This window comes from Chryseobacterium tructae, from assembly GCF_030409875.1.
GTDB lineage: Bacteria > Bacteroidota > Bacteroidia > Flavobacteriales > Weeksellaceae > Chryseobacterium > Chryseobacterium tructae.
Genome location: NZ_JAUFQR010000001.1, coordinates 2,998,915 through 3,056,585 on the forward strand (window position 1 = coordinate 2,998,915; position 57,671 = coordinate 3,056,585).

Consider the following 57,671-nt stretch of genomic DNA (forward strand, 5'->3'; position numbering starts at 1 on the left):
TATTATCTCTTACGACTTCTTCTCCGTTAAGATAAACAACAATACCATCATCCCTCATTACACCCAATTCTACATTGTCCGAAAGAGTGGCCAAATCTATAGTAATATCTTTAGCAAAATAAGCCGTAACCAGCCCAGTATTTCCAGAGTGAATTGTTGTAGCAACAGGATCGCCATACCCTAATGGTGCATTACCTACAGGCCAGGAAGAGATGTTATAGCTTTTAGTTTTCCATGCATCAGGTTGTGCCTGATCAAGATCTTGATAACTCCATGATGTTCCTTTATCAAAAATAAGGGTCTGTGCATGGATGCCAGAAGTGGCAAGTAGAGCCAATGCTCCAATTGTTAGTAGTTGTTTCTTCATTTCAATTTCGATTTATTAGACCTTGCAAAGCTATTTTTTAAAGGCTACATTCCTGTTAATGGGATTTTAAATATGAACTCAGGAATATTAACTAATTTAAAACCTAATGTTAAGGGGATTAAGTTTTTGTTAAATAGCAGGTATTTATGCTCAACAATTTAGAAGTAAGAACAGAAAGAATATTTATTATTGTGAAGACCTTATTTCGTATACAAAAAAACCTAACAGATTTTAGAAACCTGTTAGGTTTAATTATAATTACCTATTACCTATACTCAATGTATCCTGAAAACCCTCCTACTTCACTTTACTCACATCCGTAAGAGCATTCAGAAAGGCAATGATCTGATTCATTTCTGTCTGTGTAAGATTTAATTTATCAGGTGCGAGCGTTTGGTTTTTCATCTTTAATCCCAATCCTTCTCCACCGCCTTCATTATAAAAATCCAATACCTCTTCTAAGGTATTAAAGGCTCCATTATGGAAATAGGGTTTGGTAAGGGCAACATTCCTAACTGTAACAGTTTTAAAAGAATAATCATAAATCCAGGATTTCTCTTTTTTCACCGGACTGCTTCCTCTTCCAAGATCCTGGTCAAGCTCTACAGGAAGCTGCTTGATAGGTCTTGTTGTAACTCCCAGTACTTCAGATTCATTTTCATTAAAAAATGGTGGTACTAATCCTGAGAAATGCGGAGCAAAATGACAGGTTGCACAATTGGCTTTCCCCATAAATAAATTGAATCCTTTTTTCACCTCTTCCGAAACGTTCTTTTCATTTCTCATAAAACGGTCAAAATCACTATCGAAAGAATACAAGGATGCAACATAAGAACTTAATGCCTTTGAAAAATTTTCTTTATTGATATTTCCATCTTTAAAAGCAGTTCGGAATGCTTTTTTATATTCCGGTTTTCTTTTTAATTTTTGGATAATGCCTTCATAGCTTGTATTAAATTCATCTTCATTATAAATAACGTGTTCAGCCTGTTGTTCAAGATAAAAAGCACGCAAGTCGTAGAAAAATCTTTTTGCAAAAACAGCATTATATAGTGAGGGCGAATTTCTTAGTACCGTTTTACCTTCCACATTACTTTGTGATTTGATCTTAAGATCTGTGAATGCATTTTCCTGAAGATGACAGGTAGCACAACTCATTTTTTCGTTACCGCTTAAATTCTGATCATAGAAGATTGATTTTCCAAGATTGCGAAGATTTTGATTATCCTCTGAAGATTTCAACAAGGTATAAAAATAAGGATCAAGAAAATCACTACTGAAAAGGTTCCTATTATTGACATTCCATCCTGAAAATTCTTTCAGATCATCAGCTCTTCCATCCCACTTTCCTAATTCCTCATATAAAGGCTGAATATATTTTTTATAAAACTCAATACGATCAAAAGTTTCAAAGTCATTATTTTTTGAAAGATAACTGATCGCTTCCCCTAAGGTCTGATCGGCTTTTTGAATATTATAATTTTTAAAATAAGGATCATCATTGATATATTTTTTCATTCCTGCAAAAGCATGACCGGCTTCTTCAGAGATATTCAGAGAACCTGGGGTATCGAAACCTGTTACTCCCAAAGAATAGATTCTGATTAATTCTATACGCAAAGGCAACGTTTTGTTATTTCCTTTACTGATCCCATTTTTCATAGCACTCAGATAGAAAGTTGAATAGCTGTTGTATAAAAAATCAGTAATGGTTTTTATCTTTTCTTTTTCATCTTTAGCTTCTTCAGAAAAAATCAATTCATCCAAAACCTGCAATCCTTTAGGAGGAAGTGTATATGCTGACGTTCCTGCGGCTTCAATATGAAATAAAGGAGCAGCATTGAGATCTGTTTTGGTAAATTCCGGATAATGATAGGCAATATAGAATTCTATTTCTTTAAATGAATTTCTTGTACTTTTCAATGATGTTTGTAATTCTTCGAGCGAAATACGATCTTCAGAGAACTTTCGAACATCCGATTTCAACAGCTCAAGTTTGCTCTTAAAATCAGTTAATCCTTTATTAATAAATGTATTTTCACTTTCTTTTCCTTTATAAACAGGATTAAAGGACATTACTGCAAATCCTATCAAAAGGACAACAACAAGCAGTGGATAAGATCTCATGAATTTTTAGCGGCAAAGCTATCAATCTGATATTATCTCAATTTTAATAGGAGATTAAATAATGTTTATATTTCTGATACAATATTTTTTACTAATTTTAAACCCCGAAATCAGATTCATTATTCTTAAGAGACGGTTTATTCTAAAATACCGACAAAATAATGGTGCGAGGTTATTGGGAGAGGATTTTTTTAATTAAATTCAACACATCAAAGCTAAAATAAGAGTATGAAAACAAAATTATTGTTTGCAGTTACGGCAAGTTTCCTTTCGCTAACCGCATTTTCACAAAAGAAAAAACCAGCGGCACAGCCTGCAAAGCAACAGGAAATGGCAGTATATGCAGAAAAAAAAGGGAATGATTATTATTTGATCCGTCTTGAACAGGATAAACCAGTACCCAATGTTTATGTATATTCTAATGGGGTAACCAAGCCCTATAAAAACTACACAGAACTTAAAGATGTTGTTATAGAATTTCCCGGAATGATGTCATCCAATAACTCTACTAAAGAAGAATTGGTTTCCATTCTTAAGAAAGATAATCATTTCTATGAAATTACTTCACAAAGAAAAGACCCTAAAAATTTTGAAAAAACAGTGGTTACGGTGTATGAAGTAATAAACGGCCAGAAAAGGATTGTTGAGGAATATGATTCTATTTATCAACTTATGGCTTCACCTTACAAAGAAGCAATTTTCATTAATTAAAAAAACAAAAAATATAAATTATGCTAAACAAACTTGCTGCTTCAGAACTTATTCTGAATGAAGACGGAAGTGTATACCACTTGAATCTTTTACCTGAAGATATTGCTGATAAAATTATTCTTGTGGGTGACCCGGACAGAGTGGCAAAGGTTTCAAAATACTTTGATACCGTAGAGATCAAAAAAAACAAAAGAGAATTTTACACCCATACAGGAACTCTTCGTGGGGAGAGAATCACTGTAATGTCTACCGGTATCGGAACTGAGAACATCGATATCGTTATGAACGAACTGGACGCTCTTGTCAACATTGATCTTAAAAATAAAGAGTTCAAAACTGAGCACAAAGCACTTGAATTATTCCGTATGGGAACTTGTGGAAGTGTAAATCCTGATGTACAGGTAGACAATATGCTGGTTACTCAAAACGTAGTAGGACTAGATGGTTTAATGCATTTTTATCAGGACTATAGCTTTGAGAATGAGTTTTCAAGAAACTTCATGGAAAGATTCCCTTACGAAAAAATCAAACCTATGTTGTACTTCTCAGACTGGGCAGAAGAAATGGGCGAATATTATAAAGATGCCAAATATCACGGAAATACGGCTACTTTTCCAGGGTTCTATGCTCCACAGGGAAGACAGCTTCGTCTAAAGGCTGTGGATGATCAATTCCTTGAAACATTGAATGACCTTGGAGTTACCAATTTTGAAATGGAAACCTCTGCAATCTATGCATTTTCAAAACTATTAGGACACAAAGCCATTACAGTAAATAATGTAGTTGCGAACAGAAGACGTGGAGAATTCTCTACAGATCACCACAATTCTGAAAAGAATCTGATCACTTGGGTTCTAGATAGAATTATTAAATAAATCTTTATAGGACAGTTTATCTCCTATGTCATACCAATCAGCAGATTGAATTGAGAAAGAGAATATTTTAGATAAAATTAAATAGTAAATGTTGTTTCTATTGAATAAAAGCCTTTGGATTAACTTCCAGAGGCTTTTTTATAGGTTTTGGCTAAAGCCAATGAATTGGATATTAATTTAAAAAACGGGCTAAAGCCCGTTCCGATTGAATTTATAATCTCGCTGATTTTATCTTTAAAAGCCTCTTTGTCATTCTGAAGGAATCTCAACAACATTATTAAACTGAACTGATTCAAATTAATGATTTTCATGAAATGTCCTTGGATCAGGATACTGAAAAACATAGCCTAATTCCGAAACCAGTTTCGAAGATAAAATTTTCTTACCCTTTACTTCTTCCAGCTCTTCCTCATTCTCTATATTTTTCTGAGCATTGATCACCTGAAATTTTGCAGGATGAAATGGAGCCGTTACATTAAATACACCTTCTTCTGTTCCTTTTTCGATCATCTCCAAAAGAATACCTGCAATATCCTTATAATGAATATGGTTAACGGCAAAGTCTAAATTACTTACATTATAATTTTTAAGAAGTCTTTGATCTCCCATAAGACCGCCAAGCCTCAGAATATTTACCTGTGGATATTTGTTTTTTACCATTCTCTCTCCTGGATTTTTTTCAACAGGAACATCAATTTCAGTAAATTCTTTGTCTGTATCCGGATAAACGCCCGTGGAACTCATTAAAAACATCTGCCCTTTAAAATCTCCGATGAAAGAGAACAGATTCTGAATTCTATTATACAGAGAACTTATACAACAGCTTTTCTCTGATATCGGAATGGTAATAATTAAAACATCCAGGCTTTCCAAAGCATCCCATTGAGGATATGGCTCAGTAAGCTGATAATCTGGAAAAATGGCCACTACGGTTTGAGTTCCTTTGCTATTCAGCTCGTCTGCTTTTTCCTGTGTAGTGGTTGTAGCATATAGAGTATTTTTTGGAGATAATGAAGTCGCAATTCTTGCTCCCAGCCAGCCATATCCAATAATTCCTATGTTTTTCATATTTTGGAGCTAGATTGTGTTGATAGAATCTCGTCCAGACCAGACATAAGCTGTTCCTTTTTTTCTTCATCTAAATGAAAGCAACTCTGAACGGCTTCAGGAATATGTTTCGCTTTGTCTTTCAGGGATTTTCCATTTTCTGTAAGATTAATAAGGACTACTCTTTCATCATCCTGGCTTCGGGTTCTGTTGAGAAGTCCGTTTTTTTCCATACGTTTCAATAAGGGAGTTAATGTTCCGTTATCCAGATGAAGGTACTCTCCTATTTTCCCAATATTCACTTCACCATTTTCCCACAATACAAGCATTACCAGATATTGAGGATAGGTTAATGATATTGTATCCAAATAAGGTTTATATACACCTGTAATATATCTTGAAACCGCATAGGTTTTAAAGCATAAATGTTCTGACAGAGCAATCATAGATCATTTTTTAAAAAGCAAAAATACTTAATTTATTTTGTGCACAATATTTTTGTTTCAAATATTATCACCTATTAAAATCGGAAGTTTAAACACCTATTCACTACACTTTAGGGTATATTTTCGGGTATACTGTATTTTTTTTAACAAGTTCAAATCTATCGCTTCACTTTTTTATTAATTTAGCAAAAACTAATAGCTATAAAAACTAATATTAAGTATGAAAAATCTAAAACAGGCAGGAACCTCTAAACTGTCAGAATTATCTATTGAGGAGCTGAAAGCAGAAAAAAAGAAACGAACAGGAATCCTTGTTTCTTTCAGTATTATTTTAGGACTTATGATAGGTACGTGTGTTTATGTAACAATCAAAAAAGGAGTAAGCTCCTTAACTTTTATGCCTATAGCTTTTCTACCTATTTTCTTGATTATCTGGAAAAGTCAGATAGATGTATGTAACGAAATAAAGTCTCGATAGTCTAACTCAAAAAGTTTTACAAAATGCATAATACCTGTTTAAACTGCAACCAGGCCGTCACTACTAAATACTGTGGCTATTGTGGGCAAAAAACCAGTACTCACAGATACTCTTTACAACATTTTATAGAACATGACTTCATTCATGGAGTATGGCATGTGGATAAAGGAATTTTGTTTACAGTGAAAGAATTATTTACAAGACCGGGAAACAGTATCCGGGAATACATTCAGGGAAAGAGGGTAAATTATTTCAATTTCGTTACCCTTCTACTATTAACAGCCACCGTTTCATCCATACTTTCTCATTATTCCGATATAGATTATAGTGCTTTAGTTGCTGATGATCAGAAAGCAATGATGACTTCTTTTCAGGAATTTATGACAACTTATTTTAAAATTTTCCTGCTGCTTTCCATACCTTTCAACGCATTTTTCAGCTATCTGTGGTTTCTAAAAGCCAGATTTAACTATTCTGAGCACCTTGTTCTCAATGCTTATAAAACAAGCGGAGATATGATCGCCCTATTACTACTAACGCTTCTTACTTTCTTTTTTAAGAATTCCGCTGGTATTATCTCAGCTTATTTTATGGGCTATACAGTATTTAGTCTCGTTTATGGACTATGGTTTTATTTTCAGTTTTTCTCTCAGTCCGGATATTCTAAAATATCTTTATTTTTAAGAAGCCTGATGATTCCTGTTTCGTTTATTTTCTTTCAGATTATCGTGGGATATATTTGGGGAATTGTTTCATCTATTCTGCATACACAATAATAAAAAAAGACCTCCAAAAGTGGAGGTCTCTAACACCATATCAACTATAATAAAACTTATTATCATATTTAAAATTCATTAATCATTACATAAAAGTGGCCTGAGTTCAGACTGTTGGCACTTCCTGAGATATTCGTAAGATTAATGGTAATACTCGAAGTGGAAGTCATTCTCGGATTAGAAATCGAAAATGTTGAATTCCCTGCGAAATCTCCGGCTGGAGATACAACAACAACAGCTCTTGTAGAACCTGGTTGATACCCAGAAGGAACTGCAATTTCAAGTGTAGCAGATTTTCCCGGAGGTATATTATTGATGGAAACTCCAGGCCATACTTCAAAACTGATTTGGTTTTTCTGTACACTTCCTTTTTCACCCAGTTTATACTGTCCGTTTACATCTAACCTTGCGGAAGTATTTGGAGCCCCCGTGCCAATGCCTACATTCGCATTGTTATTCCCCAGCACTATGGCATTGGCTTGTGAGGTAGTTGCTCCATATCCTATCGCAGTAGAAAATTGTCCCAAAGCATTTGTTCCTGAACCTACCGCTGTAGAGTTTTCTTTATTGGTAACAGCGTTATAACCTAAAGCTGTTTCACTATTTGTATTCGTCTTCGCATTATATCCTATAGCAATGGATTGAAAACCTCCTGCTGAAGCATTATTCCCAATCGCTGTGGATTCATTTTTACTGGTTTGAGCATTATAACCAATGGCTGTTGATTTAAAAGCACCTGCTGTTGATTTGTTCCAATAGCCAAGGCATCATTGGCAGAAACTGCTGCCGCACTACCAATGGAAATTCCTTGAAATGCAGAACTTGAACTTCCGATAGCAATCCCGTTTTGACCAGCATTTGCTCCTAATCCAAAACTTACAGAATTATCTACTCCCAATCTTCCTGTTATAGCAGCATTTACTTTAAAAATCAGGTCGTCCATGGTTTTTGTTCCTAACGATAAAGCAGTATTAGCTCCACTATAGGTTCCGGCATTCTCTCCTATTGTATTCCATCCAGCTTCGTCATTTCCTTTATTTGTACTGGCAGACGTTGAAAATCTATTCCATTTGGAAGCAAACCAATAATAAAATCCCGCTTCTGTTAATCCCGCTTTTCCGTTATTCCATACAATGAGCCCATCTGCAGGAGAAGGTACTGTCACTACATCCGTATCTGAAGTTAGGGCAATACTTGGAAGAAGTACTCCTTTATCTTTCGCACTTACATGAAGCATTGCAGACGGATCCGGGCTTGGTAATCCAATCCCAATCTGAGCATACGAAAAGACAACAAACAGTAAAAAGAGAAGACTAAATCTTAGTTTATAATTTCTTTGCATCACCTATGTTTTTTGAGGGTGCAAATATACAAACTTTTTAATAAATCAATAATTATTTTAAAAATTCAATAATTTAAAACACTGTAATGTGACTAAACCAATCCGTACTCACTTACAAATGAAAAATACATTATATAACAACAGTTTAAATACCTTTTATTCATTAACGTTTGGTGAATTAAACAACTACTCCACTCAAAACCAACGCATATATAATTAACAAAAAACATCACTTAAATTTGAATAAATTATAATCTATCCTTTTCTAATAAAACATGTTTCAATATGATCATTTACCATTCCCGTTGCTTGCATATGAGCATAAATAACTGTTGAACCAACGAATTTAAATCCTCTTCTTTTTAAATCTTTGGATATGGTATCAGAAATTTCTGTAGTTGCTGGTATTTCAGATAGTGCTTTAGGCTTATTATCAATCGGAGTTTCTCCTATAAATCCCCAGATATATTTTGAAAAGCTACCAAATTCTTTCTGAACCTCTATAAACTTCTGAGCATTGGTTACTGCTGACAATATTTTAAGCTTATTCCTAATAATTCCGGGATTATTCATTAACTCATCAATTTTTTGATCAGAATAAACTGCTACTTTTTTATAATCGAAATAATCAAAAGCTTTTCTAAAGTTATTTCTTTTGGAAAGAATAGTATACCAGCTCAAACCTGCCTGAAAGCTTTCAAGAATAAGGAATTCAAAAATAGTTTCATCATCATAAACAGGTCTTCCCCATTCTTCGTCGTGATATTTTCTATAGAGATCATCTTTTTCGCACCATGCACAACGTATTTTTTCCATAATGATCATATTTTATAGGATAAAGGTAATATTGATTTAGAAAAGTATAACAAAAGATTATGAAAAGTTTAACAAAACCACCTGATTTTAGGAATGGTTATTGTTAATTTAATACTACCAAACCAAATTTATAGTATTATGAACAATTCAGATTACAACAAAGCGGAAAATGCAGTAAACAATGTAGAAAATTCTTTACAGAATGCAACGGATAAAACCAAATGGAAAATCAATGAATTGGCAGACAGAGCCAAGGACTATATCAATGAAAAACGGAATAATGACGAAGAAGCCAAACAAGAAGACTGGCTAGACAGGGTAAAAGCTAATGTATCCGATGCTTGGGAAGACATTAAGGATAAAGCAGATGAGGCTTGGGAAAAAACTAAAGATGCAGCAGAGGATGTAAAGGCAGAATGGAACAAGAAAACCAATTAAAATTTCAGTCATATAAATATTTTCAAGAAAATGGGGTCTTATAATTGATAAGGCTCCATTTTTATTATGTCATAACCACAATTATTGCTACATTTGTATTTCAATAAACATTAAAAAATTATGTCATACGGTTTACTTAAAGGCAAAAAGGGAATTATATTTGGAGCCCTTAATGAACAATCTATCGCATGGAAAGTTGCTGAGAGATGTCATGAGGAAGGTGCAGAATTCATCTTATCTAATGCTCCTATCGCTTTGAGAATGGGAGAACTTAATGGTTTGGCCGAAAAAACAGGTTCTGAAGTGATTGCTGCAGATGCTACTTCTATCGAAGATCTTGAAAAACTTTTTGATGCTGCGGTTGCAAAATTTGGTAAAATCGACTTTATCCTTCATTCTATCGGAATGTCTATCAATGTAAGAAAAGGAAAACACTATACGGAAATGAACTACGATTGGTTAGAAAAAGGCTGGGATATTTCAGCAGTTTCTTTCCATAAAGTAATGCGTGTGGCTTGGGAGAAAGATTGTATGAATGAATGGGGAAGCATCTTGGCGCTTACTTATATTGCAGCTCAGAGAACATTCCCGGATTACAATGATATGTCTGACAACAAAGCATACCTTGAAAGTATTGCAAGAACTTTCGGAAATTACTGGGGTGAAAGAAAAGTACGTGTAAATACAGTTTCTCAGTCTCCTACCATGACTACTGCAGGTAGTGGTGTGAAAGGTTTCGGAGGATTCCTTGGTTATGCTGAAGATATGTCACCTCTAGGAAATGCTACGGCTCTGGAATGTGCAGACTATTGTGTAACTTTATTCTCTGATCTTACTAAAAAAGTAACAATGCAGAATCTTTTCCATGATGGAGGTTTCAGCAGTTCAGGAGTTACTCAAAAAGTGATTGGTAAATATGATGCTGAATAATAGCATTTATATAATACGATAAAACAAATCGGCGGCCTCTTTGAGGCCGCCGATTCTGTTTAAAATAATAGTAATATGATGTTATAAAATTACGGTCTGTATAGAGTGTGCTGGAGCATTCAGCTTTGCAGCCATTCCTTCAATCCAAAGGTTCGTTTCAATATCGTTGTCTGAATCATTCATAATTACGGTTACCAACTGACCATTTTCATTCATGAAGGCAGAAGAAGTTAATGCTGCTCTGTTAGAAGAAGAACCTAGTCTTTGTGCATTAGGCTTGATAAACTTTGAAACATGTCCGATATAATAATACTCATATGTATAAAATACCTCTCCTGTTTTTGTATCGGCAATGATGGGTGCAAAGCAGAAATTTCCTTTATGGTTAGGCCCTCCGGTTTCGTCCAACAGAATATTCCAGTCTGTCCATAAAGCATTTCCCTTATTAAAATCATTGAGCATATTTTTGCTGTATAGTTCACCAAGGCTTACATCATAAATTCTGTCCATGGCAAATTGTTCTTTGCAACCTTCTGTGAAAGCAAGAAATTTATCTGGAAAAGCTTTGTGCGTTTCTGCCAGATTATCAAATAATTGAGTTTTATTATTCCAGGTTTCATACCAATGATAACCGATTCCGCTCGCATATTTTGAAGTTTCCGGATCGCTAAGTGTGGTTGTTGCTCTTTGATAAATTAAATCTCTGTTGTGATCCCAAATCATTACTTTCTTATCCTTGTATCCATTTTTCCAAAGCGTTGGTCCAAGGTTATTTTTCAGGAACTCTCCTTCTTCCTCTGCGGTATAGATACAGGATTCCCAGGATTGAGTAGCCATAGGTTCATTCTGAACAGTTAATCCCCAGATATTAATTCCTCTTTTTTCATACTCCTTGATGAATTTAATATAATAATCTGCCCATGTTTGATAAAATTGGTTTTCCAATCGTCCTCCTTTGTATAGACTTTGATTTGATTTCATCCAGGCTGGTGGACTCCATGGAGAGAAATAGAAAGTAAAGTTATTACCAATTGCCTTTTGAGCTTCCTTAATCATTGGAATCTTATATTTTTCGTCGTGGGCAACATTGAAGGTTTTCAAAGAAGTATCATGATCTTCTACATAGGTATAAGAATCGCTGGAGAAGTCACAAGAATTCATATTGGTCCGCACCACTGTATATCCTAATCCATTTTTTCCAAAATAAGCATCCAAGATCTCTTTCTGTTTATTCTTTGGCATTTTGTAGAAAGTTTCTGCGGATGCATCTGTAATAGCCCCTCCAATTCCGATAAGCTTTTGGTATTTAAAATGGGGAGCTACAAAAATACAAGCTTCCGTTTCCTTGGGTTGTCCGAACTGCTCAAATTGTACCGCTCCTTTATCTACCATTCTTTCATTCACTTTGGAATTGGTAAGAATCACTTTAGCTGTTTTTCCTTCATGTTTTTTCCAATAATTCTGCTGAGCACTTACATTAACAGCAATACCGATTACAAAACAACTTACAATTAGTTTTCTCATGATTTTTTTGTTTGTGGACGAAAATGTCCTCTTTTTCATTATCTATTTTGATAGACTCTTACATAGTCTATATAATACTTTTGTGGAAAGATGTGATCATCTATTCCTTCTTTTCCGCCCCATAAACCTCCAACGGCAAGATTTAAAATGATAAAATAAGGTTGATCAAAAGGCCATGCCTCTTTGGTTTTTTCTTTGTTTTCATACGTAAAGAACTTCTTATCATCAATATAAACATCAATTTTTTCAGGTGTCCAATCAGCTTTATACACATGGAATCTCTCGCTTGCATCCTTTACAATCAAGGTATCTGTTTTTTGAGTTCCCTGGATGTGATTATATTTCTTAGTGTGTACAGAAGCATGGATGTACCCCTGATTAAATCCTACATGTTCCATAATATCAAGCTCACCATCATCTGGCCATTTCTTCATATTTTCACTCATCATCCAGATGGCTGGCCAAGTTCCTCTGCCTTTCGGAAGCTTTGCTCGCACTTCCACTGTTCCATATTGAAAGGAAAATTTTCCTTTTGTTAACAACCTTGCTGATGTATATTTATTTTCTTTCCAATTTTCTTTTCTGGCTTCAATGATAAGGTTTCCATTTTGCATACGAGCATTTTCCAGTCTGTTTTGGGTATAAAACTGAGCTTCCTCATTTCCAAATCCACTTCCTCCCGTATCATAGTTCCATTTTGAAGAATCCGGAAGTCCCTTTCCATTAAACTCATCATTCCAAATCAGCTTCTTACCAGAATCAACTTTGTTTGAAGCACAATTTACCACAGATAAGGCTAATATTCCTGCTGCACAAAACTGAATGGTATTTCGAAATTTAATTTCCATATTGTTATGATGATTAAAATTAGGTTTTGGCTAAAGCCATTTTTATCTTTTTATGTTGAGCGGGCTAAAGCCCGCTCCTATTGAATTTATTTCACCCAATTTACTCTTTTGGTTTGTACATTCTGAGAGTTGGTTCCCACCATAATATCAAACTCACCTGCTTCCCAGTCAAAATTAAGTTCGTCATCAAAAAATTTCAAATCTTCCGGAGTCAGTGTAAATTCTACCTTTTTGGCTTCTCCTTTTTTGATCAATATTTTTTTAAAACCTTTCAATTCCTTTACAGGTCTTACTACTTTCCCAAAAAGATCTCTTATATAAAGCTGTACTACTTCCTCACCATCATATTTTCCAGTATTGGAAACCGTAACATTTATGGTCAATTTCTGATTTCCTTTCAGGTTTTCAGAACTCAACATCATATCGGAATAGGTAAAGTCTGTATAACTTAACCCAAATCCAAATGGGAATTTCGGATCATTGTCAAGATCAATATATGCTGAAACATAATTTCTGTCTGTATTATTTTTTGCAGGTCTGCCCGTATTGTAGTAATTATAATACACCGGGATCTGCCCTTCAGTTCTTGGAAAAGTCATTGGAAGCTTCCCACCCGGGTTTACTGTTCCAAACAGAATATCGGCAATAGAATTTCCAGCTTCCGTTCCCAGCCACCAGGTATAAATAATAGCAGGAACATGATCTGATGCCCAGTTAAAAACCAAAGGTCTTCCTGCATTAATCATGAGAACAATTGGTTTTCCTGTTTTGGCTATTTCTTTTAACAGATCTTCCTGTACCCCGGAAAAGCCAATATTACTTCGGCTTTTTGCTTCACCACTCATCGCATGTCCTTCTCCTAAAGTCATAATCACCACATCTGCTTTTTTGGCCGTCTCTATGGCTTCCGTAAACATCGTTTTATCCTGATCATCTACATTACAGCCTTTTGCATATAATAAGGTAGAATTTTTATCTAGCTGATTCTTGATTCCATCAAATTGTGAAACAATTCTTTGCGTATCATCTTTAAAAGCAACAGACCAGAATCCATGATTGGATACAGTTTCTTTTCCGAATGGGCCAATCAAAGCAACTGTTTTTATTGTTTTTGAAAGAGGAAGGATATTGTCTTTATTTTTAAGGAGAACGATACTCTTAGATCCAAACTCCCTTCCGAATTTTCTATTTTCCTGGTTATCAGTTTGTTCTTTTTGTCTTTTTTCATTACTGAATCGATAAGGATCGTCGAAAAGCCCCATCTCGAATTTTTTGGTTAAAATTCTTCCTGTGGCATCATCCACGAGTTTAGCATCTACTTTTCCTTCTTTAACAAGTTTTGGAAGTTCTGCCATATATACTCTACTTTCCATATCCATATCACTGCCTCCCTGTATTGCCTTTTCAGCAGCCTCAGCACCATCTTTTGCATATCCGTGAGGAATCATTTCCCCAATGCTTCCCCAATCCGAAACCATAAAACCTTTATAATTCCATTTTCCTTTTAATAAATTTCTTTGGATATATTGATTGGCTGTGGCCGGAATTCCGTTGATATCATTGAAAGAATTCATGAACGTAGCCACACCTGCTTCTGCTGCAGCTTTGAAGGGCGGAAGGTAGGTTTCATTCAATTGTCGGAGGCTCATATCAACAGAGTTATAATCTCTGCCTCCTATAGCTGCACCATATGCTGCAAAATGCTTTGCACAGGCCATAACAGCATCCAGGCTTCCTAATCCTTTCCCTTGAAATCCTTTAATTCTTGCTAATCCGATTTGAGTTCCCAGGTAAGTATCTTCTCCTGAACCTTCCATCACTCTTCCCCACCTCGGGTCTCTGGCGATATCTACCATTGGGGCAAAAGTCCAGTGAATACCATAAGCAGACGCTTCTGTAGCTGCAATTCTTTCAGATTTCTCTATCATTCCCAAATCCCAACTTGCTGCCTGCCCAATATTAACAGGAAAAGTAGTTCTGTATCCATGAATAACATCTTGTCCGAACAATAAAGGAATTTTCAATCGGGATTGCATTGCCAGTTTCTGAAATGCCCTTGTTTCTTCTGCTCCGGCAACATTCAGCATAGAGCCAACTTTTCCTTTTTTTATTTCTTCCAACACTGCAGCCGAATTAGAATGTTGTGGCCCTGTGGCATATTCAAATCCACTGTATTGTACCATCTGCCCTACTTTTTCTTCCAGTGTCATTTTAGATAAAAGGTCTGCGACTCTCTGATCTATTGTTTTCTGTCCATAGACACTCATTCCAAATGCTGAGAATGCCAATAAGAAATAAACTCTCTTCATACTTATTCGGTTAAAAAATATAAGTTGCGGCAGATAGCCCAGGAATGTTTACTGTAGCGATCTTTCCGGCAAATTTAATATTAAAATTTTCAATTTCTTTATTATCGTTCTGAACAATCAACACCGTTTTTCCGGTTGGAGTTCTGAATGCTGCTGTCGATAAATATTGGGTCTGAGAGGAAGCTATACGCTGAGAACCTCCCGGTATAAACTTAGAGGCATGTGCCACAATATAATACGCTACATTTCTGGTAAAGTTTTCACTGTCTGAAATGGTAATAGCACCTTTACATTCTGTACATCCTCCTTCTGTATGTGGACCATATTTTGAATCATTGGCAAGGTTCCATTCCAGCGCTATTTTACTCCAATTTCTCATCGATCCTATGATCACATTCTTTGTATGCCAGTTCAGATCTTCATTGAAAGTCCCTTTTGAACCTGTCCACTGTTCAGTAAAATATAGATTCTTATCAGGAAAAGCATCATGAACTGTGCTTAATGCAGAAATATCTCCTTCGTACAAATGAAAAGCTGAGCCATCAATATACTGATAAGCTTCAGGATCTTTCAGAATATCCAGCGCATATTCAGGTTTATTGCAATTATGATCGTATACGACAATCTTGGTTTTGATATTATTGGTTTTAAAAACAGGCCCTAAAAAGCTTTTGATAAAATTTTTCTGCTGATCAGATGGCATGTACAAACTTGGATTATTTCCAGGATGCAAAGGCTCATTTTGGGGAGTTATCGCATCAATGCGAATTCCTTCTTTCTGCATTCCCTGGATATATTTTACAAAATAACGGGCATAGGCTTCATAAAACTCAGGTTTTAGACTTCCTCCTTTTGATTTTCCGTTATCCTTCATCCAGACTGGTGCTGACCAAGGTGCTGCAATGATTTTAATCTTAGGATTGATGACTAAAATTTCTTTCAACATGGCAATCAAGCCTTTATCTTTTGACAGACTAAATTTAGAAAGGGAAATATCGGTTTGCCCCTCCGGAAGATCATCATAGGAAAAGACTTCCCCATCCAGATCTGAAGCTCCGACACTTACTCTCAGATAACTGATGGAAATGGAATTTTTATCACTTCCGAAAAGTTCATTCAACAAAGCTTTCCTTTTAGCTGGAGACAAACGATTGATTACCTCAACACTTCCTCCCGTTAATGTATATCCGAAACCGTCAATATATTGAAACTTTTGATTATCATCAATTTCAATATTCTGAAGAGTATTGGGTGTATTTACAAATCTTGTTGAAGCCTGGGGTTGCAATTTGATGCTTTCATCTCCTTTGGTAAGCCAATACTGAATTTCATTATTGCTTTCTGAGCAACGGTGGCACATGATAAAGGAAAAAGTACCACACCACAAAGCAGTGCAGTACCTTTAAAGAAACTATATAAGTTGTGAAACTTCATATTTTAGTATCCGGTATTTTGTTTTAAAGCAGTATTGGTCAATTCATTGAAAGGAATGGGCAGAATTTCATTTTTGCCTGCTTTAAATCCTCTTGCTCCCAGTTTTGCCGGGGCATCACCCCATCTGACAAGATCAAACCATCTGTGGCCCTCTCCTGCTAACTCTCTTCTTCTTTCATCTTTGATCGCTTGAATAGACACTGGAACAGAGCTAAGTCCTACTCTTGCTCTTACCGCATCCAATAACGCCTGAGCTCTCCCTCCGGCACCTCCTAAAGCTTCGGCTTCCATTAAATAGGTATCTGCCAATCTTATAACAATATAATTTTGGCGGAAATTAAGCTCAGTAGGTCCTGGCAGATTAGATTTGTCTGCATTTCTTGGTAAATATTTATTTAAGAAATATCCTGTGTCTCTAAACCCTGGAGAATACGTAATTTTTCCTTCATCTTTAAATTTTTTACCATTAAATATCGTCGCATTCAAGCGGGGATCTCCTTGCATAAAGTTAAAAAGATCATCTGTAACAGGATTAAATCCCCAGCTTGGGTAAAGATCCGGGGCATCATTATTAGGAACATTCGCAACTCGTCCATACGATTTTATTCCTAGCATTACATTGATAGAATTCCCTTCATCTTTACCGGAACCCCAAAATGGCCAATCGGCATTACTTACATTGGTATGCATTACTTCAAGCACAGATTCTGTAGTAAACTTATTATCTACTTTCCATAACTCGGCAAAATCACTTACAAGTTTATACCCATATTGGCTTTCATTACCAGGAGTTCCATTTACCATTTGAAATTGGGCCGCCGCTTCAGTATTCTTTTTATCATATAAATAAATTTTACCTAGAATAGCATGAGCCGTACCTTGTGTAATTCTCCCCTTCTCACTAGGTCCGGAAGCTTTCATCATAAGATCAGGTAAAGCAGAAACAATATCCCCTTCTATCTGTGTATATATTTTTTGAGGATCCTCTTGAGGAATATTATAATAGTCGTCTGTAAACAAAACCGGCTTCAGAATAAGAGGGATATTCTTGAACATTCTTAACAGTTCAAAATAATACAATGACCTTAGAACTTTAGCTTCTGCAATATATCTTTTTCTTATTTGCTCATCCATAGCTGCATTCGGAATTCTTTCCAGCAAGAGATTAGCCTTTGCAATGCCCTGATAGTAGTCTTTCCAATAACTTGGAGGCATTATAATAGAATTAATAGAATAGTTAGAAAACCCCTGAATACCGGCACCATCTGACGAATTCCCTCCACCTGAATAGAAATCATCAGAAGCACCATTAAAGAAAGTCACCATATTTTCAAATCCTCCGGAATACTTTCTCAACATATCGTAAGTAGCTATTAATCCTCCAAAGGCCTGTTCTTCATTTTTAAAATAGTTGCTTGTATCAAAAGTTCCCGTATTTTTTACATCTTCCAGGTTTCCCTTATCGCAAGATACAGCCCCCAAACTCATACCTGTTAATAATAAAACAGATAAACTCTTATATATAAATCTTTTATTTTTCATTTTTTTGATGATTAAAATTGAACACTAGCTCCGAAAATGAAAGTTCTTGCCTGTGGATAGAAAGCTCTATCAATACCAAATGTGTCTGTTCCTGCAATTTCAGGATCATATCCTGTGTACTTTGTAAAAGTGACAAGGTTCTCTCCTGTCACATAGAATCTGATTTTTGAAGCACCAATGGTTTTTGCGGCATCATTAGGTAAAGTATATCCTATCTGAACTAATTTAAGACGTAGGTAATCTCCATTTGAAGATAATAATCCGACATTCTTGTATAGTTTTGATTATCGTCATTTACGGTAAGTCTGGCAATCGTATTTGAAGTACCTTCTCCTGTCCAACGTCCTAAAATGGCACTTTGATAATTAGCTTCCTGGATATCCAGCCTTCTCAACCCTTGAAAAATTTTATTTCCTGCCTGTCCTTGTGCAAATACCATTAAATCAAAATTTTTATAATTCAGATTAACAGTAAGTCCAAATGTGTATTTCGGTACAGAGCTTCCCAGGTTTACATAATCTTTATCATCAATTACCCCATCACCATTAGTATCCAATCTTTTGAAATCTCCAGGTTTTGCTTTAGGCTGAATTAATTCTCCATTAGCATTTCTATAGGCATCAATTTCGGCCTGATTCTGAAAAATTCCTAAGTTTTTATAGCCGAAGAAAGAACCATATGATTCACCCACCTGTAATCTCGATACTGCTCCCAGCGTTTGAAAAGAAGCAAAATTAACGTATTCTCTATCATCTTCAAGTCTGGTAATTTCATTTTTCAGATAGGCAAAATTTCCATTCACAGAAAAACCAAAGTCACTCCATTTCTTTTTGTATCCAAGGTTTACCTCCACTCCATCATTGTTCATATCCCCAATATTTCTGAACGGATTATTGATTAATCCCAAGTAACCGGGAAGCTCAACTTTTCTTAAAATATCAGTACTCTTTTTTCTAAAAAGGTCAACGCTCAGGTCAAAGTTTCTGAACAGCTTCATATCGGTTGCAATATTGAACTGTGAAGTTCTCTCCCACTTCAAATCAGGATTTTCAAGAGTACTTGGTGCGTATCCTACTCTAATGATATTATCTCCAAAAGTATAATTACTTCCGGCAATAAGGAAATTAGCAAACTGGAAATCATCAATAGCATCATTACCCAGCACTCCATATCCTCCTCTCAACTTAAACTGGTCACCACCTTATTTTCTGGCCAGAAACTCTCGTTAGAAACATTCCATCCTAAAGACATTGCCGGGAAATTCCCCCAATGGTTATTGCTTCCGAATTTTGAAGAACCATCTCTACGAATCGTTCCGGTAAAAAGATATCTGTTATCATAATCATACACTACTCTGGCAAAATAAGAAGCTTTGTGGGTCTGTTTTCCATCCCAGGCATTTCCTTTTCTGTTTTCAGGAGAAATATCAAAACCGAAGGAAGCATCTTCCCAATTATTAGTAGGAAGATTGGTAAATGTTGTACTTTGACCTGATGAAATATTATACTCATAATATCCCTGTCCTAGTAACACATTCAGATTATGTAATCCAAATCTATTCTGATAGGATAATGTATTTTCAGTACTCCATTCAAACTTTTTGTCAATTTGCCTGAATAAACTGTTAAAATCATTTTTATTAGCTGTACTTAGATAATTAACGGGAACAAATGCCTGATTCCCCCAATAAGAAAGTTTCCCATTCATGCTGGATTTAAAGCTGAGATGTTTATTAAACTTTAATTCTGCAAATACGTTTGCAATAATATCATCAGTCCATTTAAATCTCCCTAACTGAGTTTGTCTGAAGGCCAATGGGTTGGTCATCTCCTTACTTACATAAGGTGATATTCCGTATGGATTTCCATTAGGATCTCTTACATAATTAGGGTTATTAATATAGTCACTGAAATTAGGTTGGTTATTAATCCCATTGGTTACCACTACAGGAGTTAGCGGATCTAGATTAATCGCTGAACTTAGAGGCCCTCCAAATTCGCCATTATCTGTAACTCCTCTGGATTTTGTATGGGTATAGGCAAATGTTTGTCCAACGGTTAAAAAGTCAAATACTTTGTGGGTAGAATTTAACCTGGCATTTATTCGTTTATAATTTGAAATATCTCTTAATACAATCCCCTCCTGATCGTAATAACCAAAAGATGAGTAGAAAGTTGATTTATCATTTCCGCCATTAATACTGAACTCATGAGATTGGCGCTGTGCAGTGTTGAAGATTTGCTTTTGCCAGTCTGTACCGACTCCATAAGATGAAGGATTACCCAGAAAAGGTTTCAGTCCATCATTATTATAAGCTTCATTCATAATGGTTGCATATTGTGTTCCATTTAATAAATCAAGCTTTTTAGAAGCACTTCCCACCCCAAAGAACCCATTGTAAGAAAGGTTTAGCTTTCCTTTAGTTCCTTTCTTGGTCGTAATCAAAATTACCCCTTTCGCAGCAGATACTCCATAAATTGCAGCCGATGCTCCATCCTTAAGAATTTCCATGCTTTCAATATCAGACTGATTCAGCCAGCCAATATTGTCTACTACAATTCCATCTACTACCCATAAAGGATCATTACTTCCGGCTCCAAAACTGGTAACACCACGCACACGTACTGTAGGAGCTGTTCCCGGTTGTCCGGAATTGGAAACTACAGAAACACCGGCAGCCCTTCCCTGAAGTACCTGCTCTGGTCTCCCTGCTGCAGGTGCATCTTCAATATCGGAAGCTTTGATGCTAGATATTGCTCCTGTTACGTTACTTTTTTTCTGAGTTCCATACCCGATCATAACGATCTCTTCGATTTTATTCTCTTTAGAGGCGGAATCTTTCTTGGTTTGGGCGCTGAAACTAGCTGTGAAATAAAGGACGGCAACCACTCCTAAACTTCTTGATATTCTTATGTTCATATACAGTCATTGTTTTAATTCTCAAATTGAGACAATAAAAATATATTTTTTTTCAATTAATTAACATTAGATTAACAAATATTTTAATATTTCGTTTATTATTGAGGGTTAAAAGCCATATCTTCGCATCAATTATTCACAAAAAGCTATAAAAATTCAATAAAGTTAATACCCAAAATGACCGCTAAGCTTTCTAAAATTTCTTTTCCCTTAAAATTGACCTTTCTTATTTTTTCCATGGTATTAAACTGTATGGGACTTATTATTCTCCAGCTTGCAGATACCAATATTACCTATGGAGAGCTTGGATTTTTGGAATCTTTCAAAGACCTGCCTATTGCATTTATCTCTTTATTTGCAGTAAGCTTCATCAATAAACAGGAACTAAAAGAGCATTGATAGCAGCTTTGGCTATTGTAGGGTTTTGTTCTTGTCTGCTTCCCTTTATAGAAGAATTCTGGTTTTACAAAGTATGGTTTGCCATTATTGGAGCCTGCTTCGCCATTGGTAAAATATGTGTTTTCGGAATTATCAGGAACAATATTTCAGATGAAAAATCATTGGCGAAAACAATGAATAGTGTAGAGGCATCCTTTATGATAGGAATATTTGTTGTTAATACAGGATTTGGATGGCTGATCTCCAGTCAGTATTCGGAATTTTGGAGGTTTGGGTTTTTATTGATTGCCGTGTTATCTGCCATTACAATTTTTTTACTTTCAAAAACAGAAATAACAGAGTCTGCACCGAAGAGCAACCAAAGTATTTTTTCAGAGTTATCCGGCTTTACAACACCTGTAGTTGCTCTATTTCTTGCCGTGATTTTCTTTATTGTTTTTGTAGAACAAGGATTTAATTCATGGCTACCCTCTTTTTATAAGAATCATCTGAAAGTCAATTCATTTTTTGCTCTTCAGGCAACTTCCTTTCTCGCCCTTTTTTCATATGCAGGAAGAACTGTTACTGCTAATATTATTCGTAGATTTTCATTATCGAAATATTATATTTCATGTATTTCTTTAATTGTAGTATTACTTTTGGTTATTTTAGGAATTCAATATACCGATTCTGAAGACTCAAAAATGATTCTCTTTTTATTTCCGGTAGTAGGATTATTTCTTTCACCCCTCTACCCAGTTATCAATTCAAAAATGATTGCTGTAGTAGATAAAGAAAAAATAAATCTGTTTACCTCACTTATTGTTATTTTCTCTTCTCTAGGGAGCTCAGTGAGTTCCATTATCATGGCTGTACTTTTTGGAAAGCAACTGTTGAATTTTTATCCTTTATATATTTTATGTTCTGTAATTCTTCTTTTTGTGGTTAGTTTGATATATTTTACTGTCTCAAAAAGAAAATATAGAAAATAGTTTTATTTTTACAACCATGAAAATAAAAGACACAAAAAGCAAAGAAACACTTCAGGAACTGATCGACACAAAAGATTTTGTTGCTCATATTTCTGTAGACTGTACGATATTCGGCTTTCACAATAATATTCTGAAAGTCTTGCTATTAAAGTATCACGATCTGGATCTATGGTCACTTCCGGGTGGTTTTGTTTTCAATGATGAAGACCTTCGGGAAGCTGCAGAACGGGTTTTGTATGAACGAACTCACCTTAAAGGGTTATTTTTAAAACAATTCCATACGTTTGGAAGAATAGACCGTACAGAAAATAACGTTCACCAGATCCTGCTTAGAAATAAAGGAATAGAAGTTCCCGGGGATCACTGGATCTTTCAAAGGTTTGTTACTGTAGGATACTGCAGCCTAATTGATTTCTCAATGACCAATACTTTTCCGGATGCTTTTAATGAAAGCTGTGAATGGTTTGAAGTGAACAATCTTCCCAAGATGGCATTCGACCATGACAGAATTATAGAAACCGGACTGGAATACCTGAGAATGAATATCAATACAGAAGTAGCAGCCAGTAATTTATTGCCTGAAAAATTTACGATGAAGGATCTCCAGGCTCTTTATGAAACAATTTTAGGACAAAAATTCAGAAGAAATAATTTCCAGCGAAAAATATTAAGCCTTAATATCCTGGACAGGTTAGAAAAATTATACGATGGGTCTGCGAACAAAGCTCCCTATCTGTATAAATTCAAAACCAAGGTACACAATTCCACCAATCAGTATCCTATCTCCAATGATGAGGAGGCGTAAAATATAGATTTTATCCCGAAAACAGGAAAAATCAGGATTATCTGTTTGAAAACCAGCCTTTAGATAAGTTTTCAAAAAAATTTCTCAAACACCACGAAAAATGTTATTTTTAACAAAATCAAAAAATCATGTCATATTATCCTCTTACAAGCATCCCTGATTATTATGGAATTGATGCTTTACTTACTGAAGAACACAAACTGATTCGTCAATCTATCAGAGATTGGGTTGAAAGTTTTGTAATGCCGCAGATTGACCAGGCAGCACAAAATCATACTGACCTTCCTGGCCTTATGAGAGAATTAGGAAAAATCGGAGCATTAGGTCCGTATATTCCTGTTGAGTATGGTGGTTCCGGATTAGATCAGATCTCTTATGGTCTTATTATGCAGGAGTTGGAAAGAGGAGATTCAGCAGTACGTTCAGCAGCTTCAGTACAAAGCTCTTTGGTAATGTTTCCCATTAATGAGTTCGGTTCTGAAGAACAAAAAATGAAATATCTTCCGAAACTGGCTGCTGGAGAAATGATCGGTTCTTTTGGATTGACAGAGCCTAACCATGGTTCTGACCCAAGTTCTATGGAAACCTACTTCAAAGATATGGGCGACCATTATCTTTTGAATGGTGCTAAAATGTGGATCACCAACTCTCCTCTTTGCGATATTGCTGTAGTATGGGCAAAAAATGAAGAAGGAAAAATACAGGGATTAATTGTTGAAAGAGGAATGGAAGGATTCACAACTCCGGAAACACATAATAAATGGAGCTTAAGAGCTTCCAAAACAGGAGAATTGGTATTCAACGATGTAAAAGTTCCTAAAGAAAATTTACTTCCGGGTGTTACAGGATTGAAGGGGCCTTTATCTTGTCTGAATTCTGCCCGATATGGAATTTCATGGGGAGTAATCGGAGCGGCTATTGATTGCCACTGTACTGCTGTTCAGTATTCGAAAGAAAGAAAGCAGTTTGGTAAGCCAATCGGTTCTTACCAGCTTCAACAGAAAAAATTAGCTGAATTCTTAACAGAGATTACCAAAGCTCAGTTATTATGTCTTCAACTAGGAACTCTTAAAAACGAACATAAGGCAACCCCGGCACAAATATCAATGGCTAAACGTAATAATGTAAAAATGGCGATTGACATAGCAAGAGAATCAAGACAGATCCTTGGAGGGATGGGTATCATGGGTGAATTCCCAATGATGAGACATGCTGCCAATCTGGAATCTGTGATTACTTATGAAGGAACTCACGACGTTCATTTGTTAATCACCGGTTTAGATATTACAGGTATTAACGCTTTCTAAACAAAAAAAATATAGAAATAAGAGTCTGGTCTTTGGATCAGACTCTTTTATTTTACTCACATTACAGAGAATTTAATATTCAATGAATAATTATTAATGCTTGAATATTTTTGTGAATTTATTAAAGTTACTACCTTAACACTAGTAAAAATTCACGATATGAAGAAAATAACGACTTTTTTAATAGGACTTACAGCGCCATTCTACTTTGCCCAACAGGCTGGTGACGTTGTAAGTGCCGAAAAGAAACTGGATTTAACGCCGCAGGGGGTCGTTAATTTCATTGCCAATAATCTTGGCGAACAAAATGCCCCTGACTTTGTAAGCTATCTCAATGGTTTTAATGTAGGTTTAAAAGGATATAAAATAACCTATTACACCAAAAATGAAAACAACGTTCTTGTAAAAGCGACAGGGCTTCTGATGTATCCTAATGTTAATATGAAGCTTTCCACAGTAGTCTCTGATCACGGAACTACCGACAACAGGAATAATGTTCCGTCCAATTTCAAAGGAACTTTAACAGCCGGATTCGTAGTGGAACTTTCTTATGTACTTAATGGCTATATTTTAATGGCTCCCGACTATGTAGGGATGGGAACTGGAGATGGTGTACATCCTTATGTAGATTATGCTACTGAGTCTGGTGCAACCATTGATTTTGTTACTGCAGCCAATAAGGTATTGGCACAATTAGGCATAAAACGTTATGATGAATATTTTCTGGCAGGCTACTCACAAGGAGCACATGCTGCAATGTCTACTTTAAAAAGGTTAAGTATTTCAAATCCAGGTAATCTGAAATTTAAATATGCTTATATGGGTGACGGGCCTTATGACATGTCTGAAACGACTTTAAAGAAAGGAGTTTTAGAAAAAGATATTTATCCCTTTAGTTCATTTTTAGCGAACGTACTTCACAGCTGTAATAATACAGGATTTAAAACGTACACTAATGATATTTCAGAAGTCATTTCTGCGGAATATCTTGATCGATATAATTATCATGTTGTGCAGGATAACGGAGGTTTATTATGGGGACCATTTCTTTGGAGAAAACTGTTTACAACCAATTTTGTAAACGAAGTAACCAATAATCCGAATCATAAATTCAGACAATGTCTGAAACCTAAAGATGTATACGACTGGTATAATAAAACTCCTATGACCTTGGGACATTCTACCGTTGATCTAGCCATTCCGCCAGAGAATACTTCCAAAACGATTGACGTACAACGTGGCTATTATTCGTGGTGGGATCTGAGCAAATACAAATTGGATTCTTTCTATTGGGGACCCATCGGCCATGTAGGCGGTATTGTTCCGTTTGTTCTGGCTTCTAATGCAAAATTTAATACCTTAAGAAGCGGCGGGCTTTTTAATGAACGGGCGGCTATAGGCTCTATTTTTGGAAAACAAGCGGCAAAAGCGTCTGAGGAAGTGCCTCCTCTGTTCTCCTCTCAGTTAAAACCTGACCTTGGAAATATGCAGTTAATGGAAGTCACTGATTTTAATAAAGAAAAAGCAGTAAGCAGAGCAGCCACAGACCGCAGTTTATCTTCTTTAAAAGATGGTGTGTATTTGTTGAAAGTGTCGGAAAACAATCAGAATAAGATGCTTCCATACATTAAGAACACCCCTAAAGAAGTAGCCGAAAATGAAATCGTTCAATCTGAAAACAATGCCGTTCTAAAATTAAAGATTGATCAAAATGAACTTTCTGCAGTACATATTTTTGATGAAAATAAAAATCTGGTGACAACCATTTCCAGAGATCAGTATCAGGAAAAAGGCGGAATCAGCCTACAGGATATGGATGCTCAGAAATATACATTCGAAGTAGTTACATCATATTATAATCTGCAATTCAGTAAAAATATCGGACACCGTACATTGGAAACCAGTACAGATATCTTTACCCAAAACAAACAGATTAAAGCCAGAGCCAATAATGACATTAAAAATATAAGTATATACCATATTTCCGGAGCGCTGATTCTTCAGCAGGAAGTCAATGCCCAACAATACGAATCAAGAAGTATGGAACCTGGAATTTATGTGGTACAAATGACTCTTTCTAATGGAAAAACAATCAATAAAAAAGTTAAACTATAGCATCTAATCCTTTTTATATATCATTTTCAAGTTAATTTTGGCACTCCAGCAATGGAGTGCTTTTTATTTTTTTTATAGACAATTATATTGATTTCATCTTTCTTTATTTCCTCAAATATTCAATATAAAAATGAAATCTTTGTGTAAAATTCTACATTAAGTTTTCAATTCATCTCTTTCAACAGAAATAACTCTAACAATACAAATTAGAAATAAAATTAAATATCTCATTTAAAAAACATCACAAAACACTAATAATCAATAATATAAATTAAAAACATCTAAATTTAAAAGATTTAATAACTATACATCTGGTGTGATCTTATAAATGACATTTGTCAATTATTTTAAATTATTCTAAATAAAATTAGATATCTTATTTAATGCCTCCTACCTTTGCAAAAGAATAATGCCAGATGATCCATAACGATCCCAAATTCCCTTTTAAAACACAAGTTTTTACATTTTTATTTCTTTTCACAACCTATTCAACAGTTCAAGCACAAGACAGATCTGCGGTCATTTTATTTGAAATAAAGAATAAACAATCTGAACCCATCAGAGATTCAGAAATCAAAATTATATCCAGTGAAAATAACTACACTGTGCCTACCAATGAAAAAGGGATTGCTACTCTATCAGTAATTCCTGGTCAGTATGTGATTGAGATTCGTAAAAATGGGATGATAGAATATTCAGGTAAGTTGTCAATTACCCAATCTGAAACCTTCACATTTTCACTTACAGACAAAATCACATCTATAGAGGAAGTGATCATTACTGCTAAGGAAAGTAAGGGTCTGACTTCGTCATCTGTGATCAGCCATCGTGCGATGCAGCATTTGCAACCCTCTAGTTTTACCGATCTTCTGGAGCTCCTTCCCGGAGGCCGATCTGGAGACCCAGTTTTAAATCAAGTTAATAAAATCAATCTTCGTGAAACTGGAAATCCTGGAAATGACTACAACACTTCCGCCATGGGAACTACATTTTTAGTAGATGGTGCTCCATTAAACTCGGGTGCTAATCTTCAATATACCTATGATTTTTTAGATAAAAACAATAATGGATTAAAAAGGCGGCTCAATCTCACTAGTGGTGTCGATATGCGAGCTATTTCTACTGATCAGATTGAAAAAGTAGAAATTATGCGTGGTATTCCTTCTGTCATTTATGGAAATCTTACCTCCGGAATCGTTAAAATCACCAACAAATCAGGATACACTCATTGGAAATCAAGGTTTAAAGCTGATGGTTACAGTAAACTATTTGCCATCAGCAAGGGGTTTGAAGATAAAAAGCATGGCCTGAAAATCAATACGGGAATCGACTATTTGAATGCTAAATCTGACCCAAGAGACCCACTTGAAAATTATAAAAGAATTACAGCCAATTTTGCTCTAATAAAGGAAAAACAACGTAGCCACGGTAACTTCAGATGGCAAACCCATCTTAGCTATACAGGTTCTCTTGATGGATCAAAGACTGATCCGGATGTAGATTTATCACAATTAAACTCTTATGAGGTCAATAATCACCTTTTGAGTCTTTCCAATGTGTTTAATTACACCAAAAATGAGCCTTCATTTTACAAATCAACAGAGGTTCAGGCTACCATCAATCAAAGATTTGACAAAATAAAGCAAACCAAGTTTATTCAGCTGGAAAATGCAACCGCTTTTCCTCTATCCAGAAATGAAGGTGAATATGATGGCTACTACCCTACAGCTCAATATATTTCAGACTATAGTGTAGATGGTAAGCCACTTGATATTTTTGTGAAGATGGTGAATGCTTTTCAATGGGATTTTAAAACCATTAAAAATGAGATCAATACAGGATTTGATTGGCAACTCAGTAAAAACTGGGGTCAGGGGCAACTATTTGATATTTATAGACCAATAGACCCTAAAGCTACGTTCAGACCACGTGCTTATCGTGATGTACCAGCCTATTCTACTGCTGCTTTATTTCTGGAAACCATCAGTACAGCAGATCTTGGCAAACACAAACTTACACTAGCATTAGGAGTAAGAGGAAATTCGATGTTGAACCTGCCGGCTCATTTTAATATGAACAGGAAGATGTATCTGGATCCAAGAACTAATCTTCAATGGGATCTGCCAACATTTAATTTAATGAATAAAAAGGCTCAGATAGCTTTAACATTGGGTTATGGTAAGCAGACCTTATTCCCGGATCTTAATCTTCTATACCCTGAATTGATCTATAAAGATGTACAGCAATTGAACTATTTCCATTCTAATCCGAATTATAGAAAAGTGAACTATAAAACCATGATCTATAATCCTCAAAATCCGGAAATAGAACCTGCTACCAATGAAAAATTTGAGGCAAGAATAGACTTTAGTTTAGGGTTCCATCAGCTATCGGTGACTGTTTTTAAAGAAAAAATGCACAATGCCTTTCGTTCTATGAATGAATATGCGGTTTATCAATATAAAAAATACGATACATCAGCACTCAATCACGATGCGATTACTTCTCCTCCTGATGTCAATACGCTTCTTTATCAAAACTTTACGGAAAATTTCATGTATTCAGCACAACGAAATGGGAGTAAAATAGATAAGGAAGGGGTGGAATTTCAGTATTCCTCCAATAGAATTCCTGTTATTAATACAAGGTTTACAGTAAGCGGAGCATGGTTCCGCACTCAATATGGCAACAGTCTTCCGGTATACAGGAGACCCGATGTATTGATCAACGGCAGACCTTATCCTTATCTCGGACTCTATAATGGAATGGAACCTAATTCTGTCAATGAAATCCTGAATACAAACTTGATGATGGATACTTATATTCCAAAATTAGATTTGATATTTTCAAGTTCTTTTCAATTTTCATGGTATTCCAGCAGAAAGATGGAATCTATGAGCGGGCTACCCAGTCATTATGTAGATCAAAATGGTAATATTTTCCCATTCAATCCTGATACAGCCCATGGAACGATCCTCGAAAGACTGATTATGGTTCAGAATGAAGACCGGTATAATGCTACAAGAAGACCTTTAGAAGCTAATCTTAACCTGAAAGTAACTAAAAGCTTCAGACACAAAACAGTTATCGTTTCGATGTTTGCTAACAGACTTTTCAGTTATTATGCGCCCTACAATGTGAATGGATTTACTATCAACAGAAAAGGAGCACAAGATCCCTATTTCGGAATGGAGATCAATTTCAATTTATAACAATTTCAAATCAATAAATTATGTTAAAACATTTAGTAAGAACACTCTTATTATTGTGTGCTGTAGTAAGTCTTGCAGCCTGTTCGTCTGATTCCGATGCCCCCGAGGCACAAGCTCAGACTACTCTAAACCTCAATCTGAGAGTTATTCCGGAGAACATTCAGGTACAAGAATACAAGTATCTTACGGTACAATTTAAAGAACTGAACACTGGATTTACAGTTACTCAGGAGCTTAAAAACACCAGTTTACTGAAAACAGTTCTTCCTATGGGAACTTATCACATTACCGTTGAAGGAAGTATTGTATATGGAGATAAATTCACGCTTATTGAGTCAAAGTAGGTGGAGTTCAAACCGGAGTGGTTATCAACGGTGCTGAACAAAGCAAAACGATTGATCTCTCACTGAAAGCAGGAAGCGGCGATCTTATTCTTGAGGAAGTATTCTTCACAGGGACTCAAACCCCACAGGGAGCGATGTATTTTGGAGACCAGTATTTTAAAATCACCAATAATACAGACCAGACATTATATGCTGACGGAATGTTATTGATACAATCAGCTTTCATGACCAATGAAAAGCAGGATTACAGCCCGAATATCATGGGAACTACATTCTCTGCGGGAGCAATTATTAGAATTCCGGGTAATGGAACTACTTATCCTGTATTGCCCGGTTCATCGATTATCATTGCAGAAGATGCTATCAATCATAAAGAATTCAACCCTTCGTCCATCAATCTTTCTCAGGCTAATTTCCAGATTTTCAAAGAAGATTCTGATGATATTGATAATCCTGCAGTTCCTAAAATGATCAATGTATTTGAGAAAATGGTTATTCACACACAAGGATATTATGCGTATGCTATAGCACGTATGCCTCCGGGAATCACCGATGAATCATTAATCAACCAGAATTCATACACTTACACCTATAATCTTACTTTTGGCGGCGAGGTTTATCCTATGGATGGAACAGCTGTTAAAATCCCGAACGGATGGATCAAGGATGCAGTTAATTTAAGTGTACAGGATTCTTTCCAATGGCTGGTAACTTCTCCTTCTTTGGATATGGGATGGACTTCTGTAACTTCTTTTGATGGTGATAAAAGCCGTTTTGGAAAAGCTGTTCGCAGAAAGGTTATCGGTAAAACTGCTGAGGGTAAAAATATTTTAAAAGACACCAACAACTCCACCGCGGATTTTGACCATGGTGTAAAACCTTCATTATTCAATTAAAATGAAACATTTTCAATCCATACTTATCCTGCCCGTCCTTTTTCTGGGTTCTGAAGCCTATGCTCAGGACAACGACTCTATCATGAAGAAAATTCGTGAAGAGTACAGCTATGAAAGGATACTCAAAAACAGGGTCAATACCAATCCTGCCAACATGCTAGATTCAAGGAAGTATCGCATTACAGTTTTTAATATATTCACTCAAAACAATGATACTCCCAATGAACTACAACAAAAAGGAAAGGGAAAAGATCTTTGGGGTGCAGAAACCCGCACTCACCAAATATTGGATCCAAAAACTGTAGTTTGGGGTAATGCTTCTTATTCGCAGGGAAAACGCAAGCAGGTAGTATGGAACGAAAATGCTGATTATGATATCATCTATCCTTATGTAGCAGCAGACAGTGTTGGCGGTGATATGAAATTTGAAAACTATGCATTTTCAGGCGGGTATTCAAAACAGATCAATACATTCACAGTAGGAATTACAGGAAGTTACAAAGCCAGTCTAAGCTATCGTGATATTGATCCAAGGCCTAAGAACACTTCTGCTCAATTCTCACTGGCTCTGGGAGCCAATAAACTGATGTTTAATCAGTTCAAAATTGGGGCTTACCTGGAAGCTGAAAAGTATACCCAAAAGCATTATTTGAGCTTTGTAAGCAATCAGGGATTTCCGATGATCTATAATATGAACGGTTTAGGAAACTACAATGCTCTTCTTTCCGGAAAACTTCGACAAGCCTATTATGAAGGCTGGTCTTACGGAGGTGGTTTACAGATCTATGAAGCGGAAAACAGGTCTTGGTTTCTTACTGCAGGAATGAAAAAGTTTAATCTTGATAAACTTCTGACGGAATATGCAGATCTTACGGCTTCCAAGATAGAGGAACAACAGTTTAATTTTTCATTGGGAAAGTTTTTTGAAACCGGTACAATCTCTTGGGGAATTTCAGCGATAGGAAACCACACCAACAGAAAGGGTACAGAGAACCTTTTTCTTAATGATAATTCAAGGAATTACATACAGATTGGTTCTGCAGAACAATACAGCCATCAGATCACTGATATTGTTTTTAAAGGCTTTTTAGAGGTGGAACATAAAAGTGCAAAATCATCATTTCTCCCTTACTTTGGATTGATTCAGGAAAAGGAAAAATATAATAATCCGCTTTCATTTATTAATTTAAATAAGCTTGTTTATGGTGCGGACTATCAATGGTTAAATACATTTAGTGATAAGCTTGCTCTTTCTGTTTCTACAGGAGTTTCTATAACTGATATTTATAAAAAAGAGGCAACGTTCAATAGTTCCGGAAAACCTGCTATTCAAAAGATGTTGCAGGAAAATTATCAATTTCAGTCTTCAGATTATTGGCAGGCAAAACTTGATATCCATTTTCATTTCAATGTTCCTGTCATTAAGAATGCTTATGTAGGAGGTAAAATGATGTACACTCATTTCAAAAACGATAACAATATGCTTTTCACAGCAACGATAGGAGCCATTTTTTAAGCAAAAAAACATGAAATTTTCAGATATTAAATTGATATTGCTGATAGGCATCATTGCTCTATTCTGCATGCAGCATACTTTACGGACGTATACCACAGATTATGGAGAAGTGGTCGCTCAATATAAAAAACCCAAACAATACTGGCCAAGACCTTCGGTAGATGCCGATGTAGATTGGAAAGAATTTGAAGCCATAGAATGGGATTCCAATTATTATGAAACCCAGGAACTTCCTGAAGTAATGCTTGGAAAAAAGCTCTTCTTTGATCCTAAACTTTCTTCATCAAGCCAGGTTTCCTGCAGCAGTTGTCATAATCCTGAATTGGGTTGGGGCGATGGACAGGAAATTGCCTTAGGTAATGACCATTTAATGGGGAAAAGAAATACTCAATCTCTTTATAATATTGCCGACAGAACGTCCTACTTCTGGGACGGACGAGCGAAAACTCTTGAAGAACAATTAGTAGGCCCTATTTCCGCTCACAACGAAATGAATATGAAACCGGAAAAACTGGCCGGGAAGCTTTCAAAATATAAAGAATACAAGCAACTTTTTAAAGATGTATATCAGGCAGAGAAAATCACATTCAATCAGATTGCCCGTGCCTTAGCTACATTTCAGCGTACCATCCAAAGCCAACCCAGTAAACTGGATAAATTCATCAAAGGAGATTATAAAGCGATGAACGATCAGGAAATCTACGGTATGCACCTGTTTCGAACCAAAGCAAGATGTATGAATTGTCATTATGGTAAAAATCTGACAGATGAGTCATTTCATAATATTGGACTTACCTATTACAAACGTGAATATGAAGATCTTGGACTTTATCATATCACCCATAATTCAAATGATGTAGGCAAGTTCAAAACGCCATCATTAAGAGATCTGAACTACACTGCTCCATGGATGCACAATGGTTTAATGGATGATCTGCATGGTGTCGTTAATCTATACAATAGCGGAATGCAAATGATTAACCCAAGCCCTGAAGAAAAGAAAGCAGATCCTAATTTTCCTATAACCGATCAAAGGATGAAGCCACTACGTCTTAATAATCAGGAAATAGATGCAATCGTGGCTTTTTTAAAAAGTATGTCAGGCAGTTATTACAAAATGCCGCGCCCAGAAATTCCAAGGCAGTAAATATTGGGCTGGAAGCTGGAAGAGGGAGGTTGGAAGTTACTATAGTTCCGATAAGTTCTGGATGTCATTTTAATTTATTGATAACTCAAACCTGATGTTTAAAAATTGAAATATTATTGTAGTCTTAATCTCACGGACTTCCCTCTTCCAGCTTCCAGTCTTCCTTTCTTTCTTAAAACTTAAATCCAATACTGAAATAGATCCTTGAGAAATCGAGTTGGTTATTTCTGGAAACATTAAGGTTGATCGGGCCAATAAGCGATTCATATCCAAGATTCAACCCATATCCAAACATTTCAAAACTGTCGTTAAAAGGAGAAAGCTCTTCACTCACTTTTCCATAACTGAATGAAGGGGTCAAGTACAATCTTTTCATAATTCTATACTGAAGAGATATTCCTGCCTTAGCTACAGAATTCATGGGAAGTTCTTTCTGACGAAGACCATTAAACTCAGGATTCATAAGGTCATAATTGTATTCACTTCCTCCTAAATTATATTTTTGGTTCAGGAAAAAGTAAGGCACCGTATCGTCTCTGTATGAACCAAAACTAGTTCCCAGGAAAAGATTAACTTTCGCCGCCAGTCTTCTTGTAATTGGATAAGCATAGTTTTCGTTCAGCGTAAATGAGACCAGATTCTTGGGTAAAAAATACCCTGGAGTACCAGGATTTAAAATCGGATATAACTGAGGCTGTACTGCTTGAAGATCATACAACTTATATTCATCTCCAAAATACATTCTTGCACTTATCTGAAGATGGTTCCCTCGGGTAGAGAAGTATCTTTTATTCAGATTGTTCTGTTCAAACTTTAGAAAGGCATTAAAATTACTGTGATTATAAAGCTTTTTACTATAGTTATCTGATTTTGCCTGATCTACTTTATCCAACAAACTGTACATTCTTTCAGTACTAAATTCTGTTCCAATCGAAATAAAGGCATTAGGTGTCACATTATAATTCAATGCCACTTTTCCGGTAATATTTCGATACATATGATTAGGAAACTTTGTGGTGTAGTCATCATCATACCCAAGAATCCTGAATAGTAAGTCATTACTTTTAAGATGTACCATTTTAGCCTCAAGGTCAATCCACCAGTGATCACCACTTCCCAGGAAACGTTGATAAGCCAACCTTGCTTTAAAACGTTCCGATATATCAATCGTTGCCAGGAATCTTGATCTGTTAGCCAGGATATTTCTATACGTATAGTTCACAATAATTCCTACCGATTGCTCTGTATCATAGTGAAGAGCCAATTTAAAGGCTCCTTTTTTGGCTTTTTTCACGAAAATATTCATCACAAGTCCATCACCCTCATTGGTATAAGTGTAATACACCTTCTCATATTGACGCATTCCAAATACTCGGTCTATTGCTTCATTAACGGTTTTTACATCATAATATCGCCCTTCCGTAAGCCCCATCTCCTTTTTGATAACCATAATTTCTACATCATCTGTAAGCGGACTTCCATTCTCTTCACTGAATGTAAATTTCGTAGTGGGTAACTTTACTTCTTCAATCATTTGATGCTCATATTTAATCCCTAGCTTCTTCTGAGCTTCTGCCAAGGCCACAAATTCAGGGAGATGCTTTCTGGCCTCAATTTCCCCTATTTTAATGATCTTTCTGAACTTGGCAAAATCTTTTGTTGTAATATCTCCCAAAGGGTCTACAAAGTCTACAAGAACGTTGGAGAGAGCCTTCTGGTGCTTAAAATCTTCCACAGAACGAATGGCATGCGTCTGGTAGATCATTTTCATGGGATTTTCGATCTCTTTTTTAGTAAAAAGCCTGAATCCGGTATATCCTCCAATCACAAAGTCTGCTCCCATCTGCCGGACTTCATTAGCCGGATAATTTCGATCCAAGCCACCATCTACTAATAACTTACCATCGATATAAACCGGAGCAAAAGCGGCAGGAATTGCTAAAGTAGAACGAATAGCTAACGGTAATGATCCTTTTTTCTGCATAATCAGTCCCCCGTTTTCAATGTCTGAAGAAGTAAGCTCAACGGGAATTCTTAATTTACTGAAATCATTGATATGCTTTGCGTTAAAAGTCAGGGTATTTAACACTTCTCCCATATATTGCCCCTCAATATAGGAACTAGGAAGCGTAGGAATTCCTTTTACTACCGGAAACTCCAGAATATACTTATCATACTCATCTTTTTCACTGATATTAACTTTGCTATAAGGAACTTTGTTGCTTAGAATTCTATTCCAATCTACTTTATAGATCGTTTTCTTCAGTTCGTCAGCATTATACCCCATAGCATACAAGCCTCCCAAAATACCTCCCATACTGGTTCCTGTAATATAATCCACTTTAATACCAAGAGAGTCTATCATTTTCAAAATACCAATATGGGCAAATCCTTTTGCTCCACCACCACTCAATGCTAAACCGAATTTCGTATCCTTGGTTACATTTTGTAATCTGGCATTCAGTGAATCGTTAATTTGCTGAGATTTAAGAAAGAGAGAAAAAATGACAGTTCCCAAAATCAGGAGTTTTTTCATGAGACAGCCTGTTTTATGTGTATAAAAATTTTACAGTAAATATACAATTATACCATAAAAACCGGTAAAAAATATCGCTTATTTCCTTATAAGAAAAGAATTTTAAAAATATTTATCATGAAAGGTGCTTTTAATTAATAAATTAACAATATTAGCATAAAAACATGAATAGAACTATCATCAGACCGATGATATTATCAATCTAATAAGACTTTATACTTTCCACAAAATTGATATCAGGATTCAGAATTTCAAGAATAAGGCTTTTTACAGATCTCATAGCATCGTCAATATCTCCTTTGTCGAATACCAGAGAAACCATTCCTTTTTTGGCTTCAGCAAAACTCCAGATTCCGGTTTCAATGGGATACCCCCAAAATTCGGGAAGATGTTGTACTACATAATGATAAATACAAAGCTGCAACGCCTGTTTTCTGTCGCTGTTATGAAAGTACTCCTCTACATTATCCTCGTCAATTTTTACATGGAGATTTTTAATTTTGGCCGTTTTATAGTCAATAATCCTTAAAGTTCCGTTCAACTTATCAATTCTGTCAATAAATCCTAAGAAGGAAATTTTATCATTTCCATCAAGATAAAATTCTACATTTTCGAACTTCCTTTCTATATCAATAATCTCCAGTTTATTTCCTTCTCTGATCAGATCAAGATCATGGTTCAGAATATTTTCAATGACCTTTTTCGCGATAGCTTTGTGGATGTAGTTCATCCCTTTTTCATAAAATTCCGGCTGGTGTTTAAGCTTTTCAATCGCGATATTAATATACTTATCTATTGCTTTAACTGACTTCTCTAAATCACTTTCTTTTAAAACCTTACCCTTCAATCCTTCATAAATCTCTTGAAGTGAATAATGGACTAAGTTTCCATAGTTCTTCACCGATAATTCTTCTTCAATTTCATCCGACTCGGAAGTGTTCAAAATCTTGGATAAATAAAAATCAATAGGATTATAAAGATAGCTTGTAAGATGGGAAGCTGATACCTTTTTCTTCCATTTTTGAAGTTGCTCCTTTACAATCTCCGTCTTGGAAATCTCTATGGGTTTTGAGATAATAGGCTCCGAAGAATTCTCAATTATCAAGTGTTCAATATCATGAGAGCTTTCCATTTCGATCTGAGTAATGAAACGGCTTTTTTCTCCCGTATTCACACCGGAGCTCAACGCATTATATAACAAATGAACATTCTTGGCATCCTGAATCAACCTATAGAAGTGATAAGCATAAATACTATCATTTTCCAAAAACGTATGAAGATCAAAAAATCTTCTGATATCAAAAGGAATATAAGTATTCTGTGAATTTCCTAACGGAAGTTTTCCCTCATTAACTGAAAGCAGGATCACGTTTTCAAAATTCAGAAGACGTGTTTCCAACAGTCCCATGATCTGCAATCCACGCAAAGGTTCCCCTTGGAAATCTATACTCTCAGAATTGATATGCTGATTGATCAGAATCTCCAATGTTTCCATTTTGATCTCAATATTATACGGAGTCAACTGGTTCTTGATCACCCTAAATGCATTCTCGAAGTGAGAAACGTTTTCATATTGAATATCATCTATTTCCAACCATTTTACCTGATGGCAAAACGAAATAAGAATGTCCAGATAAGCATGGGTGCTGACCGCTTTTTGCAGAAGTCCAAAATATGACAATTCTCCTAAAAGCTCACTCAAAAGCTTCTTTGAGATATAAACAATATTTCGCTCCTCTATCTTTGTTTTAAAATCATTGATGACCAATTCATCTTTAGCTGATTTCGGAAGCTCTTCAAGAATGGGGAAAACATCTCTGTAATAATACGAACTCTTGTTCTTTTCAAGCTGTTTCTGCAAATAGAACAGTCGTTTTACCGCATTGGAAAAAGACAGGTTCTTTAAGGGAAACCCCATCGTAATATTCAGATTATCTACTCCATGCATCACATCCAGACTCGCAGGCAGAAGATTTTCATCCAGCAAAACAACGGCCGTATTGGAATAGGTTTTATTATCAATTTCCTTAAAAATTTCCGGTAATACCTTTGTTTGGGTTACATTTCCTGAAACCTCATATACTTTGATCTTTTTAGGCTGGTTAAAATCATCTTCTATCCATTGAAATGTTCTGTTATCATCAAATTCCTTCCAAGTTTTGTGATTTCTGAGGAATTTTCCGGCTTCCTGTCTTTCGTCATTAAAGTAATAACGGTCTGCCTGAAAGAAACATTGAGCCTTATTCCACTGCAGAAGACTTCTTACTAGTTTTTCTTCAACCGGCGTAAAGGCATTAAATCCGCAGAAAACAAAATGTTCCGAGGTATTCTTCGCGAAATCCAAGATACTCGCTTTAGCAGCCTCATGAATCATTCCTGAGGTCGCCCAATTCTTTTCCTTCAGTCTGCTTTTTAACTCGGGAAGAAAAACATTCATATTTTGCCAGAAATTAAGAAACTTTTTTCTGGGAACATCGTCATCTTCACCAAGATTCTGAGCCCATTCCTTGATTCTTTCCTCATCAAACATATACTGTAAAACCGCCTGATCACTGTCTGAAAACTTCAGAATATCATCCCAGTCCTTCTGCAACGTTGGAAACCACTTCAAAAAATCCGAAAAATTATCTCTTGGAATCAAATTCAGACTTCTGTAGACATCAAACGAAAAAAGCCAGAGAGGAATTCCCTGGATCACCTGCTTATCAGCAATGTTGTTAATAAGTTCTTCAATGGTGAAAAAATTAGGAAGAAACCCCGAATAATTGTTCTCTTCCAAAATTTCTCTGATAAAGACAATCGGACGTTTTCCCGGTAGAATAATATTAAACGCAGAAAGATCCGGGTTTTGCGCTAACAGTTCGTGAATGATCTTATTGAGGAATTTCAAGGGGTTTGATAACTTTTAAGGTTTTCTAATTCACCGGAAATAGCAGCATTATATTCGGCCTGTTTTTCTTTATTCATCCCATGACGGGTATCTCTGTCATAAGCTGCCTGAAAATTTTTATATTCGCCGGATATTGTATTATAAATAGATTTAAATAACCTATTGTAATCACCGGAATTTCTGATATTTTCAGCAACAGACTTTCTGAATTTTCTCACAAAAACCTCTGCAATATCAAAATGCTTCTGCTCATGGAGCAAAATATAATCATTGATTTTATTGACATCTTTCCAAGATTTATCTTCGTTGAAGATTGTCTTTATTTCGATTTTTACAGGCGATTTCGGATTGCTGGATTTCACTACAGAATATTCCCAACCACAATTGGTATAGGCGGCAACATCCGGATTATTTTTTCTGTTGACAGGGCTTTTAAAATGATCCCATTTTAATTTTTGCCCCTCCTGCCAGATAATTTTTTGTCCAAACACAATATTAGCAGCTAACAGACAAATTACAAAGGTCAATTTCATTATTTCACTACAATCGTTTTTGTAATCCAGTTATTTCCTCCGTTCCAGAATGTAAAAGTATATTTTCCTTTTTTCTGTGGATTGAAATTAATCTGATTCACTGCTGAATAGCTATTTTGAGTACAAGGTCCATTGGTAATGTATTTATAAGCTGTTACTGATCGTTCAAAATCACCTTTATAAATATAATCATACCCATAAAATCCCTGGCATTGAGATGAATAAGTGGAATACGTTTTTATATGCTGTATTGCTAAAACATTCATAGTGTCCTTAGTAATGATTACGCTGTCTATCTTCACCTTGCCAATAGATTCAATAGTTTGATAATCATCGTCATTACAGGAAACCAATGCTAAACCAAACAATAATGCGGAAAATCCAATATTTAGAAACTTTTTCATAATCTTTAATTTTCTGATTATTAATACATATTTAGCAAAAATTATTCCTCCATCAAACAAAATTACGAATTAAAATTGCCTTTTGATACATAAACTACTTTTTTAGTGTCAAAAAACTCTCCATCAAAATAATGTTTCAGATTAAAAATTTCACATTTAAGCCCGGCAAGTTCTTCTGCAAGATCTCCTCCTTTTAAATATAAAATTCCATTATGTTTAGGGTTAAACTGTTCTTTTTCAAATTTCCCTTTCAGCCATCGCAAGAATTCCGGCATTTGGGTTACGGCTCTACTGACCACAAAGTGGAATTTCTCTTTTAGCTTTTCTGCTCTTCCGTGAATGGCTGTAATATTGGTTAGCCCAACTCCTTCCGCCACGGCATTTACAACACTAATCTTCTTTCCAATTGAATCAATCAGGGTAAATTGCGTCTCAGGAAATAGAATCGCCAAAGGAATCCCGGGAAAACCTCCTCCGGTTCCGATATCCAGAACTTTTGTTCCGGGAGCAAATTCCATTACTTTGGCAATCCCTAATGAGTGCAGAATATGTTTTTCATACAACGATTCCATATCTTTTCTGGAAATCACGTTGATCTTTTCATTCCATTCATTGTACAGGGTTTCCAGTTTTGCAAACTGTTCTAGCTGTGTCTCGGTAAGATCCGGAAAATATTTTAATAGTAACGATGTAGACATGTGAATTATTATAATCTGCAAAAATAAGTTTTTATTGGCTTTATTCAAATTTTCAGAAAGGGTATATCAAAAAATAACGCAATTTTATTTTGAATTTTCTTTTTCAATAGGATTGTTGCTTTTCTTAAGCAACCTTGCCAATTCCGAATCTTCATTTCCTTTACCCGCTTTCTTAATTTGCGCCATATCCAATTGAGCAGCATACCCATCTTTCAATTGCACACCCATCTTTCCGGTTTGCCCGTCTATGTTGATACTTTCAATATCTTCAGGACTGAAAGTCTCATTTTTCAGAAGTTTCCTGTATTCCTGATCAGACATCTTTTTATTGTTTTTAGGAACAATGCTAAATATAGAATTCACTTTTTTCACCTGAATCATATTAAAAACATGATGATTATCCAGATCTTTAATCCTTATCACAAGCCCGGGAAGACCATTGAATTTGTAAGGGCCATCGCTGATAGGATACTCTTTGGAAAACCACGCTTCCCACGCTCTTCCTTTGTATTGGGTAACCGCTTTCTGGCAATTTACTCCATTGACCTTTAAAAACTCTTTCCGGACAGACCATTTTGGAACTTCGTGATCCGTAATAACAAGATTTGCTGTTTTATATTTATCATATAAATTAGCTTCTCTTTTTGAATAATCTTTTTCAATGATATATCCTAAGTTTCTATCATAATTTTTACTCTTAAATAACATCTTAAGATCTTTGTCTGCCTGATAAATAGAATCTCTTTCATATTTCACAGCATTATAAAAATAAGATTTCTTTCCGTCAGAATCCAGATTCATATAATCTATAACATAAGAATCTTCATTGTCAATATCAGATTTCATTTTGTATTCATACACAAAACGATAATTCTGGGCAGGCGCAGTGCAGACTACTGCCAAAAATAAAAGAGTATAGAATTTTTTCATGGAGTTAAGTTTTTGATTAAATAGCACTTTCAAGACAAATAGCATCAAAAAAGAACATTAACTCCAAATATAGTGATTCCTTTTAAACCTGATAAAAATCTTTAAACCTGCCTCCCTTTTATTTCTCCTGCAAGGCCTTTTTATTATATATTTGTTAAAATTCAAAAAATACATGGACAAACTTTCAGATAGAGTAAAAAGACTAGGATACTCACAGACTTTTGTAATGTCTAACAAGGCAAGAGAAATGAAGGCGAACGGAATTGATGTGATCAGCTTAACCCTTGGTGAACCGGATTTTGATGTGCCGGATAATATTAAACAAGCAGCATTTGATGCTATCAATGAGAATTACAGCCACTACTCTCCTGTTCCGGGATTCCTTGAACTTCGTGAAGCTATTGCTTATAAATTAAAAAGAGACAACAATCTGGAGTACAAACCTACTCAGATCTGTGTTTCCAATGGTGCTAAACAGGCTATTTTAAATGTTTTAGCGGCTATTATTAACGATGGTGATGAAGTTTTACTTCCAGCTCCTTATTGGGTAAGCTATGACGAAATGGTAAAAATGATGGGCGGAACTTCTGTAATGCTTCCTACATCTTATGTTACAGACTTCAAAGTAACAGCTGAGCAACTTGAAGAAGCGATTACAGACAAAACAAAAGCAATCCTTTTCAGTTCTCCATGTAATCCATCAGGAGGATATTATACTTATGACGAATTGAAGTCTATTGCTAAAGTAGTAGCTAAATATCCTAATGTGACGATCATTTCAGATGAAATCTATGAATTCATCAATTATGAAACAAAAACTACTTCTATTGCTCAATTTCCTGAAGTTTATGAACAGACAGCCGTAATCAACGGAATGTCAAAAGCTTTCGCAATGACAGGATGGAGAATCGGATACTCCGCATGCCCTGAATGGTTAGCAAAAGCTTGTGAGAAAGTACAAGGACAAATGACAAGCGGTGCCAATACGGTAGCCCAAAGAGCTTCCATTGTCGCTTTAAAAACTGACCCGTCGGAATACAAATACATGATTGATGCTTTCAAAAAAAGAAGAGATCTTGTGTATGAACTGATCCAGGAAATTCCAGGATTTAAAGTATTACTTCCAAAAGCAGCCTTTTACTTTTTCCCGGATATTTCGCATTATATTGGAAAAACCCTGAACGGAACAGAAATTAAAAATTCTGATGATTTCGCGATGTTCTTATTGGAAAATGCTCACGTAGGATGTGTTGGTGGATTCTCTTTCGGAAGTCCGGAATGTATCAGATTCTCTTATGCAGCTTCTGAAGAAGAATTAAGAGAAGCTATGAAACGAATCAAAGATTTGTTAGACCAATTCAATTAAGAATTAAACAACAAAAAATAAAACACAGCCACCACAATGAATTTGTTTAAAAAACTAACAATCGCGACAAGTATCGCTGCAGCAAGTTTTGCAGGCCATGCTTTCGGACAGGATTATCAATGGAAAGAAGCCACTTCCAATGGATACAAGTACAAATACGTTACTAATGATCCTACTGCGGCAAGGTATTATACTTTAAAAAATGGGTTAACGGTTATTTTAAGTCCAACAAACAAGGAACCGCGAATCCAGACCTATATTGCAACCAAAGCAGGAAGTAAGACCGATCCCGCAGATCACACAGGTCTTGCTCATTATCTGGAGCACATGCTTTTCAAAGGAACCAATCAGTTCGGATCTAAAGATTGGGCTAAGGAGAAACCTCTTTTAGATCAGATTGATGCTCTTTATGAAAAATACAATCAAACTAAAGATGAGGCTAAGAGAAAGGAGATCTATAAAGAAATTGACAGAGTTTCCGGAGAAGCAGCCAAATATGCGATTGCTAACGAATACGACAAAATGATGGCTGGTATGGGTGCCGACGGATCCAACGCCTTCACTTCTTTTGAACAAACAGTATACACGGAAGATATACCATCTAATGTGGTTGATAAATTTTTGACTCTGCAGTCAGAAAGATTCAGAGAGCCTATTCTCAGATTATTCCATACAGAACTTGAAGCAGTATACGAAGAGAAAAACAGAACACTTGATGATGATGGAGATAAAGTATACGATACCATGTTCGCCAATCTCTTTCCTAATAATAATTATGGAAAGCAGACGACAATTGGTACCATTGAGCACTTGAAAAATCCATCTCTGCATGCCATCAGAGAATACTTCAACAATTATTACGTTCCCAACAATATGGGAATCATTATGTCAGGAGACTTCAATCCGGATGAAGTGATTACTAAGATTGACAAAGCTTTCTCTTATATGCAATCTAAACCGGTTCCTGAATACATCGTAGGACAGGAAAAAGCCATTACTTCTCCAGTCATAAAAGAAGTTGTAGGCCCTGATTCTGAAAGCGTAATGCTTGGTTTCAGATTCCCGGGCGCTTCAACAAAAGATGCAAGGCTCTTAAATTTTGTAGGAAGTATGCTTACCAATGGGCAGGCAGGATTAATTGACCTTGATCTGGTAAAAAAACAAAAACTATTGGGCGCCTATGCTTACCCTTATACTCTCAAAGACTATTCGGTACTGCTTTTAGAAGGAAAGCCTACTGAAGGACAGTCATTAGATGATGTAAAAAGTCTTCTTCTTCAGGAAATTGAGAAATTGAGAAAAGGAGAATTTTCTGATGATCTGATCCAGTCTATTGTTAACAACGAAAAGAAGAACACTATCCAAAAGGATGAAAAATACTCTTCAAGAGCAAGCATCCTGATGGACGAATTCACTTCTGATGTTGACCACAAGGCAAATCTGGAGTATATTGAAGAAATCTCTAAGCTTACCAAAAAAGATATCATGGATTTCGTTTCCAAATATCTTCAGAACAACAATTATGTAGCGGTTTATAAGAAAAAAGGAGAAGACAAAAACATTGTAAAGGTTGACAAGCCTACTATCACTCCTGTTTCAGTGAACAGAGAAGACCAATCCGCTTTCCTTAAGAAAATTGATGAGATGCCTGAGAAAGCAATTGCTCCGGTATGGCTAAATTATGACAAGGACATTGCTAAAAATAAATTGAGCGAAGTAGATGTACTTTCTGTGAAAAACACAGATAATGCTCTATTCAGGATGTATTATCATTTCGATTCCGGAAAATGGAATAACAAAATGCTTCCGTTGGCCGCAGAATACTTACAATATCTTGGAACGAATGATAAGTCTTCAGAAACCATCAGCAGAGAGTTTTACAAACTGGCATCAAGCTTTAAAGTAAGTGCTGGAAATGAAGAAACTTATGTTTCACTGGAAGGTTTAAATGAGAACTTTGATAAGACCATCGCTTTATTTGAAAATCTAATTAAAAATTGTAAAGCAGACCAGGCTGCATTAGATGCTTATAAAGCAAGGCTTAAAAAAGCCAGAGCTAATGCAAAACAGAATAAAGCCACTATTATGGCAGGATTAAGAAGCTACGCTCAATATGGATCGCAAAATCCATTCAACAATGTTTTGAGTGATGCTGAACTTGACGCATTGAAGGCTGAAGATCTGATCAATATCCTTCATGATCTTTTCAACTTTAAGCATAAGGTACTTTATTATGGTCCCAAAACAGGAACTGAAGCAGTAGCTTCTTTAAAACCTATCCACAAGCTACCTTCAGCACTTAAGGAACTCCCAAAGACTAAAACTTTTGTACAGATCCCAACAGATAAAAACAAAGTCTTATTCGCTCATTACGACATGGTACAAGCTGAAATCTTCTGGGCTAGAAATGCTGAACAATACAACTCTACCATTACTCCAACAGTGAGTTTATTCAACAATTACTTTGGCGGTGGAATGGGATCTATTGTTTTCCAAACCATCAGAGAATCCAAAGCATTGGCTTATTCTACCTATTCTTATTTCGCTCTTCCAAGCAAGAAGGAAGATAAAAATAGCATTATGGCTTATGTAGGAACTCAGGCAGATAAATTCAATGAAGCATCTTCTGCGATGAATGAACTCTTAACTACCCTGCCAAAGTCTGAGCAATTATTTGAGACAGCTAAAAGCGGATTGAAAAAAACGATTGCCTCTGAAAGAATCTCTCAAGATGGTATCATTTTCTCATATCTGAAATCTCAAAAACTTGGAAACAATTTCGACATCAGAAAGAATGTCTATGAACAGGCACCCAAACTGTCTTTTGCAGACATCAATACTTTCCATGATACGGAAATGAAAAACAAGAACTATACGTATTGTATTGTGGCAGCACAAGATAAAGTAAATGAAGCCGATATGCAGAAATTAGGTGAAGTAAAAAAACTCAATCTAACGGAAATATTTGGTTACTAAAATAAACGAAAGCCCTGATTTCAGGGCTTTTTTATTTAATAACACATCAAAAACAATTATAGATTTTATTTATCGAAAATCATTTGTTCGATAGATAAAACTTCTCTATATTTGCATTAGAAATTTAAATATAAAACAGAAAATTATGTCTTTAGTAGGAAAAAAATTCCCGAATTTAACAATCGACGCAATGTCTGAAATGGGTGACGATTTAAGAATCAACATCCTTGAAGAAGCTACAAAAAACCAACAAAAAGTTCTTTTGTTCTGGTACCCTAAAGATTTCACTTTCGTATGCCCTACTGAGCTTCACGCTTTCCAGGAGGCCTTAGGTGAATTCGAAAAAAGAAACACTAAAGTAATCGGTGCATCTTGTGATACTAATGAAGTACACTTTGCATGGTTAAACACTCCAAAAGACAACGGAGGTATCGAAGGAGTAACTTACCCACTTTTAGCTGATACTCACAGACAATTAGCTAATACTTTAGGGATTGTTGATCAGGACTTCGAATACAATGAAGAAGGAGAAGAAATCTTCACAGGTTCTAACGTAACTTACAGAGCTACTTACCTTATCGACGAAACTGGAAAAATTTTCCACGAAGCGGTAAACGATATGCCTCTAGGTAGAAACGTAAAAGAATTCTTAAGATTAATCGACGCTTACACTCACGTTCAAAAACATGGTGAAGTATGTCCTGCAAACTGGGAAGAAGGTAAAGATGCAATGAAAGCTGACAGAACTTCTACAGCAGAATATTTAGCTAAGAACTAATATAATGTGTTAATCTGAAAATGAGATAATTTGAAAATTAGTCTCAGGATTATCTAAAATTATCTCATTTTCTTTTTATCATTAGCACATTTTCAAATTAATAAATTTTCAAATCACTATCATGTACACAGAATTAACCGAAGATACATTACAAAATATAGTAAACGACAACGAAAAAGTAGTTGTTCAATATGGCGCAACATGGTGCGGAAACTGCAGAATCATGAAGCCAAAATTCAAAAAATTAGCATCTGAGAATGACTCTATTCCTTTCTTATATGTAGATGCTGAAAAACTTCCTGAAAGCAGAAAATTAGCAAAAGTAGACAACTTACCTACATTCGCTATCTTTAAAAATGGTGAATTGGTAAACCAGGTTCAATCTAACCAGGCAGAAAGTTTAATTAACCTTTTTAACGAATTAGCATAATGAAATTACCAGTAATCAGACAATTCTATCAGAATCAAACTCCTGAGAACCTAGAAAAAACATTAGAAGTACTAGAAAGCTTCTGCGAATTCAGAGGAACAAGTGAAGAAGATTTAAATGTTGCAGGAGAGCTTATTACCAACATTTGTGGAGCTTTGGAAGTTCATGCTAATGTACAAAACGGAATGAGCGAAAAAGATGCTCTAAACTCTTTTGCACAAAAGGTTTTAGGATCTATTGATAAGTAGTTTTTATCATTTATATTCTATCAAAACACAAAAGACCTGAGGCTTTCCTCAACACTATACTTCCCTATTCCTTAACAAATACTCTATTTTTAACTGAACGCATCCCTTCAGAGGCTTAATAAGTCCTATTGAAGCGCTATTCAGCATTGAATTGTTAAAGAATATCCAATAAAATCCCGATGAAATGTCATCAGGATTTTTTGGGTTCGAAATAAACACAAAGCTCACAAATATTTTCACACTAATAGCACAAATACAAACTATATAAATAGTGTCGCCCGCGAAAGTATTTGTGGTTAAAAAAGATCTGCTAAATCCGCATCATCTGCGAAAAAAACTCAACCCTTCATCAAGATCTGCTCCTATAGAAAATAAAAAATCCTGATGAAAAATCACAGGGCTATTATAAACTATCCTTGTCAAGGTTATAAACCTTGTTGACAAGGATAACAGCATTTTAAGTTCTAAACAATCAAAAAACAAAAACTAAGGGCACTTTTTTAAATCTGCTTTATCTGCAAAATCCGCGAGAGAAATAAAAAAATCCTGATGAAAAATCACCAGGACTATTATTTAAAGCTAAATATATTTCAAATTAACTTCTTCTGCTCATCAAAATATTCAGGACATACCAGAATAAAAGCATAATCGACGCAAAAAGCTGCAACGCCGCTCCAACATACTGATTCGTAGCATAAGAGTCCTTTAGCTTACTTGTCTGATATAAAATCGCCGCAGAAGCTAAGATTACCATTCCTACAGAGAACCATAATCCAAGATTAAAACCAAAGGCCATTCCACCAATAATTAAACCGATTGAAATAAACCCTCCTATAATGATGATATTTCTTAAAAAAGAAAAATCTCTCTTGGAAGTAAAAGCTACCGCAGAAATCCCCGCAAACATAGCAACCGTTAACGTAGCAGCCTGGAAGATAATATTAGCACCCCCTGCAACATTAGTTGCTATAAAAAGTAATGGTAAAAATATTACGGCTTCTAAAACAATATAGAACCCTAAACCAAGGTACTGAGTGGATTGACTTTGTGAAAGCGACCATTTAGAAGCTAAATAGAAGCCATCCAGAAAACTCCAATGATCAATAACCAGGTAAATCTTCCCTGAAACATCATCGCAATAATTTCTACAGGTACAGTTTTCAACAAAATAGTCTCAACTCCAATAAATGCAAGAATGGATAATGCAACATGCAAATAGGTCTTCTTGTAAAAATTCGCTTTCTCCACATCTGAGGAGTGAGCGACTAAAACATCTGTCATCATAGTTAATATTTTTTTTATTAATCGAAATTTATTTATTCATTCCAGCCGGCAATACTCCAAGAAGCTTTCCATCATCTTCAAATACAGCGCTTATCACTTCTTTTGTGTCTGAAGCTCCGGCATATTTATATTTAATATTAGGATGGCTGATCCCATCCATCGTTACATAGTAGCCCACTTTTAGAATATCAAGCTTTTTATTAACATCAATACCATCCCTTACTTTTTTAAGGACGTCTTCTGTAACAATTTCCTTTACCTTATCAGAAAGCACCTCCTCTGCCGCTTTATAATCCGAAGACTGCAACGCTTTGATAAATTTCTGAAATTATCATTGTAAATATTGACTTTCTCCTTACTTATAGTTGCAGGCTGCTCTTTCTTTTGATTATTCTCAACTTTCAGCCCTGTAACCTTCTGGGCAAACATAAACTGGGCACCAATAATCGCCAGACCTAAAAATATTTTTTTCATAGTATTTGTTTTATTATTTAGTGAAATAGGTCATGGAAGATACGAAAATCAGACCAGTTCTAAAAATTTCATCGTATCCACATTATCGGCATAGGTATCAAGCCCCGGATTTTGTGCTTCACCAAAGGAAATTGAATCTAAACCTAACTCATCTTTAGCGACTACACATTGAATATTTTCTTCATTTTCAGCAATAAAACCTGTCACATCCTCCAACGATTCATATCGACTGAAATTAATCACAGAAAGCGGGCTAAACAACTTATCATCTTCTTTCAACATCACAAAATTGTTATCCCAGAATTTCTCTAGGTTTAAAAGATAAACAGCTCTGTTATAATCATAATTATTAGCATATTTATTATGATTGATAATATCCTTAAATCCTAAGAAATTTTCAAACAGCCTGTCGATCACAAAATCCTGAGGAATAAAAATTCTCGTCACATTTCTGCATCCTAATCCAAAATATTGGAAAATATCTTTTGCCAAAAGCTGTAACTCTTCATCAGTTTCGTCACCTTTTAAAACAGCAACAGAAGTTCTGTTTTTACGGATAATACTCAAATGATTTTTAAAATAATATTCAAGATATCTTGCTGTATTATTACTTCCAGTCGCAATAACGGCATCAAAATTCTCTAATTTTTCTACAAATTCAAACTGTACCTGATCGCCGGAAAACTCTTTCCATTTATTTAACAAAAACGGGATCAGATATTTATCTTTAGACGACAGCTTAATTAAAGGAATGTGATTACTTAGTACAACAGAGATCACATCGTGAAATCCTACCAAAGGAATATTTCCAGCTAAAATAAGTCCAACTTTCTTGGAAATTTTCGAGATTGAATAATTTTTAAGCCAGTTTTTGAGGGTATCCTCCGTAAGAAGATCCGCCCATTGTTGCAGAGCAAATTTCTGATTATCAACAGTGAACCACGGATTTCCTATTTCGGATTTCTTTAATAATAATTCAATATTTACATCATCTTCATTGTGATCTTCCGGTTTCTTCGCTAAAAACGCTTTTATATAATCACTTAATTTAATAAGTCCTAAAACTTGATTTTCGGTATTCATAATTACTTTAAAATTGGGGAATATTTTGTAATTTTGTGCAAATTTAAAAAAAATTAGCGATGGCTATTAAAATAACTGATGAATGCATTAATTGTGGGGCTTGTGAACCAGAATGTCCAAACAATGCAATATATGAAGGAGCTGTAGACTGGAAAGCTTCTGATGGTACTAGTCTTCAAGGGACTATTACATTACCATCGGGGCTTACTGTAGATGCAGATTCAGCACAGGAACCAGTAAGTGATGATGTTTATTTCATTGTAACTGATAAATGTACAGAATGTAAAGGATTCCACGAAGAGCCACAGTGTGCTGCAGTATGCCCTGTAGACTGCTGTGTTCCGGATGAGGATCACGTAGAATCTGAAGAGGCACTGCTTAACAAAAAAGCATTCCTACACGGCGAATAAAAAAAATTCCGTCTCATAATGTGTGAGGCGGCTTTTTTTAACCAAAAATCCAACAAAACAAAAAATTAAGCTAAAGGATTTACTTCCCAAAGCAACCAAAAAATAAAAATATGAACAAAAAGCACAACTTCAGCGCAGGGCCATGTATCTTACCACAAGAGGTATTTGAAAAATCAGCACAGGCAATCTTAGACTTTAACGGTATCGGATTATCCCTTCTTGAAATTTCGCACAGAAGTAAAGATTTCGTTGCAGTGATGGACGAAGCACGTGCTATTGTAAAAAGATTGATGAACCTTGGTGATGATTATGAGGTTCTTTATTTAGGGAGCGGTGCCAGCATGCAATTTGCTATGGTTCCTTACAACCTGATGAAAGTAGGTGGAAAAGCGGCTTACCTGGATACAGGAACATGGGCAGCAGGTGCCATCAAAGAAGCCAAAAAATTAGGAACTGTAGATGTAGTAGGTTCTTCAAAAGAAGAGAACTATTCATTCATTCCTAAGAATTATACGGTAGGTTCAGAATACGATTATTTCCACTGTACTTCCAACAATACAATTTATGGAACTCAAATGAAATCATTCCCTGAAGTAGATACTTTAATGGTATGTGATATGAGTTCAGATATTTTCTCAAGACAATTGGATTTTTCAAAATTTGATTTAATTTATGCCGGAGCTCAGAAAAACATGGGACCTGCAGGAGTTACTTTAGTAGTCATCAAAAAAGATATCTTAGGAAAAACAGGAAGAGAAAATATGCTTTCTATGCTGGATTATTCTCAACACATTTCTAAAGAGTCTATGTACAATACCCCACCGGTATTTCCAATTTACGCTTCTTTACTGACATTACAATACCTTGAAAACAATGGTGGAATTGCAGCGGCCGAAAAAAGAAATGAAGCTAAAGCTAAGCTTTTATATGATGAAATAGACAGCAACCCATTATTTGAAACATTCTGTGTGGAAGAAGATCGTTCATTCATGAATGTTTCCTTTAAAATCACAGACGAAAGTAAAAAAGAAGAATTTGATAATGCATGGAAAGCAGCAGGGATTAGTGGACTTAACGGGCACAGAAGCCTTGGCGGATACAGAGCCAGCTTATACAATGCTTTACCTATTGAAAGCGTACAAGTATTGGTAGATGTAATGAATCTATCAAATAATTAAAACATAAAAAATTCAAAGATTGAAAGATTTAAAAGCAGTTAATTTAAATTTATTAATTTGCAGTCCAGTTTTAAATTTTTGAAATATTTTAAATCTTTCAATCTTTAAATCAAAATAACACATGAAAGTTTTAGCAAACGATGGAATCTCAAAAGCAGGAGAACGGGCTCTAAAAGAAGCCGGAATTGAAATTCTGGACAATAGAGTGGCCCAGGATCACGTTATTAATTTTATAAACGATAATAATGTAGACGTTCTTCTTGTAAGAAGTGCAACAAAAGTAAGACAAGACCTGATTGATGCATGTCCGGGACTTAAAATCATAGGCAGAGGCGGTATCGGAATGGACAATATTGATGTGGAGTATGCAAAAAGCAAAGGAATTAAAATAATAAATACTCCTACAGCATCTTCAAAATCCGTTGCAGAATTGGTTTTCGGGCACTTCTTTTCATTAGCAAGATTCCTTCACGAATCAAACAGACTGATGCCTTTGGAGGGGGAAACTCATTTCAATGCCATGAAAAAGTCATTCAGCAATGCTTATGAACTTTCAGGAAAAACGTTAGGAGTAATTGGCTTTGGAAGCATTGGCCAAGAAGTTGTGAAAATAGGAATCGCTTTGGGAATGAAAGTTCAGGTTCTCACAAGGAGTCCAAAAACAGAAGTTCTTACCCTGAATTTCTTTGATGGACAATCGGTGAACTTTGAAATCACTTCCACCAATGATATGGATGCATTCCTTAAAGAAGCAGACTTTATCAGCATCAATACTCCAAGAACGAATGAATATATTATAGACACGCCACAATTTGAAAAAATGAAAGATGGAGTGTATATTGTAAATACAGCAAGAGGCGGTGTAATCAATGAAGTAACACTGATTGATTTTATCGAGTCAGGAAAAGTAGCAGGAGCAGCATTGGATGTATTTGAAAACGAACCTACACCTGAGCTTCCTTTACTCATGAATCCGGCACTATCGCTATCCCCTCATGTAGGTGGAAACACGATAGATGCGCAAGAGAAAATCGGTATCGAACTTGCAGAACAAATTATTAAGCTACAAAAAGAAACTATAAGATAAATATGCCTGTTTTTAAACCTTTCCGTGGAATAAGACCTCACAGAGATTTTGAGGATACTTTCCCTACCCATCCACTGGATAATTTTACCCAGGAAGAAATTGCAGAAAAAGCTCAAGTTGAAAACACTTACATCAACATGATAAAACCGTATGTTGTAAGTAAATCTAAAGACGTCGATCGAAACCTGCGAAAGATTCGTTCTACATTTGAAGAACTTCTGGACGAAAAGAAACTCGTTCAGGATAATTCTGCATATTATCTTTACGAACAAATATATCCTAATAAACAAATTTTCAGAGGGCTTTTAGGTCTGGCGAGTATTGAGGATTTCTGGAACGGAAAAATCAAAAGGCACGAAAGTACCATCCCTCAGAAAAAAGAAAAACTGGCTCACTACCTTGAAAAAGTAAATCTTCAGGCTGAACCGGTACTTCTTACCTACCCTGCCAACTCAAAGATTGAGTTGCTGATGAACCACGAGGAAAAAAATGTTCCGATCTTTAATCATGTAGATACTATTGGAATCAGACATAAAATTTGGAGAATAGACAACCGTCTGAAACTTCAACAGTTTAAAGAAGTGATTGACCAAATCGACTCATTCTACATTGCCGATGGTCACCATAGAATTGGCTCTACAGCATTAAACGCCAAAAAACATAAAGACAAAAACAAACGACACAACGGTACGGAGCTTTATAACTTTGTATATAGCTTTATTGTGTCGAATCAATCTATTAAGATTCACGATTACAACAGAGTACTTCATGATCTGAACGGTCTTTCTACTGAGCAATTCCTTAAAGAGCTTGAACAATACTTCCTAATTCACGAAAAAGGAGAAACTTCATACTATCCATCTCAGAAATTCCACATTTCAATGTATCTGGATGGCAAATTCTATTCTCTTCACGTGAAACATGATCTACGTTCTAAAGAAATGTCTTTAGATAATCTGGATCACCATTTATTGGATAAATATATCTTCAAAGGTATTTTAAAAATAGATGATCCGGATAGCTCTGACCTTATCTCTTATGTAAAAGGCACTTCCAACATCAATGGAATCAACATTTTAAAAGAACAAATAGACAACAAAGAAGGAAAAGCCGGCTTCGGAATTTATCCTGTAAGTTTTAATGATATGATTAAAATTTCAGACTTAAAATTAAGCATGCCTCCAAAATGTACATTCATTGAGCCAAAATTGATTACAGCACTGGTAATGTATGATATGAAACCTTAATAAATTCCTATTTTTTCCCTACTTTTATCATCGGTAAAAGAAAGGTAAATAAAAAATGAAAAAAATATTCATTATACTTCCACTCTTTTTGAGTGGATTTTTATTTTCTCAAAAAAAAATCCAGAAAAAGCCCGCCGGCAGAGCAGCCATTCCTGTAAAATTAAATTATCACGATGAATTTAAAAAGATCTCAGACGAGATCATGACCAATGGCAGAGCTTATGAAAATCTCGGAGAACTCACGAAAGGCATTGGCTCACGTTTTAGTGCAACTCCTGGTTATACAAAAGCTGTAGAATGGGCAGAAAAGAAGTTCAAGGAAATTGGCATTAATATGATCTGGAGACAAGAAGCTAAAGCACCTATCTGGATCAGAGGGAAAGAGTCTTTACAAATAAAAGCAGAAAATGGAGATTGGAAAAACATCAAAATGCTTTCTTTTGGAAACTCTGAAGGAACAGGCGGAAAAGATCTTACAGGTGAAATTGTTTTAATCAATTCCACTACAGAACTTAATGCGATGTCAATAGGTCAGTTGAAAGACAAAATAGTCTTCGTGAATGTTCCTATGGATCCCAAAATCATTAATACCAGTGATTCTTATTTACAAACAGCAAAATCAAAATTAATCTCAGCTTCTGTCATCGCTAAAACAGGTGCAAAAGCTTTAATTATAAGATCATTAACAACAGCTAACGATGATACGCCTCATGCTAAAATGATTTACTACGAGCCAGATGATAAAGTTAAAATTCCAGCTTTATCAATAGGCGTAAGATCAGCGGAGGAGTTAGAAAAAACATTGAAGAAGCAAAAAGTTATCGCCAGGATCAATATGACTGCGGAGTCAAAAGGCAGCACGACTAACCCCAACATTATTGCTGAAATTCAAGGTAATAAAGATTCTAAAGTGATTGTTTTAGGAGCGCAGCTTGATTCCTGGGACATTGGTGAAGGAGCAATTGATGATGGAACAGGAGTAGCTCAGTGTATTGAAGTATTGAGAACCCTGAAAGCATTAGGATATGAGAACAACCATACCATCCGGGTGGTTTTATATGCCAATAGTGAAAATGGCGGCCAAGGTCGTGAAATGTATGCCGCCTATGTGAAAAAGAGAGAAGAAAAACACATATTTGCATTAGGAACAGATGCCGGAGGGTATTCTCCACGAGGATTTTCTTTAGATATGCCGCCTCAAAGAAGAAGATTAGTATCTCCCTGGAAAGAATATTTTCTACCTTATGGTGTTTATGATTTTGACCAGACAGACGCCATTCAGGATATCTCCCCTTTGAAAAAACTGGACATTCCTTTGGCAGAACTTGTAGTAGATACACAAAGGTATTTCGACTACCATCATTCCGAACAGGATACTTTTGATAAAGTGAATAAAAGAGAACTTCTCCTCGGAGCAGTCGCTATGACACAAATGATCTTTATGGTTGATAAAAATTGGTAATATGAAAAAGATCGCAAGCCTATCATTAATCGCTTTGGGAATAAGCTTTATATCAGGACAGACTAAAGAAGACTCCATACAGTTCAATAAAATCTCCACAGAAATCCTTAATTATGGAAAAGGATATGATGAACTGCGGGAACTGACTAAAAATATAGGCCACCGTTTGAGTGGCTCCGAAGCCTATGAAAAATCTGTACAATGGGCAGCCCAAAAACTTCGCGATGCCGGAGCAGACAAAGTATGGCTGCAGGAAGTGATGATTCCGGTTTGGGTTAGAGGAAAAGAGTCCTTACACATCCAAACCTCAAACGGAAACTGGAAAAGCCTTAAAATGCTTTCTCTCGGAAACTCAGAAGGAACAGCCGGAAAAGATGTTTCAGGAGAGATCATCATGGTTAAATCTCTGGAAGAATATGATCAACTTCCTGTTGAAAAAGTAAAAGATAAGATTGTTTTCTTTAATTATCCTTTCAACCAGGGAAATGTACAGACATTTATTTCCTATAGAGAATCAGGAGCCTACAGACGTACTGCCGCATCTTTAACCGCAAAGAAAGGCGGAAAGTTCGCTATCATAAGATCTCTTTCCTCAGCATTTGATAATGTTCCACACACAGGAAATATGCGATACGAAGAGAATATTGCTAAAATCCCTGCCGTTACCATTGGAAATACAACAGCCGATGAACTGGAAGCTTTATTAAAAAATCAAAAAGTTATGGCAAAACTCAACTCCAATTGTGGAATGAAGGGTGAAAAACGCTCCCACTCTGTGATTGGTGAAATTACAGGTAAAAAAGACCAAAGCGTAATTGTTGTCGGTGGACATCTTGATTCCTGGGATGTAGGAGAAGGTGCTCATGATGATGGTTCCGGAATCGTGCAAAGTATTGAAGTATTAAGAACATTCAAAAAACTAGGACTCCAAAACAACCATACCATCAGAGCTGTTTGCTTTGCCAATGAAGAAAACGGAACCAAGGGCGGAAAACAGTACGGAAAAACAGCAAAAGATAATAATGAAAAACATCTTTTTGCCATAGAATCAGATGCCGGAGGATTTTCACCTCGCGGAATATCGCTGGAAATGGATGATACAAAAAGAAAACAGATCAAAAGCTGGGTAAACCTGTTTTTACCTTATGGGGTCTATAATTTTGAAGGAAAGTACTCAGGTTCGGATATTGCTCCGCTCCACGAGATGGGCGTTCCTACTGCAGAACTCGTTCCGGAACCCCAACGCTATTTTGACATCCATCACACCGAAGAAGATACTTTTGAAAAAGTCAACCGCAGAGAATTACTTTTAGGCTCAACGGTAATGACACAACTTATTTATATGATTGATAAAAATTGGTAACAATGAAAAAGATATTAGGAACCTCATTATTGCTTTTTGGAATGGCAGCTTTTGGCCAAACCAAAGAAGACTCAATACAATTTAGCAAGATCTCCCTTGAAGTCTTAAATAACGGAAAAGGGTATAACGATCTGCACGAACTTACTAAAAATATCGGCCACCGTCTAAGCGGTTCCGAAGCCTATGAAAAATCTGTACAATGGGCAGCCCAAAAACTTCGTGATGCCGGAGCAGACAAAGTATGGCTGCAGGAAGTGATGATCCCGGTTTGGGTTAGAGGAAAAGAATCCTTACACATCAAAACATCCAACGGAAACTGGAAAAGCCTTAAAATGCTTTCTCTGGGGAATTCCGAAGGAACAGCCGGAAAAGATGTTTCAGGAGAGATTATCATGGTAAAATCAATGGATGAATACAATAAACTTTCCCCGGAGCAGGTAAAAGATAAAATCCTATTCTTCAATTATGCTTTCAAACAATCTTTTATAGAAACATTTAAAGGATATGGTGATGCTTCAAAATACAGAACAACCGCAGCCTCTTTAACGGCTAAAAAAGGCGGAAAATTTGCCATCATCCGCTCTCTATCATCTGCATTTGATGATGTTCCTCATACAGGAGCTATGCGTTATGAAGAAAACGTTTCCAAAATA

General features: G+C 35.7%; 51 protein-coding genes and 1 pseudogene (2 of these 52 only partly in view). 28 read left to right on the top strand and 24 right to left on the bottom strand.

Annotation, left to right across the window (positions count from 1 at the left end; translation table 11 throughout):
• On the bottom strand, nt 1-367 hold the beginning of the coding sequence (locus QWZ06_RS14865; protein ID WP_290299148.1) for an alkaline phosphatase PhoX. 830 nt of this gene lie to the left of the window's left edge; the window shows 367 of its 1,197 coding nt (coding positions 1-367); the start codon lies at nt 365-367; its stop codon lies off the left edge, out of view.
• 297 nt (nt 368-664) lie between these two features.
• Complete coding sequence (locus tag QWZ06_RS14870; protein WP_290299150.1) at nt 665-2,494, bottom strand: cytochrome-c peroxidase; 1,830 nt, start codon at nt 2,492-2,494, stop codon at nt 665-667.
• A 228-nt stretch (nt 2,495-2,722) separates the two neighbouring features.
• Between QWZ06_RS14870 and QWZ06_RS14875 the strand changes: the two genes are divergently transcribed.
• Together QWZ06_RS14875 and QWZ06_RS14880 are read left to right on the top strand one after the other, a co-directional pair.
• Complete coding sequence (locus tag QWZ06_RS14875) at nt 2,723-3,205, top strand: hypothetical protein (protein ID WP_123319380.1); 483 nt, start codon at nt 2,723-2,725, stop codon at nt 3,203-3,205.
• A 20-nt stretch (nt 3,206-3,225) separates the two neighbouring features.
• Nucleotides 3,226-4,080 carry a nucleoside phosphorylase gene (locus QWZ06_RS14880; RefSeq protein WP_123319381.1) on the top strand — a complete coding sequence of 285 codons (855 nt, stop codon included), beginning with the start codon at nt 3,226-3,228 and terminating at the stop codon, nt 4,078-4,080.
• Between the two features lie 297 nt (nt 4,081-4,377).
• Here the strand turns inward: QWZ06_RS14880 and QWZ06_RS14885 are convergent, their stop codons facing one another.
• On the bottom strand, nt 4,378-5,148 hold the full coding sequence (locus tag QWZ06_RS14885; RefSeq protein WP_290299155.1) for a Rossmann-fold NAD(P)-binding domain-containing protein: 771 nt from the start codon (nt 5,146-5,148) through the stop codon (nt 4,378-4,380).
• The gene (locus QWZ06_RS14890; protein ID WP_290299157.1) at nt 5,145-5,573 is read right to left on the bottom strand and encodes a MarR family winged helix-turn-helix transcriptional regulator; all 429 of its coding nucleotides are present in this window, start codon (nt 5,571-5,573) and stop codon (nt 5,145-5,147) included. The genes QWZ06_RS14885 and QWZ06_RS14890 overlap by 4 nt, the downstream gene beginning before the upstream one ends.
• A 220-nt stretch (nt 5,574-5,793) precedes the next feature.
• On the opposite strand from QWZ06_RS14890, the gene QWZ06_RS14895 reads away from it, so the two are divergent.
• Together QWZ06_RS14895 and QWZ06_RS14900 are read left to right on the top strand one after the other, a co-directional pair.
• A complete protein-coding gene (locus QWZ06_RS14895) occupies nt 5,794-6,051 on the top strand; it encodes a hypothetical protein (protein WP_290299159.1) in 258 nt (85 codons plus the stop codon).
• A gap of 23 nt (nt 6,052-6,074) precedes the next feature.
• Nucleotides 6,075-6,827, top strand: a complete 753-nt coding sequence (locus QWZ06_RS14900) for a DUF3667 domain-containing protein (RefSeq protein ID WP_290299161.1) — start codon at nt 6,075-6,077, stop codon at nt 6,825-6,827.
• A 68-nt stretch (nt 6,828-6,895) separates the two neighbouring features.
• Here the strand turns inward: QWZ06_RS14900 and QWZ06_RS14905 are convergent, their stop codons facing one another.
• From QWZ06_RS14905 to QWZ06_RS14915, 3 genes are all read right to left on the bottom strand, one after another.
• Nucleotides 6,896-7,543: a hypothetical protein gene (locus QWZ06_RS14905; protein ID WP_353960019.1), complete on the bottom strand. Its 648-nt coding sequence runs from the start codon at nt 7,541-7,543 to the stop codon at nt 6,896-6,898.
• Entirely contained in the window at nt 7,456-8,169 is a 714-nt protein-coding gene (locus tag QWZ06_RS14910; protein ID WP_290299165.1) for a phage tail-like protein, read from the bottom strand. Before QWZ06_RS14910 ends, QWZ06_RS14905 begins: the two co-directional genes overlap by 88 nt.
• Nucleotides 8,170-8,424: 255 nt before the next feature.
• On the bottom strand, nt 8,425-8,985 hold the full coding sequence (locus tag QWZ06_RS14915; protein WP_290299167.1) for a DNA-3-methyladenine glycosylase I: 561 nt from the start codon (nt 8,983-8,985) through the stop codon (nt 8,425-8,427).
• A 138-nt stretch (nt 8,986-9,123) separates the two neighbouring features.
• Here QWZ06_RS14915 and QWZ06_RS14920 point away from each other — a divergent pair, with 138 nt between their 5' ends.
• Together QWZ06_RS14920 and QWZ06_RS14925 are read left to right on the top strand one after the other, a co-directional pair.
• Entirely contained in the window at nt 9,124-9,423 is a 300-nt protein-coding gene (locus QWZ06_RS14920) for a DUF883 domain-containing protein (RefSeq protein WP_290299169.1), read from the top strand.
• Between the two features lie 120 nt (nt 9,424-9,543).
• On the top strand, nt 9,544-10,353 hold the full coding sequence (locus QWZ06_RS14925; protein ID WP_045496151.1) for an enoyl-ACP reductase FabI: 810 nt from the start codon (nt 9,544-9,546) through the stop codon (nt 10,351-10,353).
• Nucleotides 10,354-10,434: 81 nt separating this feature from the next.
• On the opposite strand, the gene QWZ06_RS14930 is transcribed toward QWZ06_RS14925, so the two are convergent.
• The 8 genes from QWZ06_RS14930 to QWZ06_RS14965 all read right to left on the bottom strand — a co-directional run bounded on the left by QWZ06_RS14930 (nt 10,435) and on the right by QWZ06_RS14965 (nt 20,929).
• Nucleotides 10,435-11,877, bottom strand: a complete 1,443-nt coding sequence (locus QWZ06_RS14930; RefSeq protein WP_290299175.1) for a glycoside hydrolase family 30 protein — start codon at nt 11,875-11,877, stop codon at nt 10,435-10,437.
• Between the two features lie 38 nt (nt 11,878-11,915).
• Nucleotides 11,916-12,725, bottom strand: a complete 810-nt coding sequence (locus QWZ06_RS14935; RefSeq protein ID WP_290299177.1) for a glycoside hydrolase family 16 protein — start codon at nt 12,723-12,725, stop codon at nt 11,916-11,918.
• A gap of 86 nt (nt 12,726-12,811) precedes the next feature.
• Nucleotides 12,812-15,034, bottom strand: a complete 2,223-nt coding sequence (gene bglX / locus QWZ06_RS14940; RefSeq protein WP_290299180.1) for a beta-glucosidase BglX — start codon at nt 15,032-15,034, stop codon at nt 12,812-12,814.
• Between the two features lie 10 nt (nt 15,035-15,044).
• Nucleotides 15,045-16,394, bottom strand: coding sequence for a glycoside hydrolase family 30 protein (locus QWZ06_RS14945; RefSeq protein WP_290299182.1), 1,350 nt, complete (start codon nt 16,392-16,394; stop codon nt 15,045-15,047).
• A gap of 77 nt (nt 16,395-16,471) precedes the next feature.
• The gene (locus QWZ06_RS14950; RefSeq protein ID WP_290299184.1) at nt 16,472-18,010 is read right to left on the bottom strand and encodes a RagB/SusD family nutrient uptake outer membrane protein; all 1,539 of its coding nucleotides are present in this window, start codon (nt 18,008-18,010) and stop codon (nt 16,472-16,474) included.
• Nucleotides 18,011-18,021: 11 nt separating this feature from the next.
• Nucleotides 18,022-18,162, bottom strand: a complete 141-nt coding sequence (locus QWZ06_RS14955) for a hypothetical protein (protein ID WP_290299186.1) — start codon at nt 18,160-18,162, stop codon at nt 18,022-18,024.
• Between the two features lie 68 nt (nt 18,163-18,230).
• On the bottom strand, nt 18,231-19,193 hold the full coding sequence (locus QWZ06_RS14960) for a TonB-dependent receptor domain-containing protein (RefSeq protein WP_290299188.1): 963 nt from the start codon (nt 19,191-19,193) through the stop codon (nt 18,231-18,233).
• Nucleotides 19,190-20,929: a SusC/RagA family TonB-linked outer membrane protein gene (locus QWZ06_RS14965; RefSeq protein WP_290299191.1), complete on the bottom strand. Its 1,740-nt coding sequence runs from the start codon at nt 20,927-20,929 to the stop codon at nt 19,190-19,192. The genes QWZ06_RS14960 and QWZ06_RS14965 overlap by 4 nt, the downstream gene beginning before the upstream one ends.
• 252 nt (nt 20,930-21,181) lie before the next feature.
• On the opposite strand from QWZ06_RS14965, the gene QWZ06_RS14970 reads away from it, so the two are divergent.
• The 10 genes from QWZ06_RS14970 (at nt 21,182) to QWZ06_RS15015 (ending at nt 33,641) form a co-directional block, all read left to right on the top strand.
• Complete coding sequence (locus QWZ06_RS14970) at nt 21,182-21,328, top strand: hypothetical protein (RefSeq protein WP_290299193.1); 147 nt, start codon at nt 21,182-21,184, stop codon at nt 21,326-21,328.
• Nucleotides 21,325-22,299, top strand: a complete 975-nt coding sequence (locus QWZ06_RS14975; protein ID WP_290299195.1) for an MFS transporter — start codon at nt 21,325-21,327, stop codon at nt 22,297-22,299. Before QWZ06_RS14970 ends, QWZ06_RS14975 begins: the two co-directional genes overlap by 4 nt.
• A gap of 16 nt (nt 22,300-22,315) precedes the next feature.
• On the top strand, nt 22,316-23,104 hold the full coding sequence (locus tag QWZ06_RS14980) for an NUDIX hydrolase (RefSeq protein ID WP_290299197.1): 789 nt from the start codon (nt 22,316-22,318) through the stop codon (nt 23,102-23,104).
• Nucleotides 23,105-23,232: 128 nt separating this feature from the next.
• Entirely contained in the window at nt 23,233-24,411 is a 1,179-nt protein-coding gene (locus QWZ06_RS14985) for an acyl-CoA dehydrogenase family protein (RefSeq protein WP_290299199.1), read from the top strand.
• A gap of 159 nt (nt 24,412-24,570) precedes the next feature.
• Complete coding sequence (locus tag QWZ06_RS14990) at nt 24,571-26,526, top strand: T9SS type A sorting domain-containing protein (protein WP_290299200.1); 1,956 nt, start codon at nt 24,571-24,573, stop codon at nt 26,524-26,526.
• Nucleotides 26,527-26,942: 416 nt separating this feature from the next.
• A complete protein-coding gene (locus tag QWZ06_RS14995) occupies nt 26,943-29,738 on the top strand; it encodes a TonB-dependent receptor plug domain-containing protein (protein WP_290299201.1) in 2,796 nt (931 codons plus the stop codon).
• 20 nt (nt 29,739-29,758) lie between these two features.
• Complete coding sequence (locus QWZ06_RS15000; RefSeq protein WP_290299204.1) at nt 29,759-30,082, top strand: hypothetical protein; 324 nt, start codon at nt 29,759-29,761, stop codon at nt 30,080-30,082.
• A 17-nt stretch (nt 30,083-30,099) separates the two neighbouring features.
• Entirely contained in the window at nt 30,100-30,978 is an 879-nt protein-coding gene (locus tag QWZ06_RS15005; protein WP_290299205.1) for a DUF4876 domain-containing protein, read from the top strand.
• A gap of 1 nt (nt 30,979) precedes the next feature.
• Nucleotides 30,980-32,494 (top strand): DUF6850 family outer membrane beta-barrel protein, encoded by a 1,515-nt coding sequence (locus QWZ06_RS15010; protein ID WP_290299206.1) that lies wholly within the window; start codon nt 30,980-30,982, stop codon nt 32,492-32,494.
• Nucleotides 32,495-32,504: 10 nt separating this feature from the next.
• On the top strand, nt 32,505-33,641 hold the full coding sequence (locus QWZ06_RS15015) for a cytochrome-c peroxidase (protein WP_378170688.1): 1,137 nt from the start codon (nt 32,505-32,507) through the stop codon (nt 33,639-33,641).
• A 172-nt stretch (nt 33,642-33,813) separates the two neighbouring features.
• Here the strand turns inward: QWZ06_RS15015 and QWZ06_RS15020 are convergent, their stop codons facing one another.
• The 6 genes from QWZ06_RS15020 to QWZ06_RS15045 form a co-directional block, all read right to left on the bottom strand.
• Nucleotides 33,814-36,177 carry a patatin-like phospholipase family protein gene (locus tag QWZ06_RS15020; RefSeq protein WP_290299208.1) on the bottom strand — a complete coding sequence of 788 codons (2,364 nt, stop codon included), beginning with the start codon at nt 36,175-36,177 and terminating at the stop codon, nt 33,814-33,816.
• A gap of 202 nt (nt 36,178-36,379) precedes the next feature.
• Nucleotides 36,380-39,067 (bottom strand): PD-(D/E)XK nuclease family protein, encoded by a 2,688-nt coding sequence (locus QWZ06_RS15025; RefSeq protein WP_290299210.1) that lies wholly within the window; start codon nt 39,065-39,067, stop codon nt 36,380-36,382.
• Nucleotides 39,064-39,600, bottom strand: coding sequence for a DUF922 domain-containing protein (locus QWZ06_RS15030; RefSeq protein ID WP_290299211.1), 537 nt, complete (start codon nt 39,598-39,600; stop codon nt 39,064-39,066). The genes QWZ06_RS15025 and QWZ06_RS15030 overlap by 4 nt, the downstream gene beginning before the upstream one ends.
• A complete protein-coding gene (locus QWZ06_RS15035) occupies nt 39,600-40,004 on the bottom strand; it encodes a hypothetical protein (protein WP_290299214.1) in 405 nt (134 codons plus the stop codon). Before QWZ06_RS15035 ends, QWZ06_RS15030 begins: the two co-directional genes overlap by 1 nt.
• A gap of 62 nt (nt 40,005-40,066) precedes the next feature.
• The gene (gene rsmG, locus QWZ06_RS15040) at nt 40,067-40,702 is read right to left on the bottom strand and encodes a 16S rRNA (guanine(527)-N(7))-methyltransferase RsmG (protein WP_290299216.1); all 636 of its coding nucleotides are present in this window, start codon (nt 40,700-40,702) and stop codon (nt 40,067-40,069) included.
• A gap of 84 nt (nt 40,703-40,786) precedes the next feature.
• Complete coding sequence (locus tag QWZ06_RS15045) at nt 40,787-41,632, bottom strand: GLPGLI family protein (protein ID WP_290299218.1); 846 nt, start codon at nt 41,630-41,632, stop codon at nt 40,787-40,789.
• Between the two features lie 172 nt (nt 41,633-41,804).
• Here QWZ06_RS15045 and QWZ06_RS15050 point away from each other — a divergent pair, with 172 nt between their 5' ends.
• From QWZ06_RS15050 to QWZ06_RS15070, 5 genes are all read left to right on the top strand, one after another.
• Nucleotides 41,805-42,998, top strand: coding sequence for a pyridoxal phosphate-dependent aminotransferase (locus QWZ06_RS15050; RefSeq protein WP_290299221.1), 1,194 nt, complete (start codon nt 41,805-41,807; stop codon nt 42,996-42,998).
• 36 nt (nt 42,999-43,034) lie between these two features.
• Complete coding sequence (locus QWZ06_RS15055) at nt 43,035-45,974, top strand: M16 family metallopeptidase (protein WP_290299224.1); 2,940 nt, start codon at nt 43,035-43,037, stop codon at nt 45,972-45,974.
• 145 nt (nt 45,975-46,119) lie between these two features.
• The gene (locus QWZ06_RS15060; protein ID WP_160138378.1) at nt 46,120-46,752 is read left to right on the top strand and encodes a peroxiredoxin; all 633 of its coding nucleotides are present in this window, start codon (nt 46,120-46,122) and stop codon (nt 46,750-46,752) included.
• Between the two features lie 121 nt (nt 46,753-46,873).
• Complete coding sequence (locus tag QWZ06_RS15065) at nt 46,874-47,182, top strand: thioredoxin family protein (protein ID WP_034698499.1); 309 nt, start codon at nt 46,874-46,876, stop codon at nt 47,180-47,182.
• Entirely contained in the window at nt 47,182-47,430 is a 249-nt protein-coding gene (locus QWZ06_RS15070; protein WP_002980002.1) for a DUF6952 family protein, read from the top strand. Before QWZ06_RS15065 ends, QWZ06_RS15070 begins: the two co-directional genes overlap by 1 nt.
• Before the next feature lie 595 nt (nt 47,431-48,025).
• On the opposite strand, the pseudogene QWZ06_RS15075 reads toward QWZ06_RS15070, so the two are convergent.
• The 3 genes and pseudogenes from QWZ06_RS15075 to QWZ06_RS15085 form a co-directional block, all read right to left on the bottom strand.
• Nucleotides 48,026-48,714 (bottom strand): annotated as a pseudogene (locus QWZ06_RS15075) (Bax inhibitor-1/YccA family protein).
• 28 nt (nt 48,715-48,742) lie between these two features.
• Nucleotides 48,743-49,021, bottom strand: coding sequence for a hypothetical protein (locus QWZ06_RS15080; protein WP_290299245.1), 279 nt, complete (start codon nt 49,019-49,021; stop codon nt 48,743-48,745).
• Nucleotides 49,022-49,236: 215 nt separating this feature from the next.
• On the bottom strand, nt 49,237-50,271 hold the full coding sequence (locus tag QWZ06_RS15085; RefSeq protein WP_290299246.1) for an acyl-CoA reductase: 1,035 nt from the start codon (nt 50,269-50,271) through the stop codon (nt 49,237-49,239).
• Between the two features lie 59 nt (nt 50,272-50,330).
• Between QWZ06_RS15085 and QWZ06_RS15090 the strand changes: the two genes are divergently transcribed.
• From QWZ06_RS15090 to QWZ06_RS15120, 7 genes are all read left to right on the top strand, one after another.
• On the top strand, nt 50,331-50,681 hold the full coding sequence (locus QWZ06_RS15090; RefSeq protein ID WP_068943024.1) for a 4Fe-4S binding protein: 351 nt from the start codon (nt 50,331-50,333) through the stop codon (nt 50,679-50,681).
• Nucleotides 50,682-50,791: 110 nt separating this feature from the next.
• Nucleotides 50,792-51,859, top strand: a complete 1,068-nt coding sequence (serC, locus tag QWZ06_RS15095) for a 3-phosphoserine/phosphohydroxythreonine transaminase (RefSeq protein ID WP_290299249.1) — start codon at nt 50,792-50,794, stop codon at nt 51,857-51,859.
• Nucleotides 51,860-51,980: 121 nt separating this feature from the next.
• Complete coding sequence (locus QWZ06_RS15100; protein WP_290299251.1) at nt 51,981-52,946, top strand: D-2-hydroxyacid dehydrogenase; 966 nt, start codon at nt 51,981-51,983, stop codon at nt 52,944-52,946.
• 2 nt (nt 52,947-52,948) lie between these two features.
• Nucleotides 52,949-54,193: a DUF1015 domain-containing protein gene (locus tag QWZ06_RS15105; protein WP_290299253.1), complete on the top strand. Its 1,245-nt coding sequence runs from the start codon at nt 52,949-52,951 to the stop codon at nt 54,191-54,193.
• 55 nt (nt 54,194-54,248) lie between these two features.
• Nucleotides 54,249-55,655 (top strand): M28 family peptidase, encoded by a 1,407-nt coding sequence (locus QWZ06_RS15110; protein WP_290299255.1) that lies wholly within the window; start codon nt 54,249-54,251, stop codon nt 55,653-55,655.
• Nucleotide 55,656: 1 nt separating this feature from the next.
• Nucleotides 55,657-57,018: a M28 family peptidase gene (locus tag QWZ06_RS15115; protein ID WP_290299257.1), complete on the top strand. Its 1,362-nt coding sequence runs from the start codon at nt 55,657-55,659 to the stop codon at nt 57,016-57,018.
• Between the two features lie 2 nt (nt 57,019-57,020).
• On the top strand, nt 57,021-57,671 hold the beginning of the coding sequence (locus QWZ06_RS15120) for a M20/M25/M40 family metallo-hydrolase (RefSeq protein WP_290299259.1). 708 nt of this gene lie beyond the right edge of the window; 651 of the gene's 1,359 nt are visible here — the first part of the coding sequence; it begins with the start codon at nt 57,021-57,023; its stop codon lies off the right edge, out of view.

Coding starts and splice junctions, on each gene's coding strand:
- QWZ06_RS15030 (WP_290299211.1), bottom strand. CDS start 39,600: ATGAAATTGACCTTTGTAATTTGTCTGTTAGCTGCTAATATTGTGTTT.
- QWZ06_RS15070 (WP_002980002.1), top strand. CDS start 47,182: ATGAAATTACCAGTAATCAGACAATTCTATCAGAATCAAACTCCTGAG.
- QWZ06_RS14990 (WP_290299200.1), top strand. CDS start 24,571: ATGAAGAAAATAACGACTTTTTTAATAGGACTTACAGCGCCATTCTAC.
- QWZ06_RS14995 (WP_290299201.1), top strand. CDS start 26,943: ATGATCCATAACGATCCCAAATTCCCTTTTAAAACACAAGTTTTTACA.
- serC (WP_290299249.1), top strand. CDS start 50,792: ATGAACAAAAAGCACAACTTCAGCGCAGGGCCATGTATCTTACCACAA.
- QWZ06_RS14965 (WP_290299191.1), bottom strand. CDS start 20,929: ATGAACATAAGAATATCAAGAAGTTTAGGAGTGGTTGCCGTCCTTTAT.
- QWZ06_RS14875 (WP_123319380.1), top strand. CDS start 2,723: ATGAAAACAAAATTATTGTTTGCAGTTACGGCAAGTTTCCTTTCGCTA.
- QWZ06_RS14930 (WP_290299175.1), bottom strand. CDS start 11,877: ATGAGAAAACTAATTGTAAGTTGTTTTGTAATCGGTATTGCTGTTAAT.
- QWZ06_RS15090 (WP_068943024.1), top strand. CDS start 50,331: ATGGCTATTAAAATAACTGATGAATGCATTAATTGTGGGGCTTGTGAA.
- QWZ06_RS15050 (WP_290299221.1), top strand. CDS start 41,805: ATGGACAAACTTTCAGATAGAGTAAAAAGACTAGGATACTCACAGACT.
- QWZ06_RS15055 (WP_290299224.1), top strand. CDS start 43,035: ATGAATTTGTTTAAAAAACTAACAATCGCGACAAGTATCGCTGCAGCA.
- QWZ06_RS15000 (WP_290299204.1), top strand. CDS start 29,759: ATGTTAAAACATTTAGTAAGAACACTCTTATTATTGTGTGCTGTAGTA.
- QWZ06_RS14890 (WP_290299157.1), bottom strand. CDS start 5,573: ATGATTGCTCTGTCAGAACATTTATGCTTTAAAACCTATGCGGTTTCA.
- QWZ06_RS14925 (WP_045496151.1), top strand. CDS start 9,544: ATGTCATACGGTTTACTTAAAGGCAAAAAGGGAATTATATTTGGAGCC.
- QWZ06_RS14950 (WP_290299184.1), bottom strand. CDS start 18,010: ATGAAAAATAAAAGATTTATATATAAGAGTTTATCTGTTTTATTATTA.
- QWZ06_RS14915 (WP_290299167.1), bottom strand. CDS start 8,985: ATGGAAAAAATACGTTGTGCATGGTGCGAAAAAGATGATCTCTATAGA.
- QWZ06_RS15065 (WP_034698499.1), top strand. CDS start 46,874: ATGTACACAGAATTAACCGAAGATACATTACAAAATATAGTAAACGAC.
- QWZ06_RS14970 (WP_290299193.1), top strand. CDS start 21,182: ATGGGACTTATTATTCTCCAGCTTGCAGATACCAATATTACCTATGGA.
- QWZ06_RS15060 (WP_160138378.1), top strand. CDS start 46,120: ATGTCTTTAGTAGGAAAAAAATTCCCGAATTTAACAATCGACGCAATG.
- QWZ06_RS15105 (WP_290299253.1), top strand. CDS start 52,949: ATGCCTGTTTTTAAACCTTTCCGTGGAATAAGACCTCACAGAGATTTT.
- QWZ06_RS14870 (WP_290299150.1), bottom strand. CDS start 2,494: ATGAGATCTTATCCACTGCTTGTTGTTGTCCTTTTGATAGGATTTGCA.
- QWZ06_RS14985 (WP_290299199.1), top strand. CDS start 23,233: ATGTCATATTATCCTCTTACAAGCATCCCTGATTATTATGGAATTGAT.
- QWZ06_RS15110 (WP_290299255.1), top strand. CDS start 54,249: ATGAAAAAAATATTCATTATACTTCCACTCTTTTTGAGTGGATTTTTA.
- bglX (WP_290299180.1), bottom strand. CDS start 15,034: ATGAAGAGAGTTTATTTCTTATTGGCATTCTCAGCATTTGGAATGAGT.
- QWZ06_RS14885 (WP_290299155.1), bottom strand. CDS start 5,148: ATGAAAAACATAGGAATTATTGGATATGGCTGGCTGGGAGCAAGAATT.
- QWZ06_RS14895 (WP_290299159.1), top strand. CDS start 5,794: ATGAAAAATCTAAAACAGGCAGGAACCTCTAAACTGTCAGAATTATCT.
- QWZ06_RS15020 (WP_290299208.1), bottom strand. CDS start 36,177: ATGAAAAAACTCCTGATTTTGGGAACTGTCATTTTTTCTCTCTTTCTT.
- QWZ06_RS14900 (WP_290299161.1), top strand. CDS start 6,075: ATGCATAATACCTGTTTAAACTGCAACCAGGCCGTCACTACTAAATAC.
- QWZ06_RS14880 (WP_123319381.1), top strand. CDS start 3,226: ATGCTAAACAAACTTGCTGCTTCAGAACTTATTCTGAATGAAGACGGA.
- QWZ06_RS14945 (WP_290299182.1), bottom strand. CDS start 16,394: ATGTGCCACCGTTGCTCAGAAAGCAATAATGAAATTCAGTATTGGCTT.
- QWZ06_RS15115 (WP_290299257.1), top strand. CDS start 55,657: ATGAAAAAGATCGCAAGCCTATCATTAATCGCTTTGGGAATAAGCTTT.
- QWZ06_RS15085 (WP_290299246.1), bottom strand. CDS start 50,271: ATGAATACCGAAAATCAAGTTTTAGGACTTATTAAATTAAGTGATTAT.
- QWZ06_RS14935 (WP_290299177.1), bottom strand. CDS start 12,725: ATGGAAATTAAATTTCGAAATACCATTCAGTTTTGTGCAGCAGGAATA.
- QWZ06_RS15010 (WP_290299206.1), top strand. CDS start 30,980: ATGAAACATTTTCAATCCATACTTATCCTGCCCGTCCTTTTTCTGGGT.
- QWZ06_RS14910 (WP_290299165.1), bottom strand. CDS start 8,169: ATGCAAAGAAATTATAAACTAAGATTTAGTCTTCTCTTTTTACTGTTT.
- QWZ06_RS14920 (WP_290299169.1), top strand. CDS start 9,124: ATGAACAATTCAGATTACAACAAAGCGGAAAATGCAGTAAACAATGTA.
- QWZ06_RS15045 (WP_290299218.1), bottom strand. CDS start 41,632: ATGAAAAAATTCTATACTCTTTTATTTTTGGCAGTAGTCTGCACTGCG.
- QWZ06_RS15100 (WP_290299251.1), top strand. CDS start 51,981: ATGAAAGTTTTAGCAAACGATGGAATCTCAAAAGCAGGAGAACGGGCT.
- QWZ06_RS14980 (WP_290299197.1), top strand. CDS start 22,316: ATGAAAATAAAAGACACAAAAAGCAAAGAAACACTTCAGGAACTGATC.
- rsmG (WP_290299216.1), bottom strand. CDS start 40,702: ATGTCTACATCGTTACTATTAAAATATTTTCCGGATCTTACCGAGACA.
- QWZ06_RS15015 (WP_378170688.1), top strand. CDS start 32,505: ATGAAATTTTCAGATATTAAATTGATATTGCTGATAGGCATCATTGCT.
- QWZ06_RS15035 (WP_290299214.1), bottom strand. CDS start 40,004: ATGAAAAAGTTTCTAAATATTGGATTTTCCGCATTATTGTTTGGTTTA.